The organism is Archangium lansingense (assembly GCF_026626635.1).
In the GTDB taxonomy this organism is placed as follows: Bacteria; Myxococcota; Myxococcia; order Myxococcales; family Myxococcaceae; genus Archangium; species Archangium lansingense.
Genome location: NZ_JAPNKA010000001.1, coordinates 10,049,362 through 10,106,457, shown reverse-complemented (window position 1 = coordinate 10,106,457; position 57,096 = coordinate 10,049,362). Strand labels below are relative to the sequence as shown.

The window sequence follows — 57,096 nt, the reverse complement described above, 5'->3', positions numbered from 1 at the left end:
CATGCATTGCTCCAGCTCTCACAGTAGGCCGCGGTGATATCGGACATGGACTCGTTGAGGCCGCCGGACTCGCCCGAGTAGGTGAGATTGGACTCAGATTCGGTCAGCGCGTGGGTGACCTCATGCGCGATGATGTCCAGGTCATCGCACAGGGGATTGGTCAGGACTCCATCCCCATCGCCACACACCATCTGGGTTCCATTCCAGTAGGCGTTGACGTAGTTGTTGCCGTAGTGGACGGTCGTGCTCAGTAGCGCGCCCGCGTTGTTGTAGGAGTCACGGTTGAAGAGCGACCTGTAGCAGGAGTAGACGACGCCGAGATTGTCATAGGCCTTGTTCACGACCGGGTCGGCCGTGGCCGCGCCTCCTTCGGACCGCCTCAAGGTGCCAGGAAGCGAGCCGCCAGTGTTCGCCGAGTAGACCTTGCGGTTGAGCGCGTTGTGGATGTCCGAGTCGCGCAGGAGGAAGGAACCGTCGATCGCGTCCAGGAAGACGTGGTCTCGCACGGGGGTCCCGAGGTAGTCGCCCGTCACCACTACCTCGTAGGCCAGCTTCAACCGCTGGTCCTGGGTGGAGCGGGCGTAGAGGAGCCGGGGCTCGCCCTCCACACGAATGCCACCCGGAGTGGACTCGAGCGCGACGCGCTGGAGGGCCTCGGGGGTCATCCTCGCCTGGCTGGGAGCGGGGACGGACTCTCCGTCACGTGCCGAGCCATTGGCGGCGTAGACGCGACCGGAGGCGTCCACGTGCAGGATGAGCTCGTGGCCAAATACGGGCAGGCCCTCGCGCGTCTGGGCATAGCGGATGTGTGTATGGCCCTGTTCGTCGCGAGAGGTCCGCTTCATCACGAGGTCCGAGGCGCGCAGGCGGAACACGGGGGCGACGGAGTCAAGTACCGGAGCGACTCGCGCCTGGGCCTCGTTCGCGGTGAGTCCCTGAACGGTGCCACCCGCCGAGCCCAGGTCTCCGCGAATCATGAACGGGACGCCATCATCGTACGCGCCGAGGATTTCCGCGGAAGGAAGCGCGGAGCGGACGTCCTCGGGTGTACCGGTATCGAAGGGGGGAGTGCGCTCGTCCTGGGAAGGACCGGGGGTCTCCGTTTCTCCACAAGCCGCGAGCGAAAAAGACAGACAGACGACGAGCAACCGGTGGCGCATCGGGGGCTACCTCCACGGGCGGCGTTATGCCGCGAGTGGAACGAAGCATACGCCAAGTGAAGTTCCCCTCCATTCGTCTCAGCAGAGCTCCGCGAGCTTGCTCAGCTCCACGTTGGCTCCGCAAAGGAGCACGCCGACCCGCTCGCCCGATTGCGGCCGGTAGGCCTTTGAGAGAAGCGCGGCGAGTGCCGTCGCGCCCCCGGGCTCGGAGGCAATGCGCCAGTCTCGCCAGAGTGTCCGCTGAGCCTCGCGGATCGACGCGTCGGTGACCAGCGTGACATGCTCGACAGCGGCTCGGGCGATGGAGAACACGAGCTCGCCCGTGTTGCGTGCTCCGAGCGAGTCCGCGGCGATCGACTCGACCGTTACGTCCACGGGGCGTCCCGCTTCGAGTGACGCGTGCAGCGCCCGAGAGCCTTCGGGCTCGACTCCGACGACCTTGATGCCGCGTCCCGCCCACCAGCTCGCGATGCCCGAGATCAACCCGCCCCCGCCGACGGCGACAAGCACGGTGTCGAGCCCCGAGCCATCCTCCTCCCACTCGAGCGCGACGGTGCCCTGTCCCTGGATGGTGGGCACGGAGTCGTAGGCGTGGACGGACAGCGCGCCCGTCTCTTCTATGTACGAGCCGCAGGCGACGAGTGCGTCGGCATAGCGCTGGCCGCCGATGACGACCTCCGCACCGAGGCGGCGGATGACCTCTACCTTCGCGGGGCTCGAGATCTCCGGCACGAAGATGCGAGCCGGAATGCCGAGCTGCCTCGCCGCATAGGCGACCGCCGCGCCATGGTTTCCTCCCGAGGCCGCCGCGACACCCGCCTTGGGCACGGGTTGTGTCAGCAAGGTGTTGAATGCACCGCGTGGCTTGAATGTCCCCGCGTGCTGGAGGAACTCGAGCTTCAGGCTTACCGGGCCGTCATGCCCCAAGGCGCCCGGCGGCAGCGTCCAGACGGGTGTTCGGCGGATGTGGGGGCGGATGCGCTCGGAGGCGGCGCGGATGTCGTCGCGGGAGATTGGCTGAGTCACGGTTCAAGAGATACCCCAACTCACCTCCCTCTGGGGGCTGAGCCCTTGGGGGACCTGGCGATTTGCCAGGCTGAACGCCGGCAGAAGGAGCGTATGAGCCAGAAGAACACCGGGGTACACCCATGGCTGTGCCTCGCCGGTGTAGGGATGGCCATCACGCTCGCGTGCGCGCCCGTCGATGAGGCGGGCTTGTGGCCGTGCCGCCACCCACGGCCTGCGCACCCCGCGAGGTTGTAGGCTCCCGTCGGAACGCTTGCACCGTCCTCCATCCGGCACTCATGCCTCACCCGGGGGAACGTTGTTCTCCCCGTCCGAGTGGCGGAGCTTGTCCGTCAGTCAGTACCGAGGGGGGACAGATGCAACGACATCTACGATTTCAACGGATAGGGGTGTGCCTGCTGGCGGGCCTGCTGGTGGCGGCGAGTCCGCTCGCGGCGAGTGGGGCGGGGGCCTCCGAGAGAAACTCCCACAGGGCCGTAGACGAGCTCGGCTCGCGCAAGAACCTCAGCAACACCCCCACCGATTCGAGTGAGCCCCGGGTGGCGGTATCGGGGAACCACGTCTACGTGGTCTGGCTGGAGCATCTCGGGGACACGGCCGCCAGGATCCTCTTCCGCGTCAGCCACGACGGAGGGAAGCGCTTCAGCGGGACACGGGTGCTGAATCCGGACGGTGGAACTCCACGCGGCGTGAATCTGCTGGCCCACGAGAGCCGGGTGTACGTGGCTTGGGGCGATGACGCGGGCGATGGCGGGGTGCGCTTGCGTGCGAGCCTCGACCATGGCTCCAGCTTCGGCCCCGTGCGGAAGCTGAGTGAGACAGGCAACCCGTCGTCCCCCTTGCTCGCGGCCAGCGGCAACCACGTCTACGTCGTCTGGTCCAGGGGCACGGGCGACGAGTCCGGGGACATCTTGTTCCGCGCCAGCCACGACCAGGGGAAGAGCTTCGGGCCGCTGCTGGACCTCAACGAGGACGACGAGATCGGCTCAGTGGACCTCGCGGCCCGGGGCCACAATGTCTACCTCGTCTGGGATGACGGGTTCGTGGATGACCTCCCCGCGGTCCGCTTCCGGCGCAGCACCGACAAGGGAGACACCTTCGAGCCCATCCAGAGACTCTCCTTGATACGCTCGCAATCGACCCATCCACGGCTCGCCGTCCGGAATGATGACGTCTACCTCACCTGGTCCGAGTGCGAGTTCCCCGACCCCGTCCAGTGCGAGATCCTCTTCCGGCGCAGCACGAATGAGGGCGCCACCTTCGAGCCCCCCGTCAACCTGAGCGAGAATCCCGGCCCCTCGGTCGAACCGGAGATCGCCGTGGAGCACGACCACCTGTACGTCACCTGGATGGACTCGACCCCGGGGAACTTCGACATCTTCTTCCGCAAGAGTGATGACCGGGGCCGCTCGTTCGAGCCAGGGCTCAACCTGAGCGACAACCCGGGGACCTCGTTCGCTCCGCGAATCTCCGCCGAGGACGATTTCGTCCGCGTCGTGTGGCAGGACGCGACCGGCTCGGCCCCGTTCCCGCTCGTCACGGAGGTCCTCTACCGGGCCAGCGACGACGAGGGCGATTCGTTCTCGCCCACCGTCAACCTGAGCGACAACCCGGGGAGTTCCGAGTCGCCCCAGCTCGCCACCTGCCAGGACGGCGAGCGGGTCCACTTCGTCTGGCTGGACGACACGCCGGGCCAGTTCGACATCTTCTACCGGCGCGGCGAGGCGGAGTGAGCACCGCCAGCACCACCAGCGTGATGACCCGTTGGCGCCAGAACCGGGCGGTGCGGGGGTTCAGAAGGGAGGACCCCTCACCTGCACGTCGACGCCGCCCGCGTTGACGAAGACGGCGAAGCGCCGCATGAGCTCCTCCCGCTGGGCACCGTTCAGCTCGCGCATGGCGCGACGCATCGCCTGTGCATCCTCCTCCCGCCACCGCTGGGAGCGGCTGGCCTCGTCGAGCAGTCGGTGACCCTCCTGGAGCCCCATCAGACTCTCCGTCGAGGGCTCCGGGACGGGCGTCTGAGCCCCCTTCGCCTCCGCGCGCTGTGAGCCCAGCTCCTCATGGAGGATGCGAGCCAGCTCCGCCTGGAGCCATGCCGCATCGAGCCCTCCGGCCGGTGCGGCCACGGCACAGCGCATCTGTTGTGAGGCCGGACCGAGGCGGGCTTCCAAGGCCTCGAGCTGCTCTCCCTGCCGTGCGAGCAGGCGCAGCAGTTCATCATGAGAGGACTCGGGGGCCGTGGCTCTCCCCGCGAGGAAGCTCAGGGCGCAGCCCAGCCCTCCTGTTACCAGGAGCAGCAGCTTGATATGCGATTGCATGGGCCATACCTCGCACGTCAGGGGAGGGGCGCGGCCTCTGGGACCGCGCCCCCTCGTGTATGAGATTACAGCTGCTTCGGCGCGTACTCCGAGCTGTGTCCGATGCCCAGGTACGTGCACGCGCCGCTCGAATCCCACTCGAAGTAGACGAACGAATCGCCGGAGATGCCTCGTGCCGAGTCCACCAGGCCCGCCACCGTCGACGTGCAGTACACGGAGGTGCCAGACGTGTTCTTCGCGGAACAGCTCATGTTCTTGGTGCCATCCTTGTAGGCGTGCACGTCACACGAGATGAACTGGGTCGCGTCGGTGCTGTTCCGAGCGGCCCCGAGCGTGCCGTAGGCCTTCTTCTGGGTCAGGTCGATGAAGACCGGATAGCCATACCTGCTACCCGCCCACGCCGCCGACCCCGCGAGTACGGCCGCCACGGCACACCCCAGCACTGCATTCATCTTCGTCATGTTTTGACTCCCTGTTGGATTATCGGATTCGGAGAAAGTTGCTTCCCAAGTCACTGGGGAGAACCCAGGAAATGGGGGCGGAGGAAATCCGCGCCCGTGCAGACGGGCTCCACGGGGAAACATTCAAAAGGAGATGCCGCGATTCCGCTCGTTCACGAGGCCCGGGTGGGTTTCCCCCGGGTGGCCCCAGCGCAGGGGCCACCCCAGCGCGCGTGGGCGTGAGCCCCACGCACCCACATTCGCACCAGCCCGCCCCCTCAAACAGGGCCCCCATTCCGCCTATAGTCAGTACATCTCGATACCGTTGAGCTCGAACGTCAGCGCCACGTGCATGCGTGCCCCCTCGATTGCAGTGCCAGGAATTGGACATACCGCCCAACCATCCCATTCCAAACACATATCTCATTTCCACGCTCTCGAGCCATGTCAGACCCATCCCCGACAATCGCCAGACATTCTCTCGGGGGGTGCTCCGTGGCGAAGGCACATACGTTCACCGACAACTTCAATGACAATTCGATCAACACCTCCAAATGGGAAGCCTATGGGCCCGTCCAAGAGGTGAATCACCGCCTCGAGATCAGACCGGACGGGGGCATCGCGAACTACGCGGGGTGCAAGTCCACCGCCGCGTATGACCTGACCGACTCCTTCTTCCACCTCGAGGTTCGCCAGGCGCTGCTGCAATCGGCGCCCACGTCCGAGACGGCGTTCTTCGCCAGGGGGCCGGGTACCGAGAGAATCCTGTTCTCCTTGGGGGCCGGCGAGCTGTCCTGCGGCCTGAACGGGACGACCCTCGCGCACGAGCCCTACGACCCGGAACGCCACCGCTGGTGGCGCATGCGCGAGTCCGCGGGAATGCTCCATTGGGAGGTCTCGGCCAATGGGCGGGAGTGGAACACCCTGGTCAGCGAGCCAGCGCCCTTCACCCCCACCTCCCTCATCGTCGAGCTCCAGGCGGGCTGCTATCAACCCACCTCCTCCCCGGGCGTGGCCATCTTCGACTGCTTCAACACCCCACCGGAGCGCCTGTCCCGGCGCGCGGAGGAGCGGCGCCTGTCCGCGCAGGCCACCCGCGAGCAAGTCGCCCGGCTCGCCGCCGAGCGACACCATCCCGAGCACTTCAACAACAACGACGAGGTCAACTACCCGGACCGCCCCTTCATCGGCAGCTATTCCAAGGGCCTCAAGCACGACTCCGTCGGAGATCCAGACCCCATCTCCTACGGCTCGCTGCTGCGCGCTCTGGAGAGCCGGGACCCAGGTGACTTCGAGGAGATCCTCCAGCCCTCGGGAGCGTTGAAGCTCGTCAATCCGCAGGCCGGCCTCACCTTCGAGCTGTCGGGTCCGGACCCGCAGGCCGTCACCCAGCCGCCCGCGCCGCGCTTCGACAGCAAGCGGGCCGCGGCGGAGATGGGCGAGCTGTACTGGATGGCGCTCGCCCGCGACGTCCCCTTCATCAACTACGCCTCCGAGGCGGGAATCGCCAACAGCATCATCGAGCGCGCCATCCGCTCGCTCACCACCGAATTCCCCTTGTTCGGCGGCACCCCCACCGTCACCGCGCAGAACCTCTTCCGCGGCATCTTCCCGGGCGAGCAGGTGGGGCCGTACATCTCCCAGTTCCTCTGGAAGGGAAACAGCGACCCGCGCAAGCCCGATGGCCAGGGACGTGACGCCGACGAGGGCTTCATCACCTACGGCTCCCAGGTCATCGACCAGCGCCAGTGGACCGTGAAGGGCTTCCCCGAGATTGGGGCCGCCGCCGACTACATGACCCAGTTCGCGACCTGGCTCGCCGTGCAGAACGGCCGGGATGACCGGGGCAAGGATCAGTTCGACACCACGCGCCGCCGCTTCATCCGCAACCTGCGCGACGGAGCCCAGTACGTCCACTTCGACCAGGTGGTGAACGCGTACCTGAGCGCCGCCTTCCTGCTGCTCTCCGAGCCGCTGGGCAACCAACTCACGGGCATGGGCGCCAGCCGGCCCCAGGTGGATAAGGAGTTCCCCTGCGACCAGGGCAACCCCTATGACCCGCCGGGCACCGCGAGCGACTCGCGCACCCAGGTGGGCTTCGCCACCTTCGGACCCATCCAGCTGATGCAGTTGCTCGGCGAGGTGTCCGGGCGGGCTGGGCGCGCCGTGTGGTGGCAGAAGTGGGGCGTGCACCGGCGGCTGCGTCCCGAGGAGTATGGCGGGCGCGTGGACAACCACCTGTCCAGTCGGCGCACCTACCCGCTGGACTCCTCCATCCTCAACTCCCTGTCCACCGGACTGCTCAGCCCGTACTTCTCCGAGCGCTGGGGCTCCTTCCTCCTCCCGCAGGCCTACCCCGAGGGCGCGCCCCTCCACCCCGCCTATGGCGCGGGCCACGCCACCCTCTCCGGTGCGTGCGCCACCATCCTCAAGGCGTACTTCGATGAAAGTGCCCCCATCGAGAACCCCCGCATCGCCAGCGCGGATGGCACCGCCTTGGTGGCCTACACGGGGGCCGACGCCGCTCAGATGACGGTGGGCGGCGAGCTCAACAAGCTGGCCGGCAACATCGCCCTCTTCCGCAACGCCGCGGGCGTGCACTGGCGCACCGACTACAGCGAGTCCCTCCTGCTCGGCGAGCGCGTGGCCCTCGGGCTCCTGCTCGAGCTGAGCCTCACCTTCAACGAGGACGGCGCCTTCTTCCAGTTCACCCGGTTCGACGGCTCCCGCGTCCGCGTCGTCGACGGACGCGTGGAGCCCGCCTGAGCCAGGCAACCCGTCAGTTGCAGCAGCCGCTCCCGCACCCGGGGGAGCCCCGGGAGGTGGCCGCCGCGGTGGCCTTCCTGGCGTCGGAGGAGGCGGTCTCCATCACGGGCGCCACGCTCCACGTCAACGGGGGCATGGCGCTCGGAGGGTAGGGCGCCAAAGCGTGCTCAAGAGCTTCGGCCCCGTCCAGACCTGACTACTGCAAGGTGAGTTGCAGGCGGTAGTCGGGGTCGAAGGTGGCGCCGCAGTATCCGCCTCCCGTGAGGTTGACGATCTGGCTGCCGCTGTTGGCGACCGAGCCCGCCGGCACCCACCCTTCGGTCACGAACTGGCCGGGCACGATGTCGAAGGGCGTGCCCGTCAGGTCGATGTTGCTCCGGCCCGTCTGGGAATAGGCGGTCACGCAGTCGCCCGCGCTCCCCAACGGGCTGGTGTAGAGGAAGTTGCTTCCGAAGTTCATCCAGCCCTGGCTCGTGGAGAAGGTGGTGTCGTCGAGCACGAGCGTGAGCGCCGCGGGGTCGAGGCGCACCTTGCTGTACCACGTCGTCTGCCCGCCGGCGGACGTGTTCGGCCCCTGGCCGTAGTAGGAGTAGTTGGTGGTGCTCCCCGTCTTCACCGTGAGGTACTCACGGGGCGTGCCGGCCATGTCGTGGCAGTACACCTCCACCTGCTTGCCACCGAGAGTGAGCGGGTAGGTGCCATCCGGGGCCGCGGAGTTCTGCGCGCGAACCTCGGCGCAGTTGTGCACCTCGTTTACGTAGGTCCGGAAGTACAGATCATACGCGGGGTGGGAGTTGTACCCGACCTGGAACAGCAGCCCGCCAGGATAGGAGTCGACGGAGGAGTTGGTCTCGTACTTCCAGTCATAACCCCCCGAGACATGCGGTTGGGCGTTCTGGAGCACGATGGCGTACTGCTCGCCCGGAAGGACGCTGATCGGCTGCGAGAATCCGGCGTCGATCCAGTTGTAGCTGCCGGTGGGAATCGAGGCCTGGCTCACCGTGCTGCTGGCGAGCACCTGGCCCGAGGTCGAGCGGAGCTGCACCAGCATGTCCGGGCAGCCCGGCAGGCACTGCTTCTGCACATACACCGAGACCTGCGAGAGCTTCCCGGTCTTGCCCACCGTGAAGGTCTGTCCGCCGGGCACCGCTCCCGTGTAGAGCTGGACGGAGTAGAGCGAATAGGGCTCGTTCGCTTGATCCAACACGGGCGACGTGGCGTGGCTGGCCGTCGTGGTCATCAAGGCCGTCAGCATCCCCAGCTTGGAGAGGGGAGACAGCCAGCGGCGGAATGCAATCGCGAAGGATGGGTTCATACCTGTGGGGTTGAGGCGGTTGGAGTTCATGTCGAGACCGCTCGACGGTCTCGGGTTCCGGGACTCAGCAAGTGACGTACCAGCGCGCCGGATCACACGGTTTCAGAGCGGGAGGCCGTCCACCATGGCTCGTTCTCGAGCGGCAACGGTGGCGTGGTGGGCCGTTTCCACGCGTGGAACCCGGGGCTCGACGCGTGGAAGTGCCATCGGAAGTCTGCTTTGCTCCGGTGCGTGACCTCAGTGCCCCGTTCTCCGGCGTGCAACCCACGAGAAGTCAGGTCCAGGCAGGAGGCCGCGGATATCTCCACGGCCGATGCCTCGAGAGGCCATCGCACTCCGCCGGGCTCCCGGCTCGTCCCCGCGCTGACCATCGCTTCGCACCCCCAGGCGCAGCGCGTCGGAGAGCGGCTGCTGCTGGAAGCGCTGGCCGAGGGCCGACAGGTGCTCCTGTCCCGCAATGAGCCGGACTTCACACGGCCTGGGGGCGCACTGGGCATGCATCTGGCTGACCCCTTCCTGAGCCGCAAGCCGCTCGTCTTCGCGCCGGGCGTGGAGGGGCGCATCCGGCTGGAGCCGGGCGAGGGGAGCCGGGTGGCCGTCGGAGGGGAAGCGCTGCGCGGGCCGTGGGAGCTCTCAGCCGAGGAGGTGGCCGCGGGCGTGCCGCTGGAGCTGGCCGGACGCGTGCTGCTGTTGTTGCACCTGGCGGACGCCTCGGCCAGGGAGGCCGTGGATGCACTGGGCATGGTGGGCACCAGCGTGGGGCTCCAGCGCGTGCGCCAACACATCACGCAGGTGGCGGATCTGGACGTGCCGGTGCTCATTCGCGGGGAGACGGGCTCGGGCAAGGAGTTGATCGCCCAGGCCATCCACCGGCACAGCACGCGCAGGGACAAGCCGTTCGTCAGCGTGAACCTGGGCGCCATTCCCCGGGAGCTGGCGGCCACGGAGCTGTTCGGTGCGCGCAAGGGGGCCTTCACCGGCGCGGTGAGGGATCAGTCCGGCTTCTTCCAGGCCGCCCATGGGGGAACGCTGTTCCTGGATGAGGTGGGCGAGGCACCGCCCGAGGTGCAGGTGATGCTGCTGCGGGTGCTGGAGACAGGGCAGCTCTACCCCGTGGGCGAGCGTTCTCCCATCGCCGTCGATGTACGGCTCGTCGCCGCGACGGACGCGCACCTGGAGCAGCAGATCCACGAGGGGCGCTTCAAGGCGCCGCTGCTGCACCGGCTGGCCGGCTACACCATTCGCGTGCCGCCGCTGAGGGAGCGGCGAGAGGACATCGGGCTGCTGTTCCACCATTTCGCCCGCGGAGAGCTGGAGGCGCTGGGGGAGGCCTGGCGTCTGAGGCCCGAGGAGCCTTTCGCCGAGCCCTGGCTCCCGCCGGCGCTGGCCGCGCGCCTGGTGGGCCACCGGTGGCCGGGGAACATCCGCGAGCTGCGCAACGTGGTGCGGCAGCTCGTCATTGGCAGTCGAAACCAGCCGCACCTGCGGCTCGATGCCCAGCTCGAGCAGGAGCTGGCCCTGGCGAAGGGGGCTCCCCCTGGGCGATCCGCCACCGCGCAGCCTGTGGCCGAGGCTCCCTCTCGCCGCAAACCCTCCGAGATCACCGAGCCGGAGCTACTGGCCGCCCTTCGGGAGAACGACTGGGACTTCCAGGCCGCCGCGGATCAGCTCCGCATCCACCGGTCCTCCATCTACGATCTGATCGACAAGAGCCCGAACCTGCGGACCGCCGGGGAGCTGAGCGCCGAGGAGATCACCCGCTGCCATCATGAGTGCCAGGGGGACCTGGATGCGATGACCCGGCGCCTCCAGGTGTCGAAGCGTGCGCTGGGACGCCGTGTCAAAGAGCTCGGCCTTGGTTCGGGGTCCACCTGAGGCACGGGGTTGCTCGCGCCGCGAACGCGGAGTGCCGGACTCCCGGCATATCCGTTGCTTTGTTACCGATGACGATGTGGGGTCCAACGCGATGAACAGGAGGAATGTGATGCGGAGTTGTCTGTCTGAAGTGTCGCAGCGCCGTGTGAGACAGCCCCTGGCCCGTCTCCTGGTGCCGGGACTGTTGCTGGGGTTGCCGTTCTCCGGACTCGTCTCCTGCAAGACGGGTGAGGGCGCGAAGACACCCGTGCCGGATGTCACGGCGCCCCGTCAGTGCAAGATTTATCACAAAACGTTGGAAGCCGACGTCACCTCGCACGGGATTGTCTTCAGGCATCCCACGGTGGATGCCGGCGCCACCTCGCAAGAGACTGTCTCCAGGCCTCCGCTGGGTTGTCTGGAGAAGGGTGGCAAGGTCAGGTTCATCAACCATTGCTCGAGTGCGAGCGCCATCCTCGCCATCGATGTCAAAGGACCCGAAGCGAAAGCCATTCAGCCGCTGCCTCATGACAATGGGATCGACGGTACCTTCTCGACGGAGGGCACCTATACGATTACCGCCGAGGGTTGCCCCGATATCGACCTGGATGCCAAGACCGGGACGCTGGAGGTCGGCACGGGCCCTGGGGAAGATGTCCCGCCCGGCAGGGGCTGAGCCGAGCGCTATGGAGAGGCCGTTGCGCGGCCAGGAGACCGCCGTTTCCACCAGCTGGTGAGGTGGGGGTTCAGCGCGAGGGCCCGCTCGAGGTCTTCGCGGAAACCTGTCTCCCCAGCCTCTTCGCGCAGGCTCGCGCGCAGCAGCAGCGCGTCCGCCCAGTGGGGGCGCGCGGCCAGCACCTCGTCCGCCAGGGCGAGGCCACGCTTCAGGGCGGAGAGCGGCTCGAGCCCCGTCTCCCGCCGCCACGCGGCCCACTCGCGACAGAAGTGGCCGAAGGCGATGCGGTAGTCCAGGCGCCGGGGCTCCAGCTCGAGCGTCTTCTCGAAGGCGCGGGCGGCCTCCTCGAAGTCCTCGGCGCGCGCCTGTTGCTGGCGAGCAAGCCAGCGGGCCCGCAGTCCACGCACCTCGCCCTGGACGAGCCAGGCCAGGGGCTCCTGGGGGCCGCGCTCGAAGGCCTGGCGCAGGGCCGCCTCGGCCTGCTCCAGGCTCCGCCGTGGAGTCCACCCGTGCTCCCACTCGAAGGCCGCCCGGCGGGCATGGACCCGGGCCAGGCTGGCCGGGTAGTACGCGCCGCCCGGGAGGAGCTCGCTGGCCTTCAGGTAGGCCGCTTCGGCCGCGTGGAGCTCGGGGCGCGGATCCTCCCCGGAGAGCGCGCGGTAGGTGGCGCGCTCGGCCTGGGCCTCGCCGACGTTGTGGTGGCCAAAGCCCTGCTGGGGGGCGGCCTCGATGGCTTGACGCGCGGCCTGCCCGGCCTGCTCGAGCCAGGGGAGGGGCGCGCCGCCGTGATCCCAGGTCTCCCGCGCCTGTTCGATGAGGACCGCGCTCCTGCCGTTGTGGAGCTGGGCGATCCGGGCGTTGATGCGGATGCCGCCCTCGAAGTACTCCAGGGCGGTGGCCAGCTCGGGCCGGGCGTCCTCTCCCTGGCTCCTGCGCCGCTGGGCGAGCTCCAGGTGCAGCGTGCCCCCCAGGAAGTAGGGCACGTAGTTCCCCGGGTTGAGCTTCCGGGAGGTGTCGAGCGCGGCCTGGGCCTGCTTCAGATCCTCCAGGGGTGCCGCGGCGCGCGGGTGGGTGGCTCGGGCGAGATAGGCGATGCCCAGGTTGATCCACGCGTCCGGCAGGCGCTCGTCGAGGCGGATGGCCTCGCGGTAGGAGGCGATGGCCTCACCTCGGTGGGGCAGGGAGTCCACCCCCTTCTCGTCCTCGTAGTCCGCCCAGATCTTGAAGACGAGACCCCGGGTGGTGTGGAACTCGTAGTCCTGCTCCTTCGGGGAGATGGTTCCCAGCAGCTCCACGGCCTGGCGGAGCGGCTCGTTGGGGTCCAGACCTCGGGACTGGAGGAAGCGGGCCCGGCGCCAGAGGCTCTGGACCTGCTCCACCCGGGCCCTGGGCGGCTCGGGCACCAGGCGCATGGCGGTGCGCGCGGCCGAGAGGGCCTTCTCGAGGGGCTCCTCCACGTTACCTCCCCGGCTCATGCGGTACTCCGCGAGCCGGTTGTAGAAGCGCGCCTCGAGGACCTGGGCCAGCCCGTAGCCGGGGTCCGCCTGGAGCGCACGGGCGATCGCCTCCAGCCCGCGGGTGAAGGGAGGCATGACGTCTCCCTGGCTGTAGAGCTCCATCACCATCACGGTGTACTCGAGCCTCGCCAGGGCTCTGTGAATCTCTGGCACGCTCTCGCCCGTGGCGGCGGCGGCGGTGTAGGCGCGGCGGCCGGCCTCGAAGTCGGCCAGCGCTCCCTCGCGATCGCCCTGGTTCCAGCGGCGGGTGGCCCGGGCCTGGAGGATGTCGCCCCGGAGCAGGGGGGCCTCGTGGAACCAGGGGAGGCGGTCCTTCATCGCCTCGAGCTGGGCGAGGGCTTCGTCCAGCCGATCCTCGTAGAAGGCCAGTAGCGCCGCCACGTACTCGGGAGAGGGCACGTCGGCGCCCTGGCTCTGGCGCAACCAGTCCAGTGCGGGAGCGCGGTACTGGCGTTGGATGTCCTGCTTGCGGGACTCGCGTTGCTCCGGGTTGCGCAGGCGCTCGGCTTCCAGGAGCTGCTCCTGGTACAGGTGCCCCATCACGAGGGCCAGCGACCAGGCGACTCGGGGCTCGCGGAAGCCGTGGCTCCAGGCTGCCTCCAGGTGCTCGCGGGCCAGGGCCACGTCGCCGAGCGCCAGGGCGCCACGTCCCAGTGCGTAATGGCCGGAGCCCACGGCCAGCGCGCCGGCCTCGTGGATCTCGGCCTCCAGCTCGCGCACGCGGTCGCGGAGGGTCTCGCGGTCGGCGCGGATGTCGTGCAGCTGGGCGAGGCCGGAGTAGCGGGCCAGGGCCTCGATGCGCTCGACGCGCTCGGTGAACTGGCGCGAGAGGCGCTCGCGCCGGGTGGCCTCCTGACGGGTGAGCGAGACCTGGACGACGGCGAGCGCCACGGCCAACAGGGCCGCGGCGGCCACTCCCACCACGATGCGGTGCTTGCGGAGCCTCTTGCGCAGCCGGTACCCCAGGCCGGTGGGGCGCGCCCGCACGGGCTCGCCACCGAGGAAGCGGTCCAGGTCCTCGGCCAGGGCACGCGCCGAGTCGTAGCGGGCCGAGCGCTCCTTCTCCAGACACTTGAGGACGATGGCTTCCAGGTCTACCGGCAGGTCCGGGTTGAGCGCGCGCGGCGGGCGGGGCTCGAGGGTGGCGATGTTGCTGAGCACCTCCAGTCCGTTGCCGCCGGGGATGGGGGGCTGGCCGGTGAGCAGGGTGTAGAGCGTGGCGCCCAGGCTGTAGACGTCGGCGCGCCGGTCCAGCCGGGACACCTCGCCACGGGCCTGCTCGGGGGCCATGTAGTGCGGGGTGCCGAGCACGGCGCCCGTGGCGGTGCTGCCCTGCTCCCTCCAGTCACGCGCCAGCCCGAAGTCCATGACGTAGGGCGTGAGACGGCCATCCTCGGTGCGCTCGACGAGGATGTTGCCAGGCTTGAGGTCGCGGTGGATGAGGCCGGCCCGGTGGGCGGCGTGGACGCCCTCGGCGACGTCTCGCAGCAACAGCACCGCCTGCTCCACGGTGAGCTGGCTCGCGAGCTGGTTCAGCGGGTGGCCGTCCACGTACTGCATGGCGATGAAGGCGCGCCCCTGGACTTCCCCCACCTCGTACACCTGGCAGACGCGCTCGTGCTCGACACGCGCCTGGGCCCGGGCCTCGGAGAGGAGGCGCAGGGTGAGCCCGGTGTCGCCGCTCCGGACGAACTTGAGGGCGGCATGGCGGCGCAGCCGTGGATCATAGGCGAGGAAGACCTGGCCCATGCCGCCCTGGCCGAGGAAGCGCACGCCCTGGTAGCGCTCCCATCCGGGCACGGGGAAGACGGGGGTCTCTGGAGGAGGAGCCCCAGGCGTGGGGGGTCCCTCCAGGGTGGATGCGCCCGCTGCTCCATCCTCCACGGTCATGTCCGGGACTCCTCGGAGGTGTGGACGAGGCAGAGCGCCTCATGCTCCCGTGACCATCCGGGCCTCAATGTACTCTCTTCATCGTCGACACGGCCCATGACGATGACCTCTGGGAGATGTTCTTCCCTGAATAAACCCAATTCGCGGCTGGTGCGTTCCGAGTGTCCGTTCCCAAGGAAACAACCGGAGCGCACATGTCCTCGACCAAGTCGAACCGCTTGACCCGCTGGGGGAGCGCCGCCCTCGCCCTGAGCCTCGTTCCCGCCTGTAGCTACGCGCCCAGCACGAGGGGCAATGCCGAGATCGCATGGCAGTCCCAGACGCGCGAGGCCCCGAAGGAGGAGGTCGCCCCCGCCCCGGAAGAAGCCGGGCCCGAGCAGGCCGCGGTCGGGGCTGCTTCGGCGGACGATTCGGTGCGCGAGAAATCCAAGGCTTCCGAGGCGAGGGCCGACGTCGCCCGGGCGAGCCCAAAGAAGCCGGCGACCGCTCCGCAGCCCTCCCATGCCCTGCCGATAACGGCGGAAATGCCCTCCGAGCCGGAGATGGACCATGCCGCGGGTGCCCCCGCCACACCGCCTCCCCCTCCTCCTGCCCCAGTGAAGAGGATGATCGCGGGGGGCATGGCCGTGCAGACGCAGCCGGAGCCCCCGTCGCAGGGCAACAGCTTCACCCACCACGCCGCCAACGCCTTCACCGAGACGGCCAAGGATCGGTTCTCCACCTTCGCGGTGGACGTGGACACGGCGTCGTACGCGGTGTCGCGCCGCTACCTCAACCAGGGTGCCCTGCCGCCGCACGCGGCCGTCCGGGTCGAGGAGTTCGTCAACTACTTCAAGTACCGCTACACGCCGCCCGAGCAGGGCGCCTTCACGGTGCACCTCGAGGGCGCGCCCTCGCCCTTCAACGCGAACCGCCACTTCGTGCGCGTGGGCGTGCAGGGCAAGATCGTCTCGCGCTCGCAGCGCAAGCCCGCGCACCTGGTCTTCCTGGTGGATACCAGCGGCTCCATGAGCCAGCCGGACAAACTGCCGCTGGCCAAGGAGGCGATGAAGCTGGCGGTGAAGAACCTCAACGAGAACGACACGGTGGCGCTCGTCACCTACGCAGGCAGCACGCGGGACGTGCTCTCTCCCACGCCGGCCACCAACCTGGAGGCCATCTACAAGGCCATCGACACGCTGGAGTCCGGCGGTGGCACGGCCATGGGCTCGGGCATGCAGATGGCCTACAAGCACGCGGTGAAGAAGGCCTCGGGCAACGCGGTGGCGCGCGTGGTGGTGCTCACGGATGGTGACGCCAACATCGGCCCCAACGTCTCCGCGGATGCCATGCTCAACAGCATCCAGGGGTACGTGAAGGAAGGCGTCACGCTGTCCGCCATCGGCTTCGGCATGGGCAACTACCGGGACGATCTGATGGAGAAGCTGGCCAACAAGGGCAACGGCAACTGCTTCTACATCGACAGCTACAAGGAGGCGAAGAAGGTCTTCGAGACGCAGCTCACCGGGACGCTGGAGGTCATCGCGAAGGACGTGAAGATCCAGGTGGAGTTCGATCCGAAGGTGGTGAACCGCTACCGGCTGGTGGGCTACGAGAACCGGGACATCGCGGACAAGGACTTCCGTGACGACAAGGTGGACGCAGGAGAGATTGGCGCGGGCCACAGCGTCACGGCGGTGTACGAGGTGGAGCTGACGGGCGAGAAGGCGCCGCTGGGCACGGTGCGCATCCGCGCCAAGGCGCCCAACGGCACCGAGGCGGCCGAGCAGGCCTTCCCCTTCGAGCAGAAGATGATGCGGGCGACGCTGGATGGAGCCTCGCCGGACTTCCGTTTCGCGGTGGCGGTGGCGGCCACGGCGGACGTGCTGCGCGGCAGCCCGAGCGCCCAGGGATGGAACCTGGCCACGGCGCAGAAGCTCGCCGAGGGCGCCATCGACGGCCAGACGGACCGCGAGGAGTTCGCGAAGCTGGTGGTCCGGGCGCGCGGCCTGCTGGGGAACTCCATGGCTCGCGAGGCCCGCTGAGCCAATAGAACGGGAAGGATGGCCGTCCGGTGTTCGTGCTGCGGAAGATGGCCTGGCTCCCTCCAGGCCTCGTCAGGGCAGCCGCACCCGGGTGCTGAGACTCTCCTGGCGGATGAGCAGCAGCCAAAATCGAGCTACCGCGCTTCACCCCGAAGATGTTCGAGAACCTGCTTCGCACGCGCTCGCGGAGAACCCTCGACTTCGAGCACCTCCACCCCGAAATCGTAGGGGTCATCGAGGAGGAGCTCCTTCAGCTTCTCGTCAACCGCCAGGCGCAGCGCCTCGTTCTCCGAGGCCGAGAGCGAGATTCGGTCCCGCCGCTCGATTCCGACCAGCACGAGCAAATCGAGCTTCCGGAGGGCGCCGCGAATGCGTGGGAGCCACGCCTCCAGGTCGAACGCATCGTGGTCCTCGTGAGCCAGCAGATACCCGAGGAAATCCACCGGGCATCGGTCGAACAACATGTCGCGCGAGTCATCGTCCAGGTCGGCGATGGACCGTGCGAGCTGTTCTTCAAAGTCCTCGACGGACGGGGGCGACGCGAACTCGTACCCCTCTTCCTCCAGCTGGTGGTACGGCTCATCCACCGTCACGTAGGAGGGCAGGAGCTCGGACAACTCTTCGATGAGGGTGGACTTCCCCGCGCGATGCGTGCCGGAGATCGCGATTCTCATGCACGAGCGTTCTAGCCCTCAAGGAGATGGTGCGTAAGGGCGAGTTCCGCGAGGACCTCTTCTACCGGCTCAACGTGGTGCCGGTGTGGCTGGTGTAAACGGCTCAGCCGCAGCCATCCACGCCGTCGATCTGATACTGACCGGGCGGAGGGTCTCAACCTTTCGCCGACACGAGCTGCTGGCTCGCGGTCATGGCCATAGGGCTCCTGTCCTTCCTATAGCTCCCGCGCCGCTCACTGGGGACGCGGGCGTGCAAGCGAGCCTGCCCTGGACAGCACCTGCGAACGTCAGCAGGAGGAATGCCGGTTCGAGCGGCTCGCCGCGCCGAGTGCCAGGACGGCGGCGGCCCATCGGGAGGTGGGGGACTTCACGGGGCAACGCTGGAGGAGGGGCATTCGGGCGGGCAGGGCGCGGAGGGCTCCGCGCACGATCGAGGCTCCGTGTCTTGTTGAAGCCATGCCCGGCGCGTGGATCGCGCGCGGACTGGAGCCAATACCCACCACCCAAACCTTCAGCATGCGAGAGCGAGCGTTGACCACCGAATCCACCCGACGGGCCTGGGCCCGTTACGTCTCCACGGGGCTTATTGCCGACTCGCTGCTTCGTGAGCCCGTGCTCCGGGCTTGGGAGCGGGCGCATGAGCTGGGGGCGAACCCCAAGGCGCCGAAGACGGAGCAGCTCTCGGCGCTGGACACCGAGCGGCTCGTCGACCAGCAGCAGGCGTTCATCACCGCTGCCAGGCCCTACATGGAAGTCCTCTCCTGGGCCGTGGGGCTCGAGTACCATGCCATTCAGCTCAGCGACGCCCACGCGGTCCTGCTCTCCATCCTGGGAGACGAGGAGAGCTTGCACGGACCCCAGCAGCAGCCAGGTCCGGGGGCCCTCTGTTCGGAGGAGTTGATTGGCTCCAATGGCTTGGGGACCTCGCTGGCGACGGGGGGCTACTTCGCGGTGGAGGGGCCCGAGCACTTCCTCGGTTGCTTCCATCTCTTCACCTGTCAGAGCATCCCCATCCGGGACGCGAAGGGCGGGGTGGCCGGGGTACTCGGCACCGTGCTCCGGCGGCCGATGGCCTCGAGCCGGCTGCGCGACATGCTGATCTGCGCGGCCCAAGGCATCGAGGCGGAGTTGCTGCTGCGCCAGCTCGAGAGCGACATCCGCGAGGTGATGGCGGCTCCCGGGGACGAGCAGGCGCTGAGGGTGTTGCGCGAGGAGGTGGACCGGTTGAGGGAGTCCTCGCGCGAAGGGCTTCGGATTGGAGCTCGGCAGGCCAGGATGAGCCGTTTCGAGTATGCCCTCCGCCTGCTGAGGCTCGCCGAGGAGACCGCCCAGGACATCCGCCACCGGGCGCTCGTCTGGCGTAGCCTGGCCTCGTTGGAGGAGGGGCAGCGCCGCCCGGTGGTGCTCACCGAGTTGGTGCGGGAACTGCTCGGGTTGCTCCGGGAAGAGGCGCTCCGCCAGCAGGTGGAGCTGGTGCTGGGCGAGCAGGAGCCGGTGCACGTCGAGGCAGACGCCCTCATGCTCTCGCGCCAGTTGCTCCATGCGGCTCTGCAGGCCCTGCCGCTGGCGGGACCGGGAGGCACGGTCCGGATCGACGTGCGCTTGGAGAGCCTCCTGTCGGAAGGGAAGGCCACGTTCCTCCCCCTCCCAGCCCCCGAGCACGCCCGAGTGGCTCCGCAACCGCGGAGTGTGACGAGCCCGGCCATCAAGCCCGGGGAAGCGCGGGAGCCTCTCCTCTGGCGCCTGCCCACCTTGGAGGTGGCACCCGGCGAGGCGCGCCTGGCCTCGGGGGTCGTGTGAGCACGTCTCTGAAGGGCCAGGGCCGGCTCATTCGATGACCGCTGTGTGCCCCGGAGGGATTTCACGGGGGCAACGCTGGAGGAGGGGCGTTCGGGCGGGCAAGGAGCGGAGGGATGCGCCGGGCACGAGCGAGGCTCCCTGTCTTGTTGGACCCATATCTGGCGCGTGATTCGCGCGCGGACTGGAGCCAATGCCTACCCATCCCGTCAGCATGCGAGAGCGAGCGTTGACCACCGAATCCACCCGACGGGCCTGGGCCCGTTACGTCTCCACGGGGCTTATTGCCGACTCGCTGCTTCGCGAGCCTGTGCTCCGAGCCTGGGAGCGGGCGCATGAGCTGGGGGCGAACCCCAAGGCGCCGAAGACGGAGCAGCTCTCGGCGCTGGACACCGAGCGGCTCGTCGACCAGCAGCAGGCGCTCATTACCGCTGCCAGGCCCTACATGGAAGTCCTCTCCTGGGCCGCGGGGCTCGAGCGCCATGCTATCGACCTCTGCGATGCCCAGGCGGTCATGCTTTCCATCCTGGGGGACGAGGAGAGCGTGCACGGACCCGAGCGGATACCAGGTCCAGGGTCCCTCATGTCGGAGGAGGTGTGCGGCACCAATGGCCTGGGGACCCCGCTGACGACGGGTGGCTACTTCGAGGTGGTGGGGCCCGAGCACTTCATCGGTGGCTTCCATCTCTTCACCTGTCAGGGCATCCCCCTCCGGGACGCGGAGGGCAAGGTGGTCGGGGGCCTCGGCGCTGTGGTCCGGCGGCCGATGGCCTCGAGCCGGCTGCGCGACATGCTGATCTGCGCGGCCCAAGGCATCGAGGCGGAGTTGCTGCTGCGCCAGCTCGAGAGCGACATCCGCGAGGTGATGGCGGCTCCCGGGGACGAGCAGGCGCTGAGGGTGTTGCGCGAGGAGGTGGACCGGTTGAGGGAGTCCTCGCGCGAGGGGCTTCGGATTGGAGCTCGGCAGGCCAGGATGAGCCGTTTCGAGTATGCCCTCCGCCTGCTGAGGCTCGCCGAGGAGACCGCCCAGGACATCCGCCACCGGGCGCTCGTCTGGCGTAGCCTGGCCTCGTTGGAGGAGGGGCAGCGCCGCCCGGTGGTGCTCACCGAGTTGGTGCGGGAACTGCTCGGGTTGCTCCGGGACGAGGCGCTCCGCCAGCAGGTGGAGCTGGTGCTGGGCGAGCAGGAGCCGGTGCACGTCGAGGCAGACGCCCTCATGCTCTCGCGCCAGTTGCTCCATGCGGCTCTGCAGGCTCTGCCGCTGGCGGGACCAGGAGGCTCGGTTCGGATCGACGTGCGCTTGGAGCGCCAGCAGCAGGCAGGGAAGGCCACCTTCCTCTCCCTCCCAGCCCCCGAGTACGCCCAGGTGGCCCCGCTACCGCGGAGTGTGATGAGCCCGGCCATCAGGCCCGGGGAGGAGCGGGAGCCACTCCTCTTGAGTCTGCCCACCCTGGAGACGGCCCCCGGCGAGGCGCGCCAGGTATCAGGTCTCGGGTGAGCGCACCTGAGGGCCGAAGAGGGGCTCGCGCGGCAGCTCCACCGTAAAGGTGGAGCCCTCACCGGGGTGGCTCTCCACGCGGATGCGACCGCCGTGCTCCTCGATGATCTGCCGGGTGACGTAGAGCCCGAGCCCGAGCCCGGCGAATTGGCGTCCGGAGACGGCCCGCTCGAAGCGGCCGAAGATGTGCTCGAGCTTGTCGGGCGGGATGCCAATCCCGTGGTCGCGCACGCTCAGCATCGCCAGTCGCTCGTCCTCCCACACCCGCACCTCGACGGGCTTGCCCACTCCGTACTTCAGCGCATTCGAGAGGAGGTTCGTCACCACCTGCTCGAGCCTCATCCGGTCCCAGTGGCCGGGGGCTCCTTCCGTCAGCTCCAGGTGGAGCTCGCAGCCGGCGGCGGAGAGCGTCTCCCGCATGCGCGTCACGACCTCGTTCACCAGGGAGACGAGATTCAGCTCCTCCGGCTCGAGCTGGAGCTGGCCGACCCGGATGCGGGAGATGTCCAGCAGGGTTCCTATCATCCGGGAGAGCCGGTCGGCCTGCTGGGCGATGACCTGGATGCCCTCCCCGAAACGGCCGTTCTGTTCGGTGGCGGGCTGCTTGCGCAGTGAGCGTTGGAGGACCTGGGCCTTGAGGTGCAGGGCGTTGAGCGGAGTCCTCAGTTCGTGGGCCGCGATGGAGAAGAGCTCGTCCCGGGCGCGGATGGCGTCCCGGGCCTGCTGGTAGAGCCGGGCATTGTCGATGGCCAGCGCAGCGCGGCGGGCCAGCTCCTCCACGGTCGCCAGCTCCAGCTGGCCGAAGGGGCTCTCCCTTCGGGTGGACACGTAGCCGATGATGCCGATGATGCGGCCTCGGGCCACCAGGGGGACGACCACATAGGAGACGAGAGGGGCTTCACGGAACTGGCTCAGGTGCTCCTCGTCCAGCGCGAGGGCTCGCAGATGCTGCTCCCTTACCTCGGGCACCAGCACCGGCCTGCCCGTCTCGCGCACCTCACCCACCGTGTGCCGAAGGACCGCGTGGAGCAACGTAGCCCGGGCAGGGGAGACGTCCGCCGAGAGTCGCTCGGGGCTCCCATCCTCTGCCAGGAGCAGGAACCCGCACCCGTCGGTGCTCTGGTGGAAGTCCAGATGCTCCAGCCGCGTCAGCGTCTCCTCGAGCTCCAGCGACTCGCCGAGGATGCGGCTGGCCTCCGCCAGGAAGCGCTGGGACTCCTCGGCCTTCTTTCGCTCGGTGACGTCGAAGAGGGTGATTACGGCCCAGATCGGCTGTCCCTCCGCGTCCCGTACGGGCGCGGCGCTCACGAGCAGGATTCCTCGGGTCCCGTCCCCCCGCTCGATGACCACCTCCTCGTCCTTCACCACCTCGCCCGTCAGGACCGTCCGTGCCAGGGGCAGCTCGTGCGGCTGGTAGACCCGGCCGTCCAGGCGATGGTACCGGTAGCGTTTGATCTCCTCGAGCGAGGCGGTGGGCGGCCGGCGCATGATCTCCTCCGTCTGCCGGTTCCAGAGCACGGTTCGCCCGCTGGGGATCTCCGCGATCATCACACCCGCGGGGAGCTGGGTCAGGACGGCGGCCAGGCGCTCCTCCTCCGCGAGCTGCTCCACCAGCCGCCCCCGCTCTTCTTCCGCCTGCCGGAGCGAGGTGAGGTCCTTCATCACCAGGGAGAAGCCCCGGAGGGTTCCCCCCGGGGCGTGCAAAGCGGTGAGCACCATGTTCGCCCAGAAGCGCGAGCCGTCCTTGCGGACACGGTAGCCCGTCTCCTCGAAGCGCCCGTCGGCCTCCGCCATCCGTAGTGCGCGGCCGGTCCTCCCCCGGGCCGCGAGCTCGGCGGGGTAGAAGCGGGAGAAGTCCTGGCCGAGAATCTCCTCGGCCTTCCAGCCAGTGAGCCGCTCGGCTCCGGCATTCCAGTCCGTCACGTGCCCGGTGGGACTCAGCAGGCAGAGCACGTAGTCCCGGAGCTCCCCGGCGAGCAACTGGAGCCACTCCTCGAGCTGTCGCTGCGTCTCGAACTGCCGCTGGAGCCGGATGGCGCGCGTGAGCACCCCGGCCACACCTCGGACGAACTGGAGCTCCGCCTGGGTGAAGCTCCGCCGCTTCCGGGTGTACGCCCCGAGGACGCCGAAGGGGGAGTCCACTCCCTCGATGATGACGCAGAGCCCACTGACGGCCTCGTGGTCGCGGAGCCGTGGAGGCACCTGGAAGCGCTCATCCTCCGGGAGTGCCTCGATGAGGACCGGCTCGCGCGTGAGCAGGGCGAAACCGGCGGGTGAGCGCTTCCCTGTCTCATGGAGCGGCTGGCGCACCCTCTCCTCCTTCCAGCCTGCTCCCGCCCGGAGGTGGAGGGATTGACGATCTCTGCCCAGTTCCAGGAGCTCGACGAGCTCCACCTCGAGGGTATTGGCCAGCAGGAAGACCGCCTCGCGGAAGAGCGAAGGCACCTCCGGACGGGCGAACAGGCTCTGGCCGAGCTGCTCGATGGCGGAGAGGAAGAGGGCCTGCTCCCGCTGCTCCTCTCTCCGGGCCCGACGGAGTGACTCCCGCTCCGTGTCCAGCCGCGAGGCGAGCCGGTACTGCGCAGGGCTTCGCACGTGCGTGCTGAAGACCGAGAGCCCAATGGCCAACGGGACGAAGAGCTCCAATTGCGCCATCCCGGGGTGGAAGGCGAACACCAGGCATTCGAGCGCGAGGGTGAGAAGCGCTGGGCCGAGCCCTCCATACGAGGCGCTGGCCGCCACCATCGCGAACGCCAGCAGGAGGAGGGCCGGCTCGAGTGGCTTGAACGACAGCCTGGCCCCAAGTATCGGCCCGGCGGCCAGGACGGCGGCAGCCCAGCGGGAGCTGGGGATTTTCAATATCCGGAGCCAGGGCACGTCCATGGGAGACCCGCGCGTCCTCGCCACACGGGGGGGAACGCTGGAGGAGGGGCGTTCGGGCGGGCAGGGAACGGAGGGCGCCTCGCACGATCGAATTTCCATGTCCTGTTAACCCCATGCCGGGCGCGTGATTCGCGTGCGGACTGGAGCCGATGCCTTCCTACACCCTCTGCAAGCGAGGATGAGCGTTGACCATCGAATCTACCCGGCAGGCCTGGGCCCGCTACGTCTCCACGGGACTCATCGACGGCTCACTGCTTCGCGAGCCCGTGCTCCGGGCCTGGGAGCGGGCGCATGAGCTGGGGGCGAACCCCAAGGCGGCGAAGCCGGAGCGGCTCTCGGAGCGGGACACCGAGCGGCTCCTCGAGCAGCAGCAGGCGCTCATCACCGCTGCCCGGCCCTACATGGAAGTCCTCTTCAGGGCCGTGGGGCTCGAGCGCCATGCAGTCACGCTCGGCGACCCCAACGCGGTCGTGCTCTCCACCCTGGGGGACGAGGCGAGCTTGTACGGACCCAAGCGGTGGCTGCCAGGTCCAGGGTCCCTCATGTCGGAGGAGGTATGTGGCACCAATGGCCTGGGGACACCGCTGGCGACGAGTGGCTACTTCGAGGTGGAGGGGCCCGAGCACTTCATCGGTGTCTTCCATCCGTTCACCTGTCAGGGCATCCCCATCCGGGACGCGGGGGGCAAGGTGACCGGCGCCCTCTGCACGTCGCTCCGGTTGCAGGTGGCGTCGAGCCGACTTCAAGACATGCTGGTCTGTGCGGCCCATGGCATCGAGGCGGAACTGCTCTTGCGCCAGCTCGAGAGCGACATCCGCGAGGTGCTGGCGGCTCCCGGGGACGAGCAGTCGCTGCGGGTGTTGCGCGAGGAGGTGGACCGGCAGAGGGAGTCCTCGCGCGAGGGGCTTCGGATGGCTGCCCGCCAGGCCACGGTGAGCCGTTTCGAGCATGCTCTCCGCCTGCTGAAGCTCGCCGAGGAGACCGTCCAGCACATCCGTCACCGGGCGCTCGTCTGGCGGACCCTGGCCTCGTTGGAGGAGGGGCAGCGCCGCCCGGTAGTTCTCACCGAGCTGGTGCGGGAACTGCTCGGGTTGCTCCGGGAAGAGGCGCTCCGCCAGCAGGTGGAGCTGGTGCTGGGAGAGCAGGAGCCGGTGCACGTCGAGGCAGACGCCCTCGTGCTCTCGCGCCAGTTGCTCCATGCGGCCCTGCAGGCCCTGACGCTGGCGGGACCCGGAGGCGCGGTCCGGATCGACGTGCGCTTGGAGAGCCTCCTGTTGGTAGGGAGGGCCACGTTCCTCCCCCTTCCAGCCCCCGAGCACGCCCAGGTGGCCCCGCTACCGCAGAGTGTGACGAGCCCGGCCATCAGACCCGGGGAGGGGCGGGTGCCACTCTTCTGGTGCGCGTGGTAGTGAGCCAAAGCAGTGGTTGTTGCAGCCAGCAGCCCTGCAGGCTGCATGGGGAACCTGACGGGGCTGGCGCGGCTGCTGCGCGGCTACGCGGTGAGCGCACTGGAGGACGTGGCACTCTGGCACGAGCGCGACATCTCGCACTCGTCGGTGGAGCGGGTGCAGTCCCCGCGCGAACACCCGGTTCTCCGAGGTGGTCCTCGGAGAGCGGGCGCCGCATTTCCCGGCCGCGCAGGTCCCACGCGTCCCACGAGGGGTTATCCAAGAAAGACGGTCCTCAACAGGGCCCCCATGCGTCCTATACGCCAACGCCAGGACCTCGCTACCGACGCACATCCTGCTGCAGGAACTCGAGGATCCGACGATTGACGTCGTTGGGACGTGCCAGAGCGGCGAGATGGTGGGCGCCTGGGACGATCTCACCGCGAAGGATCGGCATCCGCGCGAGGGCCCGCTTGAGGGTCGTGTGGGGATTGTAGAGCGTCTCGTCTTCCCCGATCAGGAGCAGCGTCGGAACCAGGACGGCCTGGAGCTCGGCCGGGCTGAACACGATCGGGTAGACGAGGTTCGGCCGCGCCGACTCGGACATCGTGATCTGCATCAGGGCACCCCAGGCCTCGTCATCGGGATGGAGCTTGGCGCCTTCGCCCAGCAGATCGGTGATAGCCGTCGCCTTCTTTCCCCGGAGCATCCGCGACAAACTGGCACGTAGGATGGCCCAGTGAAGGCCGCCGACGAACGTCCCGGCCGGGTTGATCAGGACCACCCGGTCCACGCGCTCCGGGGTCAGGGTTGCCTGATTCAGGGCGAGGAACCCGCCGTAGGAGTTCCCGACGATCGACGCGCGGCGAACGCCGAGGGCGTCCAGGAGGTCGACGAGCCAATCGGCGAAATCCTGGCGGCTCCTGATGCGACGAGTCAGAACACTCTTGCCTGCTTGCCCGACAACGTCGACGGCATAGGTCCGGTACGCTTCACTCAACGCGGCCACATTCGGGCGCCAGAGCGTCGCGCTCCCGGCCATGGAGGGCAGCAATACCAGCGCGGGGGCCTCTGCTGGGCCACTCGCGATCACGTGCGTCGTCCCCAGTCGGGTTGGTAGATCCAGTTCCTGGTGCGCGACGGGCCATTCGCGGAGAACGGCGTCGTAGGCTTCCATGTACCGGTGCTCGCCTTCACGGGTCTTGAAGACGGGCAGAGCGGCAGATGCGGTTCCTGTCATCCTCGTTCCCTCCGGTATGGGGCGTGCAGATATTGAGGTGACTCCATGCGGATGTGATGCATGGAGGCGGGGCGGGTGTATGGGCGCCAACAGCACAAAGCTGCGCGTCAGCGCTTCCTGCTCCAAGTGCCCGAGAACGCACGCACCCTGGAGCTGGCCCGCCAACGCTGGGGCACGGTCGAGGTGCCGTAGCTCGCGGCGAGCCCCCCGGCGTGCGCTGTGCGGCTCGGCGCGGGGCGAGGCGCTCCAGGGGCACCTGGCGAACGTGGCGCGGCTCCAGTTCTTCACTCCGTACAATCCCGCGGAGCTGCACGAGACGGTGGTCACGGCGCTGGAGCAGGCGGGCGGCTACCCGCTGTCCTCGGTTCGAGGCCCCGAGGGCATGGAACCTCTTCCTGGTGTAAGGGCCCGGAATCACGAGGTTTTTGCGGTTCCGAATATCTGTGTCACGCCCGCGCGCGCTGGGTCGTCTCCCCGGCGAAAAACAAGGAGAGAACACCATGCGCGTCGTCATCCTGGGGGGCGGTTATTCGGGACTCATCTGTGCACTTCGGCTCGCGCGGCGGACGCGCGGGCAGGTGGCGGTCACGCTGGTGAGCGCCAGCCCGTGGTTCGTGGATCGCATCCGGCTGCACGAGCGGGCGGCCGGCTCGGAGCCGGTGAAGCGTGAGCTCGCGGAGATGGTGGCGGGCACGGGCATCACCCTGAAGATCGGCCGCGTCACGCGCATCGAGCCGCGAGGCGAGATCATCTTGGGCGATGAGCGGCTGCCGTTCGAGCAACTGGTGGTGGCGCTCGGCTCCCAGGTGGACGTGAACGCAGTGCCGGGGGTTCGCGAGCACGCCTTCACGCTGGAGGCAGCCTCTGCCGGAGCGCTCGCCGAGCGCCTGCCCGCCATCGCCGCTCGGAATGGACGGCTGGTCGTCATCGGCGGAGGCCTCACGGGCATCGAGGGCGCCAGCGAGCTCGCCGAGGCGCACCCCGGGCTCCAGGTGACGCTCCTCTCCTCTGGAGACCTGGGAGGCGATCTCTCCGAGACGGGGCGTGCGCACCTGCGCCGGGGCCTCGGCCGTCTCGGCGTCACCCTCGAGCAAGCGCAGGTGCAGCGGCTCCAGGCCGGCTCCGTGGAACTCGGTGATCGCAGCCTGTCGTTCGATGCCTGCGTGTGGGCTGGCGGTTTCGTCGTCCCGGAGATCGTTCGCCAGTCCGGGCTGCCCGTGAACGCGCGTGGCCAGGTCCTCGTGGATCCGTACCTGCGCGCGCTCGGACACGAGAACATCCACGTCGTCGGTGATGCGGCCTTCGTCGTCGAGCCGCCTTCGCTCATTCCCATGGGCTGCAAGACCGCCGTGCCCATGGGGACCTACGTCGGCGAGAGCCTCGCGCAGCTCTCGCGAGGACAGGGCTCGGAGCCCTTCGACTACCTGAACCTGGGCTTCTGCCTGAGCCTGGGGCGCCGCGACGGCATCATCCAATTCTACGGCAAGGATGGCTCTCCGTTACGCTGGGTGTTCAGTGGCCGCCTGGGGGCCTGGATCAAGGAGGCGGTCTGCCGCGGGGTGGTCGGAACCCTCGCGGCCGAGCGTCTGGGACTGTGCATCTCCGCCTGGCGCAAGACCGGCCGGAAGCTCTCGCCTGAGGTTGCGCAACAGAGGAGACTGGCGGCATGACGGACGGAGCCCTGGAATCGTTCGAGGCCCATCGGCCCGCCATGAGCGCCATCGCCTACCGGATGCTCGGCTCGCTCGCCGAGGCCGAGGACATCCTCCAGGAGGCGTGGCTGCGCTGGCAGGCCGCCACACGCGAGGGTGTGCGCTCGGATCGGGCGTTCCTCTCCACGGTGGTGACCCGGCTGTGCCTCGACCGCCTCAAGAGCGCGCAGGTGACGCGCGAGGAGTACGTCGGGCCATGGCTCCCCGAGCCCGTCCGCACGGACACGCAGGTGGACCCCGAGTCCATTTCGCTGGCGTTCCTGGTGCTGCTCGAGAGCCTGTCGCCCGTCGAGCGCGCCGTGTACCTGCTGCACGAGGTGTTCGGGTACAGCCACGCCGAGGTCGCCGAGATGGTCGGCAAGGAGGAGGCCGCGTGCCGGCAGATCCTCCACCGCGCCCGAGAGCACATCCAGTCGCGGCGGCCGCGCTTCGCTCCCTCCAAGGAGTCGCACGAACGGCTGGTGACGGGCTTCATGTCCGCCTGCGTCAGCGGCGATCTCGAAGGCCTCAAGAAGCTGCTCGCGCACGACGTGACGAGCTGGGCCGACGGCGGTGGCAGGGTCCGGGGCGCGGCGCTCAATCCGGTGCGGGGCGCGGACGCCGTGGCTCGTTTGTTCCTGGGGATCATGAAGAAGGTTCCGGCCGGAGTCACGGCGGAGCTCTCCGAGGTGAACGGCTGGCCCGCGGTGTTGCTGCGGCTGAACGGCGCCGTCTTCGACGTCATGTCCTTCGAGACGGATGGCGAGCACATCCACGCCATCCGCTCGGTCCTCAACCCGGAGAAGCTCGCTCGGATGTGAGCCGGACTCAGCCCTGTGCGCGGTGGGCCGCCGCGAGCTTCTCGAGCAGCTCGTCCACCTGCGCCGAGGTGATGATGAGCGCCGGCGCGATGCGCAGCGTGTTGTTGCCCGCCACTCCGACGACGAGCCCCTGTGCGAGGGCGGCCTTCACCAGCTCGGTGGGGGGCCGCTGGAGCTGGACTCCCACGAGGAGCCCCTTGCCACGCACCTCATGCGTGGGGCCGAAGATGCGGCGCAGGCCCTCCATGAGCTGAAGGCCTCGCTCCACGACGTTGCCCAGGAAGCCCGGCGAGGTGACCTCCTTCATCACCGTCAGCCCCGCCGCACACGCGAAGGGATTGCCGCCGAACGTGGTGCCGTGCAGGCCCGGCTTCAGCAACGCGGCCACGGGCTCGGTCGCGAGCACGGCGCCAATGGGGATGCCTCCGCCCAGTCCCTTGGCCAGGGACATCACGTCCGGGGTGATGCCTTCATGCTGGTGGCAGAACATCCGCCCGGTGCGGCCAATGCCCGTCTGGATCTCATCCGCCACCATGAGAGCCTGGTGGCGCGTGCACAGCTCCCGGACCCGGGCCAGGAACCCCGGAGGAGGCACGTGCACGCCGCTCTCGCCCTGGACGGGCTCGAGGAACACACCGGCCACGTCATCCTTCTTCATGGCGGCGGCGAGTGCGTCCGCGTCGCCGAAGGGAACGAAGTCCGTGGGAGGCAGGGGCTCGAAGGGCGCGCGGTAGGAGGGCGTGTGCGTGATGCTGAGGGAGCCGAGCGTGCGCCCGTGGAAGCCCCCCTCGAAGGCGATGATGCGGCGCTTGCGGCCCTCATGCGCCACGTTGCCCCACAGGCGCACCAGCTTGTAGGCCGCCTCGTTGGCCTCCGTCCCCGAGTTGCAGAACAGCATCCGCCCCGGAAACGCCTGGGGGACGATGCTCGCCGCCAGTTCCTCCTGCCCGAGCTGCCCGTAGTGGTTCGAGGTGTGGATCAACGTCGCGGCCTGCCGCGACAGCGTCTCTACGAGCTTCGGGTGCGAGTGCCCCAGGGTGCACACCGCCACGCCGGCGAAGGCATCGAGGTACTCACGGCCCGCGCCGTCGTACAGGTAGCAGCCAGCTCCACGGACGAAGCTCACGTCCTGGCGGCGGTAGTTCTGGATGAGGAAGGAGGTGGGAGTGGTGGGAACGTTCAAGTCGGTGTTTCCCTCGCGACAGGCCATGGGGAAGGGTCGGCCCGTGGTCCGCGCCCCTACCATGGGTGAACCCGCGTGACGAGACCCGCCGGGCTCTCACGTACACTTTCCGGTGCAAGGCAGGCCTCTTGCGAGCCCCTCACAGCCCGAGCGCGTCGAGCATCCGGGAGGTCAGCACCCGGTGGGGATCCACGCGCTGCTTCAAGGCGTTCAGGGTCTCGACTTCTCCTTCGATGAGTACTGCAACGCGGCTGTCCTGGCCTGGAGCCCCGATGCCAGGAAGGGGCTCATCAAGGCCAGTCGGAAGGACCCGGAGCCCGGCTTCCGGCTGTGGCTCGTGGATCTGGTGAAGCGGAAGGGCACGCTGCTGCCCCTCGCCGGACTGCCCGAGCTGAAGTCGACCTCGTTCGGAGCGCTCGAGACGGCTCGGACGCTCCAACCCGTGACCTCCCCGTCCGGGCTGGAGCTCAACCAGGCCCGGAAGCTGCTGAGCGCGGCCTTTCCAGACATGAAGGAGGGCTTCAATGAGATGGCGGGGGAGTGGCAGCGTCTCTCCACCCCGGGAGGACCGCTCTACTACCGGCTGGAACCCGAGGGGGACGGCTACGCACCCGAAGTACCCGTGCGGTGGGAGCGGGGCGGCAAGCTGGTTCCGGTGGAGGGAGTGCCCGAGACGCAGGGCACGTTCGTCTCCTTCCAGCTCCAGCGAGACCTGCTGCTGATCTATGTGGATGAGAGCAACTCAGGTTCCAGGACGCTGATCCTCGACGCGCGGACGAAGAAGCTCCTCCTGTCCATGGAAGGGCTCTCCACCCCCGTCTTATGGCCCTCTTCTCCGTCCTCCCGCTGACGGGCGAGCGGCGGGTTCGATTCCCGCCGCCTCCAACAGAGGTTGCCCGCCGCCTTGAGTCAAACCCACTCTTAACGAGGAGACGCGCATCGCCTTAGGGGCCCAAATCGGCTCTTGTCGGACCAAATTTGGACCAGGTCCGGAGGCGTTCCTCTGATACCTGCCCTGGCGCGCGAGGTCATCGAGCATCTCGTCGACGGACGCTTCCTGCAGCCGGTGTGAGGAGTGCCTCCGAGCCCACTTCCAAACAATGTCAAGGTTTGCACGTGACGCTATACGGGGCGGCCCACCGCTTCACGGAGGAGCGTAGAGTCCACTCATCGCGCCGTACGTTTCCGGAGGGTCCCGCCCGCATGCTCCGCACCGGAACACTGGTGTTACGGAGAGGTTCTCGGGGCTTGTCCGCCGCTGCGGAGATGTCGCCCGAGGTGATGGTCGGGATAATGTGCCGAGCGCTTGGCCGACCCTTTTGATCCAAGGTGGTACCGTGGGCATTTCAAGGCGACTCGCGCGGATGTCCGCGCTCCTGCGGTTGCTGGGGGTGTTTTTGCCAGTTCTCTCGGGATGCAGCATCAATCAGTACCAACCCAGCCACTTCCAATTCACCACCATTGTCGAAAAAACCGAAGCAGGAGCAGATGGCTGGCGTGCCGCGTGTATCCATGCAACCGTAGTAAATAAATCGACTTTGGAGCCTTATTTCTGCAAGTTCGGCGTGGGCATGCCCATCGCGACCGAAAAGTTTGGATTGATGTCCGAGCCGCTTGCTCAGCGAGTCGCCACCGATTGTGCCAACGAGGCGTTGAGGGAGGTGATCGCTTCCCCCATATCTCCACTTCCTGGCCTCGTCTGTAGGCAATTCACGAGCACCTTCAACGTCGTTTTGAATCGCGCCGTGCTTGGCTCGAGAGTGACAATCTGGTGTGAAGAGGAAACAAAGCCCATCCGAGTTGACTTCTAAGCCCATGCCAATTTCAGCGGAAGAATTGCTTCCTGTCGTTCGGAAATACTGGCGTTCGGACCGTGAGTTTGATGGCAAGCTGGAAAGGAGCCCCGAGCTAAAAAGGTTTCAGGCTTTGTGGAAACAAGAGCTCGAGAAGCTGGATCAATGGCGCGTGCTCATGCGCGAGCTCAGGGCGGTGCTTCCGCAATTCGAGATCGGACATGCCACGGCCACCTCTACTTCCTGTTTTCGCTGTACCGTGTTTACGGATCGGCAGCCCGTGGAGGCGAGTCATGAGGATGGGCCGCGGGAGCGCCGCTGGGGGGTTGTCGGCTGCCTCAGCATCCTGGCGCCTATCTATACGGTATATGGCCTGCGGTACGACTACAAAGGTCAAGACGTGATCGCCGCCAAGGTCTTTTTCGATCCGCTTCCGCCCGAAATGCAGGCGCTCGCGGAGGTCGTTGGCAGGAAGATCGAGGCGATGTTCGGGGCTGAGGCCCTTCCTCGCGAGATCGCCGAGACTCGAATCCCGCTCATCGTGGATCTCTTGGAGCCGCCTGCTACCACGCTCTTTCATGCGCTCTTCGCGACTGATCCTGAAAACGTGGCTGTGTAGGCAACATCGAGGAGCCCACGCGGACCATGGGGCCGATGATGCCCATCGCCCGCCAGCTCGCCGCCTCGTACACGGTCGTCGCCTACGATCGCCGGGGGCGAGGCGAGAGCGGTGACACGCCGCCGTACGCGTCGGCGCGCGAGGTGGAGGACGTCCTCGCCCTCGTCGAGGCCGTGGGCGGCACGGCGTCGCTGTTCGGCATCTCCTTGGGCGCGGCGCTGGCGCTCGAGGCGCGGCAAAGCGGCACGCCGGGGTGCTCCGCCTCGCCGTATTCGAGGGCCCAGGCCGCCCTCCCATGAGGTGCGCGGCAGGGGCCCTGGGTTTCTTGGGTGTCTCGAGCTTCAACACCACGCAGCCTGAGGTGGCCCTCGCGCAGGGGCTAGGAGCCTGTCGGAATACCTCGGCTACCCACTACATGAGGGGTAGTGCGACTCAAACACACCGCTATGGTTGGTATGTAGGAGTCGTTTTTCGGCGATTCTCCGACAAGCTCCTAGGCGCGCACTCGTCGTGGGCAACTCATCGCCCACCCGGAGGAGCGCGAGCAGTACGCCGCGGCGAAGTTCGCGTCGGCGGAGCAGAGCAACGCGGAGTGCGGCAGGGTGATGGACTACAACCAGCGCAAGCAACCGGTCATCCGCGACATCCTGGAGCGGATGTTCCGAGCCCATGGGCTCATCGACTGACCGGCATCGCCGCCTGTGTCCCCTACGGGATTCGAACCCTGGAGCTCAGGGGTCGAGGGCCGCGCGGGCGGGCTCGCGGGGCATCAAGCCGTTGAACTCGTAGATGAACGCACCGTTCTCCGTGACGTCCACGGTGCAGGCGCCCGCGCGGGAGAGCTCCTCGAGCACTTCCTTGGCTTCGGTGAACGAGAGCTGACTGCCCGCCGCCACCTCGGCGATGGTGACGCGGCCCCCGTGCTGCTTCGCGCAGGCGAGCACGGCCCGCTCGATGTCGCGCGCACCCAGGGCGGGACGCACCACGACGGGCGCCTCCCTCAGCTCGGGCGGCAGCTTCGCGCGCCGCGCGGAGCGGATGAGGGCCAGGCCTCCGAGGACGAAGAGGGCGGCGATGATGAACCCCGTGACCGTGCGGTCCGCCGTGCCCTTGCGCAGGTTGTCGATCTCCACGCCGAAGCCAATGACGCCGAAGGCGGCCAGCGCCCAGCCGATGATGCTCTTCATGCAACCCCCATCGCGACGGGAGGGACGCCCATCCGTCCCCGTACGGGTTCATAGCAAAAAACGGTTGGGTTGGACTTGAGCCACGCCCGCTCTCACCCGGTACTTCGCCCACCGGGGGCGGTCGTTGAGGAGCCCGCCAGGCGTCGTGCCCTGCGGGTGCACTGGGGATAACCGAGCCCCAGAGACACAGTCTCCAGCCCGTCACCCCTCAACAAGCCTTCCATCCTTCCTATACTCCCGCAATGTCCCAGCTGCTCTCCCTGCGCCACTACCACCACGAACAGATCGCCCACAGCCACGAGCATGCCCAACTGGTGTTCGGACTGACCGGCCGGCTGGACTTCGAGGTGGCCGGGCACTGTTGCCAGGTGTCCAGCCTGAGCCTGGCGGTGGTGCCGCCGGAGACCCACCATGCCTGCGCCAGCGCCCTGGGGAGCCGCTGCCTGGTGCTGGACGTGCCGCAGGACGACTGGCTGCAACAGCGTCTGGGCCACCACCTCGACGCCAGCCGCCGACTGCTGGAGACCCCGGGGCGCCACCACAAAGGCCGCGAGTAGCGCGACAGACCGGGACGCCGGCTTTCGCCTAGATTGCCGGGCGCTGAACGACGCGCCATCGACTTCCATGGTTTGGAAAAAACCCATGCAGCACCGCACCGCCCTCCTCTCCCTGCACCTGGGCGCCCTGTTCTTCGGCCTGTCCGGCATCTTCGGCAAGCTGGCGCTGGCCGCGCCGCTGGTGATCGTGTTCGGCCGCGCCCTGTTCGCCGTCGGCGCCCTGGCTCCGCTGACCCGCTTCGGCGAACCGGCGGTGCCGCTGAGCTGGCAGCGTCGCCTGGCCCTCGCCGGCGCCGGACTGCTGCTGGGCGGCCACTGGTGGGCCTTCTTCATCGCGGTGAAGGTGTCCAGCGTGGCCGTGGCCACTCTGGGCTTCGCCAGCTTCCCGGCCTTCACCGTGCTGCTCGAGGGACTGCTGTTCCGTGAACGGGTGCGCGCGGCCGAATGGGGCGTGGTGGCCTTGGTCAGCGTCGGCCTGGTGCTGGTCACCCCGCAGTTCGACCTGGGCAGCGACGCGACCCTGGGGCTGGCCTGGGCGGTGTTCTCTGGCCTGCTGTTTGCCATGGTCTCGGTGTCCAACCGGGCCACCACCGCCGGGGTCAAACCGGCCCAGGCGGCGCTCTGGCAGAACCTGGCCATCGTGCTCGCCAGCCTGCCGCTGGCCTGGGTGGCGCTGCCCGAGGTGCGCCCGCTGGACTGGCTGTGGATCGCCCTGCTCGGTCTGCTCTGCACGGCTTTGGCGCACAGTCTGTTCGTCGCCAGCCTGCGCGTGCTCAACGCGCGCAGCGCCTCGGTGGTGTTCGCCCTGGAGCCGGTCTACGGGATCGCCTTCGCCTGGTGGCTGTTCAACGAGCAGCCCAACCTGCGCATGCTCTTCGGCGGCGCGCTGATTCTGCTGGCCACGCTGAGCTCGGCACGCTTGAGCAAGCGCGCCGCCAGCCCTGAGGATCTCAGTTGAGGCTGCCTACCGCAACCAGGAGCCACCGGTCGCCTGCTCCACGCTGACGACGGCTGGCAAGCCGTATTCCCGGGCGCTCACCGAGCCATGGGTTATCAGTCCTCCCACCTGGGTCACCAGTCCCTTGATGGACACGAACAAGGGCGTCCAGCTCGGGTCCATGAAGGAGGTGACCAAGATATCCCCTCCGTCCAGTGCGAACGTCCTGCGTAGCAGACCGGCCTGGTCCAACCGTGGTGTGCGCTCCTTCTTCGGCTCCTCCACCGTCGCGGCAAAGGACGGGCTCTCCTCTTCGGACCCTGGCCGCGAACCAGCTTACGGGCGAGCTTGCGAACAATCCCCTCCGCCGGGAGTTGCTGGAGCGGCTTCGCGAGCTGCTCGAGCTCTAGCCTGCACGCTGGCCTCAGCAGAGGACCCTATAGCGCACGAAGAGCACACCGTTGTCGAACGCGCGGTGGTCGAGACGCTCGAGCTTCAGCGTTTGCCACACATCCTGGAACATCGGGGTGCCCCCGCCGACGACCACGGGCACGTAGTAGATGCTGACCTCGTCGATGAGGCCCTGCTTCAGGAAGGACGCGGCGAGCGTCGGCCCGGAAATGCTGATGTCCTTCTCTGTCTCGGCCTTGAGGCGCCGGAGGTCGTCCGCGCTCAGCTCGCGGACCAGCCGCGTCCGCTTGCTCGTCACCTTTTCGAGGCTCTTTGAGACGACGATCTTGTCGATCGCCTGCCAGGCGCGGGAGAAGTCGCGGAAGTAGGGAGCGAGACTCTCGTCCTGGTCGGCGGTGTCCCAGTAGACCATCGTCTCGTACATGCGGCGCCCGTATATCGCCAGCCCTTCGCGCTTCTGCTCCGCTTCGGCGAACCTGTGCACATCTTCGCTCACGTGGCCCCAGTCGAACCCGCCTTGGCGGTCGTTGATGTAGCCGTCGAGCGACGTCATCATGCCGAAGATCACCTTGCCCATTTTCGCCTCCTCCCTATCAGAGGACAGAGCTGCCTTCAGGCCCGCGAGAAACCGCCCGCTGCCTTCCATGTCCCCTGGCCGACGCTCACTGGGCCTTTTTCCGGGGCAGCACACGGGGAACTGCCCCGACTCGCGGTGAGCAGCCTCCCCGGTGGCGACGCCTGCGGCTCAGTTCACGCTCACCGCGGACCAGGCAGCGGCCACGGCGCTGACCTCGGGGCTGCCCGCGCCATAGAGGTCCGACGCGGCACTGAGGGTGGCCGTGCGCGCCCCCGCGTAGTTGGTGGACGAGGTCATGTACACCGTGAGGGCGCGGTACCAGATCTTCCCGGCCTTGAGCCGGCCGATGCCCCCGTGCGACGAGCCATCACAGGTGGGGCTGGCAGGGCCACCGGCGGGGTTGGAGCCCTCGGCCAGCAGGTAGAAGAAGTGGTTGGCCACGCCGCTGGAGTAGTGCACGTCGAGCGATGCGAGGCTGGAGGACCAGCAGTCCGGCGACTTGCCGTCCAGGGAGGGCTGGTGCATGTAGCGCAGCGCGTCTCCCGGCGTGCTCGGGGTGTAGATGGTCTCTCCGATGAGGTAGTCGCCCGGGTCCTGCGCGGTGTTGGCGTAGTACTCCACCAGGGAGCCGAAGATGTCGCTGGTGGCCTCGTTGAGCCCGCCGGACTCGCCCTCGTACGCGAGGCCCGCGGTCTGGCTGGTGATGCCGTGGGTCATCTCATGGCCCGCGACGTCCAGCGAGGTGAGCGGGGCGAGAATGCTGCCGTTCCCATCGCCATACGTCATGCAGAAGCAGAGGTCGTACCAGAAGGCGTTGTTGTACTTGTCGCCGTAGTGCACGCGGCTGTAGCCCATGCGGCCCGCGCCATCGATGCCGTCGCGGCCATGGACCGCACGGTAATAGTCATACGTCGTCTGCTGGCCGAAGTGCGCATCCACCGCGGCGGACTGGCGGTTGCCAGGCGTGCCATCTCCCCAGACATTGTCGGAGTCAGTGAAGAGGGTACCGGGCAGTAGGAGCGGGGGCAGCGGAAGCGTGTCGCCCACGATCGGAATCGAGCCGAGGTTGTTCATGTCCGTCGTGTAGAAGCCTCCACCGCGCGTCGTGTCGCGCAGCGCGTAGCCTCCGAGCAGCGCGGAGTCCGTGTTGATGGACACCTGCCCCGAGTAGAGCGACTTGCCAGAGCCCACCGCCGCGGTCGTGTGGACGGCATCCCACTTGCCACGGATTGCGCCCGTGGTGGCATCCACCAGCACGTGCAGCTCGGAGGGCGTCTGGTCCGGCTGGTAGCCGTCGAGCACCACCTCGTAGGCGAGCGCGGGCTCGTGGCCCTGGCGCGCGTCCACCACCAGCTTCGCGGTGCGCGGCCCACTCAGATTCCCGACGAAGGCCGACCGGGCGCGCAGGGCGGCCACGGACGCATCCAGCGTGGGACGGCTCGCCACGGACGCGAGCGAGGGCTGGCCCGTCAGGCTGAAGCCGCGTGCGTCCGCGCCCCCGCGCTGGTGGACGACCATGTCACCGCCGATGACGCGCAGGCCCTGCCAGGTCCGCTCCAGCCGGACATGCTCCGTGCCGTCGTCATCCACCAGCACGGTGCGCGCGGACAGCGCCTCGGGAGCCGTCACCCCCAGCTTCGCGCCTTCGAGCAGCACGCGCGAGACCGCGCGCTCGACGGCCGCCGTGCGCTCCGGGCCCGCGGCGAGCTCGCGCGTGGAGGTGACACGGGTGCTGCCCGAATCGCCACAGCCCCACAGGGTCAACGTGACGAATGCCGCGGGAAGGATACGCTTCATGGGATTCACTCCTGGAATGAGGGGGCAAGAGCCCTCGGGCACACCCAACAGAACTCCCTGAAGATTGGTCCCAAGCCGCAATCCTGGATCGACCGCGGGTATTTTTTTCCGGAGACGGTGTCCTCGCCTCCAATCCATTCCAATTGGAGTGTCACTATTGGCGGAATGCCAATAAGATGGCCCCATGGGTCTTCCAGTGCGTGCCGCGGTGCTGCAGGTGGTGAATGGTCCCTTCGCCATCGACGAGGTCGAGCTCGAGTCGCCGCGGGCGGGCGAGCTGCGGGTGCGGGTGACGGCGAGCGGCATCTGTCACACCGACCTCACCTACCGGGCGGGCGCGGGCCGCTTCCCCTTTCCCGCCGTGCTCGGCCACGAAGGCGCGGGCATCGTGGAGGCCGTGGGGGAGGGCGTGACGGACTTCGTGCCCGGCGACGCGGTGGTGCTCAGCTACTTCGCGTGCCGCGCGTGTGGCACATGCACAAGCCGCCATCCCGCGTATTGCGAGCGCGGGTACGCGGGGAACTTCTCCGGTGCGAGGCCGGATGGCTCCTTCCCCATGCGGTGGCACGGTGAGCCGATTCGCTCCAGCTTCTTCCACCAGTCCTCATTCGCCACGCACATGCTGGCGCACCAGCACAACGCGGTGAAGGTCGACGCGTCCGCTCCGCTCGAGCTGCTCGCGCCGCTGGGCTGCGGGTTCCAGACTGGCGCGGGCGCGGTGCTCGAGGCGTTCCGGCTCGAAGCCGGGCAGCAGCTCGCGGTGTACGGAGCGGGCGCCGTTGGCCTCGCGGCCATCATGGCGGCGCGAGTCGCTGGTGCGGCCCGCATCATCGCCGTGGACCTCAGCGCGGAGCGGCTCGAGCTGGCACGCGAACTGGGCGCCACCGATACCTTCCTGGCGGACGAGCCCGAGCTCACGAAGACGATTCTGAAGCGAACCCGGGGCGGCGTGGACTTCGCCCTGGAGTGCGTGGGCTTGCCCCAGGTGCTGCGTCAGGCGTTCGACGTGACGCGGCCCCTGGGGACCTGCGCGTTGCTCGGCCTGCCTGGTCGTGGCGCGGAAGTCTCGCTCCCGATGAGCGCGCTCCTCACCGGGAAGAAGTTGGTGGGCATCCTGGAGGGGAATGCCGACCCGAAGACCTTCATTCCGCGCCTGGTCTCCCTGCACGCGGAAGGACGGTTTCCCATCGAGAAGCTGAGCCGCCCCTATGCCTTCGAGGCCATCAACGACGCGGTTCACGACATGGAGACGCGCACGGCAATCAAGCCTGTGCTGCACATGCACGGAGGAAGGACGCCATGACCTTCGACGAAGCAGTGAAAGCAGGACGCATCAACTCCGAGGCGGCGCTCGCGTTGTTCGACAGCCTGCCCACGGTGGAGCTCGCCTTCCTGCACGGCAGGTGGAAGGGCAGCGAGCTCCAGACGGGGCACACGATGGACGGAATGCTCAGCGCGACCGGCTGGTACGGCAAGCAGTTCATCGACGCCGAGAGCGTGCACCCGCTGCTGTTCTTCACGGAGGACCGCGCATCGGTGTTCCCGGTGGACCCTCGCAAGTGGCCGTCGCCGGAGATTCAAGGCTTCGTGGGCCCTCACCGGACCAAGGTGGAGACCGGGAAGTTCAAGGCGCGGCTGCGCATGACGGAGTACCGCGGGAAGCTCAGCGCGACGATGATCTACGATGACTGGCCCACCCTCGACGTGTTCCGCAAGGTCGACGCCGACACTCTGCTTGGCGCGATGGACGCGCGAGGAATGGCGGCGCCGTACTTCTTCGTCCTGCGCCGCGATTCCGGCGTCCCTCCCCTTTTGGGGAAGGACGGCGCTTTTACAAGAAGCGCTTGAGGAGGCCGAGCTTTCCGCCGTAGGGCGGATAGCGCAGCTTCATGTCGAGCAAGAAGGGCCGCTTCACCACGCTCTTCTTGTGACTGAAGGCATCGAAGCTGGCCTGGCCGTGATAGCCGCCGAGCCCCGACTCGCCCACTCCTCCGAAAGGAAGCCCCTCGGCGGCGAAGTGAACGCACACGTCGTTTGTGACCGCTCCGCCGCTCGAGGTCTCCGTGAGAACGCGCTCGTTCACCGCCGCGTCACGCGCGAAGGTGTAGAGGGCGAGCGGCTTCGGACGGGAGCGCACGAAGCGGATGGCGTCGTCGATGCCCGGACAGTCGACGAGCGGGAGCAGGGGACCGAAGATCTCCTCCTGCATCAGCGGACTCGACAAGGGTGCATCGGTGATGACGGTGGGCGCGAAGTAGCGGCTGGGCGCGTCGCGCTCGCCGCCGAAGGCGATCTGACCGTCGGCCGCGAGCGCGGAGATTCGCTCGAAGTGGCGAGGGCTGACGATGCGGCCGTAGTCGCCGCTCGTGCTCACATCGGCACCGTAGAAGCTCCTGACGGCTTTCTGGAGCAGGTCGACGAAGCGGCCCTTGAGCTCGGGTGGAATGAGCACGTAGTCCGGCGCGACGCAGGTCTGTCCAGCGTTGACGTACTTGCCCCAGGCGATGCGTCGAGCGGTGATCTCGAGGTCCGCACTTCTGTCGACAATGCAGGGGCTCTTCCCACCCAGCTCGAGAACGGTGGGGGTGAGGTGCCGGGCGGCGGCTTCGGCCACCACCCGGCCCACCTGGGTTCCACCGGTGAAGAAGATGAGGTCCCAGCGCTCCGCGAGGAGCGCCTGGCTCGCCTCCACGCCCCCCTCGACGACCGAGACGACTTCTGCCGGGAAGGCCTCGCCCAGCATCCGCTTGAGCACCTCCGAAGTGGCGGGTGACAGCTCGCTGGGTTTCAACACGGCCGTGCAGCCCGCGGCGAGTGCCCCGATGAGCGGCGCCATCGACAACTGGTAGGGGTAGTTCCAGGGCGAGATGATGAGCGTCACGCCGAGCGGATCCGCGTATTGGTAGGCCCGCGCCGGTTGGATGATGAGGGGCGCGGACCCCCGCCGTGGCTCCATCCACGCCTTCACGTTCTTGAGCGCGGTCTTGATCTCGCCGTAGATGTTCCCGACCTCGGTGAGGTAGGCCTCCTCCGGACTCTTCGAGAGATCCGCCTTGAGGGCGTCGAGAATCTCCGCCTCGTACTTGCGCGCCGCCCGTTCGAGCGCCAACAGCTGCTCCCGCCGCCAGTGGAGCGGGAGCGTGACGCGGGTCTCGAAGTAGGCACGCTGTTTTTCGACGAGTGCCTTCATGTCGAGCGAACGCGGAACGGCGGCGAGGTTGCTGAGACTCCGAGCCATGGGACTTCTCCTTCCGGGGGAGGGGGCTACTTCAGGAACTCGCCTTTTTCGGCCTTCGCGACGAGCGAGGCGGGTGGCAGGAAGTGCTTCCCGTAGCGCTCCGCGAGCTCGCGCGCGCGGGTGACGAAGCCGCGCGGCCCCGTTCCGGTACGCCCTTCGTAGCCGTTGATGTATTGCACCACGCCCCCCGTCCATGCCGGGAAGCCAATCCCGAGGATGGAGCCCACGTTCGCATCCGCGGCGGAGCGGAGGACGCCTTCGTCGAAGCACCGCACCGTGTCGATGGCCTCGGCGAACAGCATCCGCTCCTTCATGTCCTCGAAGGGAATGGTGTGACCAGGCTTGGTGAAGTGCTGGGCGAGCCCCGGCCAGAGGTTCGTGCGCTTGCCATCCACGTAGTCATAGAAGCCGCTTCCGGTGGAGCGGCCCTTGCGCTGGTACTGATCGATCATCGCGTCCACGACCGCGTAGCTGCCGTGCTCCAGCCACGGCTGGCCGGCGGCCAGGGTGGCCGCCTTGGTCTCGAGGCGGATCTTCCGCGGCAGGGTCAACGTCAATTCGTCCATCAACTGGAGCGGGGCGGCGGGGTATCCCGCCTGGAGGCCCGCCTGCTCGATGGAGGCGGGCGAGATTCCTTCGCCCACCATGGCGATGGCCTCATTGAGGAAGGTGCTGATCACGCGGCTGGTGAAGAAGCCCCGGCTGTCGTTGACGACGATGGGCGTCTTTCCAATCTGGACCGCGATGTCCATGGCCTTCGCGAGCGTGGCGTCGCTCGTCGTCTTGCCCGCGATGAGCTCGAGCAGCGGCATCTTGTCCACCGGGGAGAAGAAGTGCATCCCGACGAAGTCGGCCGGCCGCTTCACGCCCTCGGCGAGCAGGGTGATGGGCAGGGTCGAGGTGTTGGAGGCCAGCACCGCATCCGGGGTGGCCACGTCCTGGATCTCCTGGAAGACCTGGTGCTTGACCTTCACGTCCTCGAAGACCGCTTCGATGACCAGGTCACAGCCCGCGAGCGCGGCAGCGTCCGTGGTGGGGAGGATACGCGCGAGGAGCGCATCACCCTTCTCCTTCGTGGACTTGCCCTTCTGGACATCCTTCTCCACCAGCTTGACCGAGTACTGCTTGCCCTTCTCGGCGGAGGCGAGACTCACGTCCTTGAGCACGACGTCGATGCCGGCCTTGGCGCACACATAGGCGATGCCGGCGCCCATCATTCCGGCGCCGAGGATGCCGACCTTCTTCGCCGTGTGTTGCGGGAAGCCCTTCGGACGGCTGCCGCCAGAGCTGATGTGCTGCATGTCGAAGAAGAACGCCTGAATCATGTTCTTCGCGACCTGGCCGGTGACGAGCTCGGCGAAGTAGCGCGACTCGATGATGAACGCGGTGTCGATGTCCACCTGCGTGCTCTCGACGGCCACCGCCATGATAGCACGTGGCGCCGGCATGTTCGCGCCCTTGAGCTGCTTGCGCAGGTTGGCGGGGAACGCGGGCAGGTTCGCCGCGAGCGAAGGCGAGGACGGGGTGCCGCCCGGAATCTTGTAGCCCTTCTGCTCCCACGGCTGCTGCGCGCCCGGATTCGCCTTCACCCAGGCCTTGGCCGCGGGCAGGAGCGCGTCCACCGAGTCCACCACCTCGTGCACGAGGCCGATCTCCTTCGCCTCCTGCGGACGGTAGCGCTGGCCCTGGAGCAGGACCTTCATCAGCGCGTCCACGATGCCGAGCAGGCGCACCGTGCGCACCACGCCGCCGCCGCCGGGAAGCAGCCCGAGCGTCACCTCCGGCAGCCCGACCTGCGCCCCCTTGACGTCGGCGATGATGCGCCAGTGACACGCGAGGGCAATCTCCAGCCCGCCCCCGAGTGCCGCGCCGTTGATCGCCGCGACCACGGGCTTGCCCAGGGTCTCCAGCGCCCGGAGCTGCGCCTTGATCTCCAGTCCGAGCTCGAAGACCTGCTTCGCCTCGTCCTTCTTCACGTCACGCAAATCGTTCAGGTCGCCGCCCGCGAAGAACGTCTTCTTCGCCGAGGTGAGGATGACGCCCGTGATGCTGGCCTTCTCCTTGACCAGCCGGTCCACCGCCGCGCGCATGGACTTCACGTAGGCGGCGTTCATGGTGTTGGCGGACTGTCCCGGATCATCCAACGTCAAGACCACGATGCCGTCGGCGTCCTGCTCCCAGCGGATGGTGTTCTGCTCACTCATGGGTTTGCTCGAATCTTGTCGGAAAGGGGAGGGGAGGGGTTCAGACACGCTCGACGAGGGTGGCCACGCCCATCCCTCCGCCGACGCACAGGGTGACGACCGCGCGGCGCGCCTTCCGCCGCTCGAGCTCGTCCACCACGGTCCCGAGGATCATCGCTCCGGTCGCCCCGAGGGGGTGGCCCATGGCGATCGCACCGCCGTTGACGTTGAGCTTCTCGTCGGGGATGGCGAGGTCCTTCTGGTACTTGAGGACCACGGAGGCGAAGGCCTCGTTGAGCTCGAAGAGATCGATGTCCTTGAGGGAGAGGCCGGCGATCTCGAGCAGCTTCCGGGTGGCCGGAATGGGGCCGGTGAGCATGATGGTCGGGTCCGCCCCGGACGTGGCGACGGCGGCGATGCGCGCCCGCGGCGTCAGGCCGAGCTGCTTGCCAATCTTCTCCGAGCCCACCAGCACGAGCGCCGCGCCGTCGACGATGCCGGACGAGTTTCCCGGCGTGTGCACGTGGTTGATCTTCTCCACGAAGTGATACTTCTGCAGCGCCACCGCGTCGAAGCCGCCGGCCTCGCCCATTGCCGCGAAGGAGGGGTTGAGCTGACCGAGCGAGGCCACGGTGCTGTCCGGGCGCAGGTGCTCGTCCCGGTCGAGCACGGTGAGGCCATTCTGGTCCTTCACCGGGACGACGGAGTTCTTGAAGTAGCCACCAGCCCAGGCTTTGGCCGCGAGCTCCTGCGAACGGAGCGCGTAGCGATCCACGTCTTCGCGGGTGAAGCCCTCCATCGTCGCGATCAGGTCCGCGGAGATGCCCTGGGGCACGAAGTACGTGTCATAGTTGGTGGCCGGATCCATGGTCCAGGCGCCGCCGTCCGAGCCCATCGGGACGCGCGACATGCTCTCCACGCCGCCCGCGATGATCAGGTGCTCCCAGCCCGAGCGCACCTGCTGGGCGGCCATGTTCACGGCGGTCAAGCCAGAGGCGCAGAAGCGGTTGAGCTGCACTCCTCCGGTGGTTTCCGGGAGGCCGGCCGCGAGCACCAGGGTCCTGGCGATGTCCGCGCCCTGTTCTCCCACCGGAGAGACCACGCCCAGCACCACGTCGTCGATTCGCTGGGGATCCAGCTTCGGGTTGCGCTTCTTGAGTGCATCCACCAGGCCGACGAGCAGCGACAGGGGCTTGGTTCCGTGCAGCGAGCCCTTCTTTCCTTTGCCGCGGGGGGTACGAACGGCGTCGAAGATGAAGACTTCCTGGCTCACTGAGAGCCTCCTTGCGAAACGATTGAGGTGGTTCAGAGGGAACGGGCGACGAGCTCTTTCATGACCTCGTTCGCGCCGGCGAAAATCCGCAACACGCGGGTATCGGCGAAGAGGTGGGCAATAGGGTATTCCTTCATGTACCCGTACCCGCCAAACAGTTGCAGGCAGCGGTCCACGACGATGCAGGCCTGGTCCGACACCCAGTATTTGGCCATGGCCGCCGTGGTCACGTCGAGCCGGCCCTCGAGGTGGGATTGAATGCAGTCATCGACGAAGGTGCGGCAGACTCGCTTCAGGGTCGCGCACTCCGCGAGCTCGAAGCGCGTGTTCTGCAAGGCGAAGAGGGGCTTCCCGAAGACGTGACGCTGCTTGGTGTACTCGACCGTCAGGTCCACGGCCCGCTCGAGGCTCGCCATGCCGATGAGCGCCGTGACCAGCCGCTCCTGGGGCAGTTGCTGCATCATCTGGACGAAACCATGGCCCTCCTCGCCGCCGAGCAGATTGACCGCGGGGACCTTCAGGTCATCGAAGAAGAGCTCGGTCGTGTCCTGGCCCTTGCCGCCGAGCTTGTCGAGGATGCGGCCCCGCTCGAAACCGGGCGTCGTGTCGGAGACCTCGGCGCACAACAGCGAGATACCGGCGTGGCCCTTCACGTCCGACGTCCGCACGGCGATGATGAGAAAGTCACAGACGTAGCCGTTGGAGATGAACGTCTTCGCGCCGCTCACCCGGTAGAAATCGCCGTCCCGCACCGCGCGGGTGGAGATTGCCTGGAGGTCCGAACCCGTCCCCGGCTCGGTCATGGCGATGGCCCCCACCCACTCGCCGCTCGCGAGTTTGGGCAGCCACTTCTGTTTCTGGGCCTCGGACGCATAGGCGAGGACGTAGTGCGCGACGATGGAGCTATGCACCGCGAAGCCCATCGAGGGGTCCCCGGCGCGGATCTGCTCCTCGACGAGGATCGCCTCGTGAGCGAATGTCCCTCCGCCTCCGCCGTAGGCCTCCGGAATGGACATGCACAAGAGCCCGAGCTCGCCCGCCCGTCGATAGAGCGCCTTGTCCGGATAGCCCTGGGCCACGTGCTTGGGCACGTTGGGAAGGACCTCTTTCGTGAAGTAGGCGGCCGCGAGCCCGCGTACCTGCTCGAGCTCGTCCGAGCTCCATGGGGAACGTCTCGTCATGTCTGCCTCTCAGGTTCCGCTCTAGAGTCCGAACGTCTTGCCGATGATGTCTCGCTGGATTTCGCTCGTGCCGCCATAGACGGTGGAGATCACCGTGGCGCGCAGATGCGATTCCATGTCGTACTCGGTGGCGTAGCCGTAGCCGCCCATCATCTGCACGCCTTCGAGCGCTACGCGCTTGGCCGTCTCGGTTGCCTTCAGCTTCGCCATCGAGGCCTCGCGGGGGAGCATCCGCTCGGGTGCCTCGTCCGCCATCGCGGCCACGCGGTAGAGGAGCAGCTCGCAGCAGTCGAGCTCGGTGGCGAGATCCGCGATCCGGTGCTTGAGCGCCTGAAAGGAGCCGATGGGCCGGCCAAACTGCTTGCGCTCCTTCACGTACGCCACGGTGTCATCGAACGCCCGCCGGCCGCGGCCGAGCATGGTCGCCGCGAGGATGAGCCGCTCGCTGTTGAGTCCCGCCATGAGCTGGGGCCAGGCCTGGTCCACGGCTCCGACGACCGCGCTCTCGGGCAGGAAGCAGTCGGTGAAGTAGACGTCATTCACGTCCTTGCCGTTCAGGGTGGGGATGCCACGAATCTCCACTCCCGCCGTGCCCGTGGGGACGCAGAACATCGTGAGGCCCTCGTGCCGCGAGCTCGAGGTGTTGGTGCGTGCCACGAGCAGGAGGTGGTCCGCGATGTGCGCGTTCGAGCACCAGGTTTTCTGCCCGTTGATGATGAAGCCTCCCGGCGTCCGGGTCGCGCGGCAGGTAATCGCAGCGGCGTCCGAGCCAGCCCCGGGCTCGGAGATCGAGATGGCCTCCACGCGGCCCCGGGTGATGCCGCCGAGGATCTTCTCGCGCTGGGCCTCGGTCCCGAACTTCGCGTACGGACCGGCGGCGACCACCGTGGTGACATAGCCCCCCACTGGAGCGAGCCCGTAGGCGATTCGCTCGGCGAAGAGACAGATGTCGGACATCCCTCCGTCCGAGCCGCCATACTTCGACGAGATACCCACGCCCAGCCAGCCGAGCTCCGCCATCTGCACGTAGAGGGCGGGGTTGTGGGCCTCGGTGCCGTTCTGGGTCAAGGCGTCGCGCTGTGCGCGCGTGCCGGACCTGGCGCGGCAGAACGCGTCGATGGAGTCCGCGAACGCGGTCTGTTCCGGTGTTCTCGCATGCATGGATGTCCCCTGGGTGTTGGTTCCGGGAGGTAGTGGGTCAGTCGTTCGCGTAGAGCGCGGCGATGCGCTCGGCGTACTGCTCGAGGATCACGCGGCGCTTGAGCTTGAGGGTGGGCGTGAGCTGGCCCGTCGCGGGAGACCACGCCTCGGGGACCACCTCGAAGCGCTTGATCTGCTCCGCTCGGGAGAGCCGGGCGTTGGTCGAGGCAACGAGCGACTCGAGTTCGGCGCGAATCGCCGGATCGCGCGTGAGCTCGGCGAACGACTGCGGCGCGAGGCCATGCGCCTTGGCCCAGAGCGGCGCGGCGTCCGGGTCGAGGGAGACGAGTGCCGTCACGTAGGGCCGTCTGTCGCCAATCGCGATCGTCTGGCCGACGAGTGGGTGCGCGCGCAGCAGGCCTTCGATCTTGGATGGCGCGATGTTCTTCCCGCTCGAGGTGATGATGAGTTCCTTCTTGCGGTCGGTGATGGTGAGGAAACCATCGGAGTCGACCGTGCCGATGTCACCGGTGGCGAGCCAGCCGTCGGCATCGACCGCGCTGATGATCTGCCCGTTCGCGTCGAGATAGCCGAGGAACACCACGGGGCCGCGGACGAAGATTTCACCGTCCTCGGCCAGCCGGAGCTGCACTCCGGGAATGGGTCGGCCCACGGCACCGAGGCGGAAGTCCGTGGCCGTGCTGATGGTGGCGCAGCCGGTGGTTTCGCTCATGCCCCAGACCTCGAGCACCTTGATCCCGAAGCCTCCGAGGTACTCGAGAATGTCAACGGGGATGGGCGCCGAGCCGCTGCTCGCCCACTCGAGCGCGTCCAGTCCGAGCATCTTGCGCAGGGGTTTGAGGACCCTGGCCTCCACCTCCGCGACCTTCTGCGTAAGCTCCGGGGGCACGGCTTTTCCGGCGCCTTCGAGCCGGAAGGCCTCCAGGGCAACCGCATGAGCGGAGAGGATGGCGTCGCGCTGAGGCGGCTCGAGCGTGCCCAGCTTCGCCCGCAGGCCCCCGGCTAGCTTCTCCCAGACGCGTGGCACTCCGAAGAACGCGGGGGGAGACACCTTGGCCATCAGCGGCACCACGCCCGCCGGATCCGCGCAGATGTGCATGTGCAGCGCCTTGTAGAGCGCGCGGTAGAAGCCGAGCTCGCGCTCCGCGATATGCGCCAGCGGGAGATAGGCGATCGACGGAGACTGCATGGGAATGGGGACGGCGAGGTCCACCGCGATCGCCTCGTAGAAGGCGTTCCGGTGGCTCAGCACCACGCCCTTGGGTTCGCCAGTGGTGCCAGAGGTGTACATCATCGCGATCGGATCCTCGGGCCGGATGGCCTTCCACCCGTCCTCGAAGACCCTGGGCTCCGCCTGGTGCAACCTGCGCCCCTCGGCCTCGACCTCCGCGAAGGAGACGAAGCGCGCATCCCCGGCCGGGATGGCCGATGCATCGAGGACGATGAGCCGTTTGAGCGCTGGGAGCGTTTCGAGCACCGGCCGCCACCGTGCGACCTCCTCTGCGCCCTCCAGCACCGCCACCGTGGCCGCGCTGTGCCGTGCGACGTAGCTCACCTGCTCGGTGCTCAGGGTCTGGTACGCGGTACAGGGGATGGCGGCGAGGTGGACCGCGGCGAAGTCGATGCTCCAGTGCTCAGGGCGGCTGGACATCATGATCACCATCCGCTCGCCTCGCGTCAGCCCGAGCGCGCCGAGTCCGCGAGCAAGCGCGGCGGTCTGTTCGCGTAGCTGCGCCCAGGTGAGCGTCTTGTCTCCGGCACTGAGGGCGGGAGCGCCCGCGTATTCTTCGGCATTGCGTTTGAGGAGCAGCGGCAGCGTGAGCTTGCTTGCCTGTGATTGGCACTGCGCTTCCAAGGCTGCGAGCGACGGACCCATGGGTACCTCCTCGACTCAATGGCCAAACGTGGGGTGATGTTCCTCTTCAGGGATCGACGTAGAGGTCGAGCAAGACGTCGGGGCCGCCCCCATAGCTGCTGAAGTCGGTGATGCCCTCGGCGCGAAGGACGTCTTCGTCGATGAAGGTCTGCCCCGTGCAATCGCGTGGCGGGCGCTGGAGGATGGCCACGGCCGCATCCGCCATGATCTCCGGCGAGCGGGCCCGCTGCATCGATGCGTCGCCCCCGAGCATGTTCTTCACGGCGGCGGTGGCGATGAGCGTTCGGGGCCAGAGGGCGTTCGCGGCGATGCCGGCATCGGCCAGCTCCGCGGCCCAACCGAGCGTGAGCAGGGTCATCCCGTACTTGGCGAGCGTGTACGCCGGGTGCAGGCCCATCCAGCGCGGCGCGAGATTGACCGGAGGCGAGAGCGAGAGGATGTGCGGGTGGGGAGATCTCCGCAGGTGCGGAATCGCCGCGCGCGTCAGCAGGAACGTCCCCCGCAGCTGGATTTGCTGCATCAGGTCGAACCGCTTGACCGGAAGCTCTTCTGTCTTGAGCGGAGCGAGAGCGCTCGCGTTGTTGACGCAGAAGTCGATGCCACCAAAACGCGCCACGGTCTCGTCAACGGCCCGCTGCACGTCCGCTTCGTCGCGCACGTCTCCGACCACCGCGAGCGCCTGGCCGCCCGCGGCCTCGATCTCCGCAGCCGCCGTGTGCACCGTCCCGGGCAGCCGTGGATCCGGGGTGTCGGTCTTCGCCAGGAGCGTGACGTTGGCTCCCAGGCGCCCCGCGGCGACGCCGAGTGCCAGCCCGATTCCGCGGCTTCCTCCGGACATCAACAGCGTGCGTCCCGCAAGTGGCCTCGAGGTCATTGCTCGTCCTTTCCTCGCTTGCGCCCTGACCCAGGACCCCGGGAGTCGCCGCGCTCGGAGTGAGCGTCTTGATGGAGCCGGGGGAACACGTCGCTCACGATCGTGATGAGCGCTTCGCTCAGGAGCAGGTGCGCATCCTCGCGCGAGAGGGTCCCGCCGCGGATCCACTCGCGGATGGTGGCTTTCACCAGACCGGCATAGGAGCGCATCATCGCCCGTTGCCGCGCGTCACTTCCGACCTCGACCTTGAGGCCCAGGAACTCGAGCGTTTTCAAAGAGGCCACGTCGTCCGCCGCCAAGATGATGCGCTCGACCTCCGGATCCGCGCCGATGCCTCCCGCGCTGGTGACCGCCACATAGGTCTTTCCGTGGGTCGCCACCGTATCGAGGTACCACTCCACGCTGCGCTCCACCCGCTGCCGTAAGGTTCCCGTCATGGGTACGCTCTCGTCCAGGCCGGGCATGAGCAGCATCCTCTTCACGACCTTCAAATAGAGATCCCGCTTCTGCCCGAAGTAGTGATTGATCAATCCCCGGGCGACGCCTGCCTCCCGGGCGATATCCGTGGTGGAGACGTCCGCGTACGGGCGCTCGCCGAACAGCCGCGTGGCGCACTCCAGAATCTGTTCCCTGCGCGTGTCCGGCTCGAGCCGTTTCCAGCGAGGTGCGAGGACCGGGCTCATGACTTCTGCTCCCGCCAGGGCAGGAACGTCGGCAGGTCCTGCTCCAACGTCCGGGGGAACTTCGCGGGCCGCTTCTGCAGGAACGACATCACGCCCTCCTCGGCATCCGCGTTCTGGGCACAGCTCGCGATGAGCTGGCTGTCGAGTGCGAAGGCGGGTTCGGGAGATGGAAGCGCGCTCATCCGGTAGAGGGCCTGCCGGATGACGGCCACAGACACCGGCGCGGTGTTCTCGACCAGATCGCGGGCGAGCGCATAGGCGGCATCGAGTAGAGCATCGGGCTCGTGGAGCGACTGGACCAGTCCCGCGCCGAGTGCTTCGTCGGCCTGGATCAGACGGCCACTCACCATCCAATCGAGCGCGCGCCCCATTCCGACGAGGCGCGGCAGAAACCAGCACGACCCTGCTTCCGGATAGATGCCCCGCCGGCTGAAGACGAAGCCAAAGCGGCTGTTTTTCGCGGCGAGGCGGAAGTCCGCGGGGAGGATCATCGTCGAGCCCACGCCCACCGCGGCGCCGCGGACGGCTGCGATGATCGGCTTCCGCAGCGCGAACATCTTGCGAGTCACCCGGGTCGCCGGCTCGACCCAGCCGCGCTCCAGGTGCTCGAGATTCGACACCTCGAACGAGCGGCCGCTCAGGTCCGCGCCCACGCAGAAGTCCTTGCCAGCGCCAGTGAGGACGACCACGCGCACGTCTTCATTTGCGTCGGCGGCGCCGAGCGCGTCGGCTAGCTCGTCCGCCATGGTCACGGTGAACCCGTTCCTCGCTTCGGGACGGTTCAACTCCAGGGTAGCGACCCGATTCGCAACCGAAGACCGGATGTGTTGATAGCTCATGAGTGGGGCCTCATTCCGCGTGATGATGGGGGCTTGTTGGCAGCATGTCAACAGCAACAGTCTTTGAAGTACGGCCTGTGAAGGCGGGCCTGGTGTCCGACGTATTGCGTCATGCTGCCGGTACGCCAGGGGCTGGACGCACGCGGCCAGGGACTCCCGCCCGAGCTACTGCGTGATATGCAAATCTGCCAGGCTGCTCGGCAGCGGAATAACGGCGGTGATATGGGCGAAATCTATCTGGTGCGGCACGGTCAGGCGTCGTTCGGCACCGATGACTATGACCGGCTCTCAGCCGTCGGCGTCGAGCAGGCGCGGCGGTTGGGGGACTGGTTCCGCATGCGCGGTCTGACCTTCGACCGCGTCATCATCGGAGCGCTGCTGCGCCACCGTCAGACGCTAGAGGCGACCGGCTACGCCGGCCTCGAGCCCGAAATCCTGCCGGGCCTCAACGAGTATCACTTTCACGCTCTGCTCGACTGCCACCTGGAGCAATGCCCGGTCGAGCCACCGCTGGACCTCAAGGACGCGCGCGTCTTCTACCGCCAGTTGCGCCTGACCCTCGGCGCCTGGGCTGACGGTACGCTGCAGCATCCGCGGTTGCCGGAGAGCTGGAGCGACTTCGAAAGCCGCATCCGCGCCAGCCTGCGCGCGATGATCGACCGGCCCGACGCGCAGCGCGTGCTCGCCATCAGTTCCGGCGGCGCCATCAGCGCGCTGGTGCGCGAAGTGCTCGGCCTCACCGTCGATCAGATGATCACCATGAACCTGCAAATGGTGAATACCGGCATCACCCGCCTGATGTTCAAGGGTGACAAGGTGCGGCTGCAGTCATGGAATGCGCAACCGCATCTGGAGTCCCCGGATGCTGAACACCTGCTCTCCTACACCTGATTGTCTTCAAAGGGGAACCCATGGACTTCCAACATTCGCCTCGTGTCACGGAGCTGCAAAATCGGCTCAATGCCTTCATGAAGGAGCACGTCTATCCGAACGAACACACGTTCGCGGAGCAGGTGCAGAAGAACCGCTGGGTGTCGCCGCCGATCGTCGAGGAACTGAAGGCCAAGGCGAAAGCGCAGGGGCTGTGGAACCTGTTCATGCCGGGTCGCGAGCACGGCGGCGCTGGCCTGACCAACCTCGAGTACGCGCCGCTGGCCGAAATCATGGGCCGCGTGTTCTGGGCCGCAGAGGTCTTCAACTGCTCCGCGCCCGACACCGGCAATATGGAAGTGTTCGCGCGGTACGCGACGCCCGAGCAACAGAAGAAATGGCTGGAACCGCTACTGGAAGGAAGGATCCGCTCGGCCTATGTCATGACCGAGCCGAATGTGGCTTCCAGCGACGCGACCAACGTCGAGCTCTCGATCCGTGCTGAAGGCGATGAGTACGTCATCAACGGCACCAAGTGGTTCGCCACCGGCGCGATGCACGAGAACTGCAAGATCTTCATCGTCATGGGCAAGACGGATCCGGACAATCCGAACCGCCACCTGCAGCAATCCCAGGTCCTGGTCGAACGCGGCACGCCGGGCATGCTCATCAAGCGGCCTCTGTCGACGCTGGGTTACTGGGAGGAGCCGCACGGCCACGCCGAAATCGTGTTCGACAACGTGCGCGTGCCGAAATCGAATCTCCTGCTCGGCGAGGGCCGCGGTTTCGAGATCGCCCAGGGCCGCCTTGGCCCGGGCCGCATCCATCACTGCATGCGCGTGATCGGCGCCGCCCAGCGCGCACTGGAATACGCCTGCAAACGCGTGGAGAATCGCGTGGCCTTCGGCAAGAAGCTGAGCACGCAGGGCTCCGTGCGCGAGGCCATCGCGGTGATGGCGTCCAAGGTCGAAATGTGTCGCCTGATGACGCTGCGTGCGGCGGACAAGATGGACCGCGTCGGCAATAAAGAGGCGAAGGACCTGATTGCGATGGCGAAAATCATGGTGCCGCAGCTCGGCTTCGAGGTCATCGACATGGCGATCCAGATGCACGGAGCCGGCGGTCTGACCGGGGACTATTTCCTCGCCGAGGCGTTCAACTACGCACGCTGGTGCCGCATTGCCGATGGTCCCGATCAGGTCCACATGATGGCGCTCGGCAAGCAAGTCATCCAGGAGTTGTCCGCGCTTTGAGAAAGGAAGCGGCTGCGTCCGGCACCTGTGCGGCTGGTGGGTGCATGAACCTTCGAGGAGGCGTATTCATGTCCGAGGCAATCGACACGCTGAATGTCGAAAATCTGCAGAAGTATCTGGCTGCGCGCATTGCCGATTTCGGCACGATTCAGGAATGCACCAAATTCGCCGGCGGTCAGTCCAACCCGACCTTCATGGTGCGCACCGAGAAGAGCAGATACGTGCTGCGCCGGAAGCCGCCCGGACTGCTGCTGAAATCGGCGCATGCGGTCGACCGCGAATACCGTGTGATGAAGGCGCTGGCGGCGACCCAGGTGCCGGTACCAAGAATGTTGACGCTGTGCGACGACGACAGCGTCATCGGCTCGATGTTCTATGTGATGGAATTCGTCGAGGGCCGCATTTTCTGGAACTGCGCTCTGCCGGAACGGACACCGGCTGAGCGCCGCGCAATCTACGGTGAGATGGTGCGCGTACTCGCCGCGATGCATACGGTCAACCTGGAGCAGGCCGGTCTCACCGACTACGGCCGCCCCGGCAATTACTTCGAGCGTCAGATCAAACGCTGGACCGAGCAATACCGGGCCAGTCAGACCGGCACCATGCCGGCAATGGAAAAGCTCATGGAGTGGCTACCCGCCAACGTGCCGGCCGATGACGGTCGGGTCGCGCTGAACCACGGTGACTACCGCATCGACAATGTCATGTTCCACCCGACCGAATCGCGCATCGTCGCGGTGCTCGACTGGGAGCTGTCGACGCTTGGTCACCCGTGGGCGGATCTCGCGTATCAATGCATGCATCTGCGCCTGCCGCCGGACGCGGCGATCCCTGGCCTCGGAGGTCTCGACCGCGAGGCACTCGGCATTCCCTCGGAAGAAGAGTATGTGGCGCGCTATTGCGAGCTGACCGGCATCAAGGCCATCCCGAACTGGGATTTCTACATCATCTTCAGTTTCTTCCGCATCGCCGCGATTCTGCAGGGCGTCTACAAGCGCGCGCTCGACGGCAATGCGTCGAGCAAGAAGGCCATGGACTACGGCGCGCTGGCCGGTCCGATCGCTGAAATGGCCGTGGCGATGCTCCCATGACGCCGTCAGGAACGCAGGAGGGCACCATGAACAAGAATCGTTTTGATCTGACCGGTCGTGTGGCGCTGGTGACTGGTGCGTCGAGCGGTCTCGGCGAACACTTCGCGCAGGTATTGGCCGAAGCCGGCGCCAAGGTGGTGGTCGCCGCGCGCCGTGTCGATCGCCTGCGGCAACTGGCCGATCGCATCAAGAGTGCCGGCGGTGACGCCGCGACCGTGGAGATGGATGTCACCGAGCACGACAGCGTGAAGGCCGCATTCGAGGAGGCGGGCAGGTTCTTTGGCACCATCGATGTGCTGATCAACAACGCTGGCGTCGCCCGATCGATGCTCTTCGCGAAAACGCAGGAAGAGGACTGGGACTACGTCGTTGATACCAACCTGAAAGCGGCGTGGCGCGTCGCCCGTGCGTTTGTCGAGCAACTGAGCGTGGCCGGCAGGCCCGGCAGCATCGTCAACATCTCCTCGATCCTCGGCATCGGTGTCGGCTATGGAGAATCGCTGTATGCCACGTCCAAGGCGGGTCTGATCCAGCTCACCAGGCACATGGCGCTGGAGTTGATGCGCAACAACATCCGCGTCAACGCGCTCTGCCCCGGCTACATCGAAACCGAACTCAATTCCGGCTACTTCCAGTCAGAGCGCGGTCAGGCCTACCTCAAGAACAGTATCCCATCGAAGAAGCTGGGTTCGGTGGAAGACCTTTCAGGCGCGCTGCTGCTGTTGGCCAGCGATGCCGGCGCCTTCATCACCGGTGTCGCTCTGCCCGTCGATGGTGGGCATCTGCTGCACTCATTGTGATCATCCGGCCCCTGGCCGGATTGAACTTGTAACCACCGCGGCCTCTGGCCGGATTGAAGCCAGAGGCCGCGGCTCTTGTCCCGGAGTTCTAGAGCGTCTTCATGTACTCGATGAGGGCCCAACGCTCGTTGTCGGTGAGCGATTGCGTGAAGTCATGCCCACCATTGCCAAGCCCATAGAGATGCGAATTGAAGATCATCCGCGAGCGAATCTGCTTCTGGGTAACGGGCGGCGGTGACTGGTAGGCGAGCGAGTTGTAGTTCGCGACGAGGTTGGCGATGTTCGCGAAGATGATGTCGGACGTCGCCATTTCCTGGCTGCAGGGGATGAACGGGTCGTTGCTCGGGACATCCCCGCAGGCAAGTGGCGTCACCTTCCAGCCGAGCTTCGCGAAGTCGTACGAGGCATAGCTCGCGTCGTAACCCGCGTTGGTTCCCAGCGAGTTGGCGGAGGTCTGCTGGCGCTTCCACACCGCCCGGCGGTCCGACGGCTTCAGCACCTCCCAGAGGGTGGGCACGCTTCCGTTGTGGAAATAAGGCGCGGAGGCCCACGCGCCGTAGAGAGGCGTCGCGATGTACCCGAACGGCTCGATCCACGTGTTTGGCCCTTCGGGTGAGTAGATGGGCCCGAGGCCATTGTCGTACGCGCTGCGCGGCACGCGGCGCAGTGCGCTCATGATGGGGTCGTCGTAGTAGGGGCCGTGGTCGGGCGACTGGTCGTTGTAGGCGAGGAAGGACGTGTTCCAGGCTCTGCGCTTGCGCTCGTCGGCCATCAGCTGCTCGCGCGCCGGATCCGTCCGGATGGTTTCGATGGGCGTGATGACGCCGGAAATGCCCTTGAGACGGGGATCAGGCAGGTACGCGGGATTGGCGGCGTAGCGTGGCGAGTAGACGCCATGGCAGCTCGCACAGGAGCCATTGCCTGGAGTCTTCGGGATGTTGGCATTGGCGCCGTTCGCCCAGAGGTCACGCTCGTGAAAGAGCACGGCCCCTTGCTCGGCGAGCGCGGTGTTGATCTCCTTGGGGTAGAGGGGAGGCGAGAGCGAGACGAAGAAGTTGTCGTTGTCCTCGAACTCGGCGGTCAGCGCGCGGCGCTCCGCGGGCGTGCTACCCAGGTTCGCGATTCCAAACGCCATCTCCGAACGGACGTTGTCCGAGGTGAGCGCTCCATCCCAGAACTGGCGCGTCTTGAACGCGCGGTACCACCAGTTCGGCGCACGGGACATGCCCCCTGCATGGGTCGGGAAGTACTCGAGCAGGCTCGGTACCATTGCGAGCGAGTCCATGTCGAAGAGAGCGGGTAGGAGGTCGACGATGCCAATGGCGTCACTCGTGCCTCGGCCCACGCTCCAGGGCACGGGCGCGAGCTGGAGCACCGTCCCCACTCCCGTGGAGCGGAAGAAGTCGGACTGGATCAGGCCAGCATCGATTGCGTCGTTCGAGCGGCCCCACGCGAAGTAGGCCTCTTGCTCGCTCCCGAGCCGCGAATCGTGGCAGCCCGAGCAGCCGGAGCTGATTTTTCCCGTGTAGCGCCCGTTCTTGTCCCTTTCCTGCACGAGCCCCAGCGGGAGTTGTCCGCTGCCGCCATTGGTGAGGTTGGGGTTCTCCCAGGGCAGCGGGTAGGGGTTGCGGAATGGCGCCTTCGCGAGCCCATAGCGCTTGATGATTTGCTCGTCGAAGTCGGCGGGGCGGAAGAGGTAGCCCCAGAGCATGTAGAGATTGTAGTAGGCGAG

The 57,096-nt window shown here is 67.4% G+C and carries 49 protein-coding genes (2 of these 49 cut by a window edge); 25 read left to right on the top strand and 24 right to left on the bottom strand.

What is annotated here, in order from left to right:
- Both OV287_RS40210 and OV287_RS40205 read right to left on the bottom strand, forming a co-directional pair.
- Window positions 1-1,160, bottom strand: partial view of a M4 family metallopeptidase gene (locus OV287_RS40210; RefSeq protein ID WP_267539329.1) — the 5' portion only. Its footprint begins 1,054 nt before the window's first position; the window shows 1,160 of its 2,214 coding nt (coding positions 1-1,160); the start codon lies at window positions 1,158-1,160; its stop codon lies off the left edge, out of view.
- A 78-nt stretch (window positions 1,161-1,238) separates the two neighbouring features.
- Complete coding sequence (locus OV287_RS40205) at window positions 1,239-2,186, bottom strand: threonine/serine dehydratase (protein ID WP_267539328.1); 948 nt, start codon at window positions 2,184-2,186, stop codon at window positions 1,239-1,241.
- A 356-nt stretch (window positions 2,187-2,542) separates the two neighbouring features.
- On the opposite strand from OV287_RS40205, the gene OV287_RS40200 reads away from it, so the two are divergent.
- Window positions 2,543-3,919, top strand: a complete 1,377-nt coding sequence (locus OV287_RS40200; protein WP_267539327.1) for a sialidase family protein — start codon at window positions 2,543-2,545, stop codon at window positions 3,917-3,919.
- A gap of 60 nt (window positions 3,920-3,979) precedes the next feature.
- Here the strand turns inward: OV287_RS40200 and OV287_RS40195 are convergent, their stop codons facing one another.
- A complete protein-coding gene (locus OV287_RS40195) occupies window positions 3,980-4,507 on the bottom strand; it encodes a hypothetical protein (RefSeq protein ID WP_267539326.1) in 528 nt (175 codons plus the stop codon).
- A 65-nt stretch (window positions 4,508-4,572) separates the two neighbouring features.
- A complete protein-coding gene (locus tag OV287_RS40190) occupies window positions 4,573-4,968 on the bottom strand; it encodes a hypothetical protein (RefSeq protein ID WP_267539325.1) in 396 nt (131 codons plus the stop codon).
- Window positions 4,969-5,442: 474 nt separating this feature from the next.
- On the opposite strand from OV287_RS40190, the gene OV287_RS40185 reads away from it, so the two are divergent.
- The gene (locus OV287_RS40185; protein WP_267539324.1) at window positions 5,443-7,713 is read left to right on the top strand and encodes a vanadium-dependent haloperoxidase; all 2,271 of its coding nucleotides are present in this window, start codon (window positions 5,443-5,445) and stop codon (window positions 7,711-7,713) included.
- Window positions 7,710-7,865 (top strand): SDR family oxidoreductase, encoded by a 156-nt coding sequence (locus OV287_RS40180; RefSeq protein WP_267542508.1) that lies wholly within the window; start codon window positions 7,710-7,712, stop codon window positions 7,863-7,865. Before OV287_RS40185 ends, OV287_RS40180 begins: the two co-directional genes overlap by 4 nt.
- A 44-nt stretch (window positions 7,866-7,909) precedes the next feature.
- Here the strand turns inward: OV287_RS40180 and OV287_RS40175 are convergent, their stop codons facing one another.
- The gene (locus tag OV287_RS40175; protein ID WP_267539323.1) at window positions 7,910-9,058 is read right to left on the bottom strand and encodes a GON domain-containing protein; all 1,149 of its coding nucleotides are present in this window, start codon (window positions 9,056-9,058) and stop codon (window positions 7,910-7,912) included.
- Window positions 9,059-9,268: 210 nt separating this feature from the next.
- On the opposite strand from OV287_RS40175, the gene OV287_RS40170 reads away from it, so the two are divergent.
- Together OV287_RS40170 and OV287_RS40165 are read left to right on the top strand one after the other, a co-directional pair.
- Complete coding sequence (locus tag OV287_RS40170) at window positions 9,269-10,903, top strand: sigma 54-interacting transcriptional regulator (protein ID WP_373371866.1); 1,635 nt, start codon at window positions 9,269-9,271, stop codon at window positions 10,901-10,903.
- 109 nt (window positions 10,904-11,012) lie between these two features.
- Entirely contained in the window at window positions 11,013-11,558 is a 546-nt protein-coding gene (locus OV287_RS40165; RefSeq protein WP_267539322.1) for a hypothetical protein, read from the top strand.
- Between the two features lie 8 nt (window positions 11,559-11,566).
- On the opposite strand, the gene OV287_RS40160 is transcribed toward OV287_RS40165, so the two are convergent.
- Entirely contained in the window at window positions 11,567-14,965 is a 3,399-nt protein-coding gene (locus tag OV287_RS40160; protein ID WP_267539321.1) for a serine/threonine-protein kinase, read from the bottom strand.
- Between the two features lie 194 nt (window positions 14,966-15,159).
- Between OV287_RS40160 and OV287_RS40155 the strand changes: the two genes are divergently transcribed.
- Window positions 15,160-16,989 (top strand): YfbK domain-containing protein, encoded by a 1,830-nt coding sequence (locus OV287_RS40155; RefSeq protein ID WP_267539320.1) that lies wholly within the window; start codon window positions 15,160-15,162, stop codon window positions 16,987-16,989.
- Window positions 16,990-17,123: 134 nt separating this feature from the next.
- Here OV287_RS40155 and OV287_RS40150 read toward each other — a convergent pair whose 3' ends face one another.
- Window positions 17,124-17,663 (bottom strand): AAA family ATPase, encoded by a 540-nt coding sequence (locus tag OV287_RS40150; protein WP_267539319.1) that lies wholly within the window; start codon window positions 17,661-17,663, stop codon window positions 17,124-17,126.
- Between the two features lie 26 nt (window positions 17,664-17,689).
- On the opposite strand from OV287_RS40150, the gene OV287_RS56555 reads away from it, so the two are divergent.
- The 3 genes from OV287_RS56555 to OV287_RS40140 all read left to right on the top strand — a co-directional run bounded on the left by OV287_RS56555 (window position 17,690) and on the right by OV287_RS40140 (window position 20,958).
- Complete coding sequence (locus OV287_RS56555) at window positions 17,690-17,761, top strand: sigma 54-interacting transcriptional regulator (RefSeq protein ID WP_373371930.1); 72 nt, start codon at window positions 17,690-17,692, stop codon at window positions 17,759-17,761.
- Between the two features lie 433 nt (window positions 17,762-18,194).
- Window positions 18,195-19,463 carry a sigma-54-dependent transcriptional regulator family protein gene (locus OV287_RS40145; RefSeq protein ID WP_267539318.1) on the top strand — a complete coding sequence of 423 codons (1,269 nt, stop codon included), beginning with the start codon at window positions 18,195-18,197 and terminating at the stop codon, window positions 19,461-19,463.
- 226 nt (window positions 19,464-19,689) lie between these two features.
- On the top strand, window positions 19,690-20,958 hold the full coding sequence (locus OV287_RS40140; RefSeq protein WP_267539317.1) for a sigma-54-dependent transcriptional regulator family protein: 1,269 nt from the start codon (window positions 19,690-19,692) through the stop codon (window positions 20,956-20,958).
- Here OV287_RS40140 and OV287_RS40135 read toward each other — a convergent pair.
- Window positions 20,944-23,841: a sensor histidine kinase gene (locus OV287_RS40135; protein WP_267539316.1), complete on the bottom strand. Its 2,898-nt coding sequence runs from the start codon at window positions 23,839-23,841 to the stop codon at window positions 20,944-20,946. The two genes, OV287_RS40140 and OV287_RS40135, sit on opposite strands and share 15 nt — an antisense overlap.
- Before the next feature lie 185 nt (window positions 23,842-24,026).
- Between OV287_RS40135 and OV287_RS40130 the strand changes: the two genes are divergently transcribed.
- A complete protein-coding gene (locus OV287_RS40130) occupies window positions 24,027-25,250 on the top strand; it encodes a hypothetical protein (RefSeq protein WP_267539315.1) in 1,224 nt (407 codons plus the stop codon).
- Between the two features lie 319 nt (window positions 25,251-25,569).
- Here the strand turns inward: OV287_RS40130 and OV287_RS40125 are convergent, their stop codons facing one another.
- Window positions 25,570-26,469 carry an alpha/beta fold hydrolase gene (locus tag OV287_RS40125; protein WP_267539314.1) on the bottom strand — a complete coding sequence of 300 codons (900 nt, stop codon included), beginning with the start codon at window positions 26,467-26,469 and terminating at the stop codon, window positions 25,570-25,572.
- Between the two features lie 500 nt (window positions 26,470-26,969).
- Between OV287_RS40125 and OV287_RS40120 the strand changes: the two genes are divergently transcribed.
- Window positions 26,970-28,139: an NAD(P)/FAD-dependent oxidoreductase gene (locus tag OV287_RS40120; protein WP_267539313.1), complete on the top strand. Its 1,170-nt coding sequence runs from the start codon at window positions 26,970-26,972 to the stop codon at window positions 28,137-28,139.
- On the top strand, window positions 28,136-28,981 hold the full coding sequence (locus OV287_RS40115; RefSeq protein ID WP_267539312.1) for an RNA polymerase sigma-70 factor: 846 nt from the start codon (window positions 28,136-28,138) through the stop codon (window positions 28,979-28,981). Before OV287_RS40120 ends, OV287_RS40115 begins: the two co-directional genes overlap by 4 nt.
- 7 nt (window positions 28,982-28,988) lie before the next feature.
- On the opposite strand, the gene OV287_RS40110 is transcribed toward OV287_RS40115, so the two are convergent.
- Window positions 28,989-30,164 (bottom strand): aspartate aminotransferase family protein, encoded by a 1,176-nt coding sequence (locus tag OV287_RS40110; protein ID WP_267539311.1) that lies wholly within the window; start codon window positions 30,162-30,164, stop codon window positions 28,989-28,991.
- A gap of 181 nt (window positions 30,165-30,345) precedes the next feature.
- Between OV287_RS40110 and OV287_RS40105 the strand changes: the two genes are divergently transcribed.
- The 5 genes from OV287_RS40105 (at window position 30,346) to OV287_RS56550 (ending at window position 33,262) form a co-directional block, all read left to right on the top strand.
- A complete protein-coding gene (locus tag OV287_RS40105; RefSeq protein ID WP_267539310.1) occupies window positions 30,346-31,014 on the top strand; it encodes a hypothetical protein in 669 nt (222 codons plus the stop codon).
- A 514-nt stretch (window positions 31,015-31,528) separates the two neighbouring features.
- Window positions 31,529-31,975 (top strand): hypothetical protein, encoded by a 447-nt coding sequence (locus OV287_RS40100; RefSeq protein WP_267539309.1) that lies wholly within the window; start codon window positions 31,529-31,531, stop codon window positions 31,973-31,975.
- Window positions 31,976-31,979: 4 nt separating this feature from the next.
- Window positions 31,980-32,576 carry a hypothetical protein gene (locus OV287_RS40095; RefSeq protein WP_267539308.1) on the top strand — a complete coding sequence of 199 codons (597 nt, stop codon included), beginning with the start codon at window positions 31,980-31,982 and terminating at the stop codon, window positions 32,574-32,576.
- A 26-nt stretch (window positions 32,577-32,602) separates the two neighbouring features.
- Window positions 32,603-32,875: an alpha/beta fold hydrolase gene (locus OV287_RS40090; protein ID WP_267539307.1), complete on the top strand. Its 273-nt coding sequence runs from the start codon at window positions 32,603-32,605 to the stop codon at window positions 32,873-32,875.
- A 222-nt stretch (window positions 32,876-33,097) separates the two neighbouring features.
- Window positions 33,098-33,262: a GrpB family protein gene (locus OV287_RS56550; RefSeq protein ID WP_267542506.1), complete on the top strand. Its 165-nt coding sequence runs from the start codon at window positions 33,098-33,100 to the stop codon at window positions 33,260-33,262.
- Between the two features lie 45 nt (window positions 33,263-33,307).
- On the opposite strand, the gene OV287_RS40080 is transcribed toward OV287_RS56550, so the two are convergent.
- Window positions 33,308-33,763, bottom strand: coding sequence for a hypothetical protein (locus OV287_RS40080; protein ID WP_267539306.1), 456 nt, complete (start codon window positions 33,761-33,763; stop codon window positions 33,308-33,310).
- Window positions 33,764-34,005: 242 nt separating this feature from the next.
- Between OV287_RS40080 and OV287_RS40075 the strand changes: the two genes are divergently transcribed.
- Window positions 34,006-34,320: a cupin domain-containing protein gene (locus OV287_RS40075; RefSeq protein WP_267539305.1), complete on the top strand. Its 315-nt coding sequence runs from the start codon at window positions 34,006-34,008 to the stop codon at window positions 34,318-34,320.
- A gap of 85 nt (window positions 34,321-34,405) precedes the next feature.
- Window positions 34,406-35,278: a DMT family transporter gene (locus OV287_RS40070; protein ID WP_267539304.1), complete on the top strand. Its 873-nt coding sequence runs from the start codon at window positions 34,406-34,408 to the stop codon at window positions 35,276-35,278.
- Window positions 35,279-35,284: 6 nt separating this feature from the next.
- Here the strand turns inward: OV287_RS40070 and OV287_RS40065 are convergent, their stop codons facing one another.
- From OV287_RS40065 to OV287_RS40055, 3 genes are all read right to left on the bottom strand, one after another.
- Window positions 35,285-35,542 (bottom strand): PEP-utilizing enzyme, encoded by a 258-nt coding sequence (locus OV287_RS40065; protein ID WP_267539303.1) that lies wholly within the window; start codon window positions 35,540-35,542, stop codon window positions 35,285-35,287.
- A 139-nt stretch (window positions 35,543-35,681) separates the two neighbouring features.
- Window positions 35,682-36,245, bottom strand: coding sequence for a dihydrofolate reductase family protein (locus tag OV287_RS40060; RefSeq protein ID WP_267539302.1), 564 nt, complete (start codon window positions 36,243-36,245; stop codon window positions 35,682-35,684).
- 168 nt (window positions 36,246-36,413) lie between these two features.
- The gene (locus tag OV287_RS40055) at window positions 36,414-38,042 is read right to left on the bottom strand and encodes a M4 family metallopeptidase (RefSeq protein WP_267539301.1); all 1,629 of its coding nucleotides are present in this window, start codon (window positions 38,040-38,042) and stop codon (window positions 36,414-36,416) included.
- A 184-nt stretch (window positions 38,043-38,226) separates the two neighbouring features.
- Between OV287_RS40055 and OV287_RS40050 the strand changes: the two genes are divergently transcribed.
- Both OV287_RS40050 and OV287_RS40045 read left to right on the top strand, forming a co-directional pair.
- Window positions 38,227-39,345: an NAD(P)-dependent alcohol dehydrogenase gene (locus OV287_RS40050; protein WP_267539300.1), complete on the top strand. Its 1,119-nt coding sequence runs from the start codon at window positions 38,227-38,229 to the stop codon at window positions 39,343-39,345.
- Window positions 39,342-39,890, top strand: a complete 549-nt coding sequence (locus OV287_RS40045) for a DUF4334 domain-containing protein (protein WP_267539299.1) — start codon at window positions 39,342-39,344, stop codon at window positions 39,888-39,890. The genes OV287_RS40050 and OV287_RS40045 overlap by 4 nt, the downstream gene beginning before the upstream one ends.
- On the opposite strand, the gene OV287_RS40040 is transcribed toward OV287_RS40045, so the two are convergent.
- The 9 genes from OV287_RS40040 to OV287_RS40000 are packed head-to-tail and all read right to left on the bottom strand — an operon-like array spanning window position 39,874 to window position 51,350.
- Window positions 39,874-41,280 (bottom strand): aldehyde dehydrogenase family protein, encoded by a 1,407-nt coding sequence (locus OV287_RS40040; RefSeq protein ID WP_267539298.1) that lies wholly within the window; start codon window positions 41,278-41,280, stop codon window positions 39,874-39,876. The two genes, OV287_RS40045 and OV287_RS40040, sit on opposite strands and share 17 nt — an antisense overlap.
- A gap of 26 nt (window positions 41,281-41,306) precedes the next feature.
- Window positions 41,307-43,484, bottom strand: a complete 2,178-nt coding sequence (locus tag OV287_RS40035; RefSeq protein WP_267539297.1) for a 3-hydroxyacyl-CoA dehydrogenase NAD-binding domain-containing protein — start codon at window positions 43,482-43,484, stop codon at window positions 41,307-41,309.
- 40 nt (window positions 43,485-43,524) lie between these two features.
- Complete coding sequence (locus OV287_RS40030; protein WP_267539296.1) at window positions 43,525-44,736, bottom strand: acetyl-CoA C-acetyltransferase; 1,212 nt, start codon at window positions 44,734-44,736, stop codon at window positions 43,525-43,527.
- Between the two features lie 32 nt (window positions 44,737-44,768).
- Complete coding sequence (locus OV287_RS40025; RefSeq protein WP_267539295.1) at window positions 44,769-45,917, bottom strand: acyl-CoA dehydrogenase family protein; 1,149 nt, start codon at window positions 45,915-45,917, stop codon at window positions 44,769-44,771.
- 21 nt (window positions 45,918-45,938) lie between these two features.
- Window positions 45,939-47,078 (bottom strand): acyl-CoA dehydrogenase family protein, encoded by a 1,140-nt coding sequence (locus OV287_RS40020; protein WP_267539294.1) that lies wholly within the window; start codon window positions 47,076-47,078, stop codon window positions 45,939-45,941.
- 37 nt (window positions 47,079-47,115) lie between these two features.
- A complete protein-coding gene (locus OV287_RS40015; protein WP_267539293.1) occupies window positions 47,116-48,954 on the bottom strand; it encodes an AMP-dependent synthetase/ligase in 1,839 nt (612 codons plus the stop codon).
- Between the two features lie 46 nt (window positions 48,955-49,000).
- On the bottom strand, window positions 49,001-49,828 hold the full coding sequence (locus OV287_RS40010; protein WP_267539292.1) for an SDR family oxidoreductase: 828 nt from the start codon (window positions 49,826-49,828) through the stop codon (window positions 49,001-49,003).
- Complete coding sequence (locus OV287_RS40005) at window positions 49,825-50,511, bottom strand: TetR/AcrR family transcriptional regulator (RefSeq protein WP_267539291.1); 687 nt, start codon at window positions 50,509-50,511, stop codon at window positions 49,825-49,827. The genes OV287_RS40010 and OV287_RS40005 overlap by 4 nt, the downstream gene beginning before the upstream one ends.
- Entirely contained in the window at window positions 50,508-51,350 is an 843-nt protein-coding gene (locus OV287_RS40000; RefSeq protein WP_267539290.1) for an enoyl-CoA hydratase-related protein, read from the bottom strand. Before OV287_RS40000 ends, OV287_RS40005 begins: the two co-directional genes overlap by 4 nt.
- Window positions 51,351-51,461: 111 nt before the next feature.
- On the opposite strand from OV287_RS40000, the gene OV287_RS39995 reads away from it, so the two are divergent.
- From OV287_RS39995 to OV287_RS39980, 4 genes are all read left to right on the top strand, one after another.
- Window positions 51,462-52,241, top strand: coding sequence for a histidine phosphatase family protein (locus tag OV287_RS39995; RefSeq protein ID WP_267539289.1), 780 nt, complete (start codon window positions 51,462-51,464; stop codon window positions 52,239-52,241).
- Between the two features lie 20 nt (window positions 52,242-52,261).
- Complete coding sequence (locus OV287_RS39990; RefSeq protein WP_267539288.1) at window positions 52,262-53,473, top strand: acyl-CoA dehydrogenase family protein; 1,212 nt, start codon at window positions 52,262-52,264, stop codon at window positions 53,471-53,473.
- Between the two features lie 68 nt (window positions 53,474-53,541).
- Window positions 53,542-54,564, top strand: a complete 1,023-nt coding sequence (locus tag OV287_RS39985; RefSeq protein ID WP_267539287.1) for a phosphotransferase — start codon at window positions 53,542-53,544, stop codon at window positions 54,562-54,564.
- A gap of 26 nt (window positions 54,565-54,590) precedes the next feature.
- Entirely contained in the window at window positions 54,591-55,364 is a 774-nt protein-coding gene (locus OV287_RS39980) for an SDR family NAD(P)-dependent oxidoreductase (protein ID WP_267539286.1), read from the top strand.
- Window positions 55,365-55,452: 88 nt separating this feature from the next.
- On the opposite strand, the gene roxA is transcribed toward OV287_RS39980, so the two are convergent.
- A protein-coding gene (roxA, locus tag OV287_RS39975) for a rubber dioxygenase RoxA (RefSeq protein ID WP_267539285.1) crosses the window boundary here: on the bottom strand, window positions 55,453-57,096 show its 3' portion. The gene runs 378 nt beyond the window's last position; 1,644 of the gene's 2,022 nt are visible here — the last part of the coding sequence; its start codon lies beyond the right edge, outside the window — the gene reads right to left on this strand; the stop codon is at window positions 55,453-55,455.

What these genes read in the sequence shown, in the direction of transcription:
- OV287_RS39985 (WP_267539287.1), top strand. Translation starts at nt 53,542, where the DNA reads ATGTCCGAGGCAATCGACACGCTGAATGTCGAAAATCTGCAGAAGTAT.
- OV287_RS39990 (WP_267539288.1), top strand. Translation starts at nt 52,262, where the DNA reads ATGGACTTCCAACATTCGCCTCGTGTCACGGAGCTGCAAAATCGGCTC.
- OV287_RS40115 (WP_267539312.1), top strand. Translation starts at nt 28,136, where the DNA reads ATGACGGACGGAGCCCTGGAATCGTTCGAGGCCCATCGGCCCGCCATG.
- OV287_RS40120 (WP_267539313.1), top strand. Translation starts at nt 26,970, where the DNA reads ATGCGCGTCGTCATCCTGGGGGGCGGTTATTCGGGACTCATCTGTGCA.
- OV287_RS40190 (WP_267539325.1), bottom strand. Translation starts at nt 4,968, where the DNA reads ATGACGAAGATGAATGCAGTGCTGGGGTGTGCCGTGGCGGCCGTACTC.
- OV287_RS40060 (WP_267539302.1), bottom strand. Translation starts at nt 36,245, where the DNA reads ATGGGCAAGGTGATCTTCGGCATGATGACGTCGCTCGACGGCTACATC.
- OV287_RS40050 (WP_267539300.1), top strand. Translation starts at nt 38,227, where the DNA reads ATGGGTCTTCCAGTGCGTGCCGCGGTGCTGCAGGTGGTGAATGGTCCC.
- OV287_RS40165 (WP_267539322.1), top strand. Translation starts at nt 11,013, where the DNA reads ATGCGGAGTTGTCTGTCTGAAGTGTCGCAGCGCCGTGTGAGACAGCCC.
- OV287_RS40135 (WP_267539316.1), bottom strand. Translation starts at nt 23,841, where the DNA reads ATGGACGTGCCCTGGCTCCGGATATTGAAAATCCCCAGCTCCCGCTGG.
- OV287_RS40090 (WP_267539307.1), top strand. Translation starts at nt 32,603, where the DNA reads ATGGGGCCGATGATGCCCATCGCCCGCCAGCTCGCCGCCTCGTACACG.
- OV287_RS40195 (WP_267539326.1), bottom strand. Translation starts at nt 4,507, where the DNA reads ATGCAATCGCATATCAAGCTGCTGCTCCTGGTAACAGGAGGGCTGGGC.
- OV287_RS40080 (WP_267539306.1), bottom strand. Translation starts at nt 33,763, where the DNA reads ATGAAGAGCATCATCGGCTGGGCGCTGGCCGCCTTCGGCGTCATTGGC.
- OV287_RS40010 (WP_267539292.1), bottom strand. Translation starts at nt 49,828, where the DNA reads ATGACCTCGAGGCCACTTGCGGGACGCACGCTGTTGATGTCCGGAGGA.
- OV287_RS40125 (WP_267539314.1), bottom strand. Translation starts at nt 26,469, where the DNA reads ATGACAGGAACCGCATCTGCCGCTCTGCCCGTCTTCAAGACCCGTGAA.
- OV287_RS40005 (WP_267539291.1), bottom strand. Translation starts at nt 50,511, where the DNA reads ATGAGCCCGGTCCTCGCACCTCGCTGGAAACGGCTCGAGCCGGACACG.
- OV287_RS40175 (WP_267539323.1), bottom strand. Translation starts at nt 9,058, where the DNA reads ATGAACTCCAACCGCCTCAACCCCACAGGTATGAACCCATCCTTCGCG.
- OV287_RS40040 (WP_267539298.1), bottom strand. Translation starts at nt 41,280, where the DNA reads ATGGCTCGGAGTCTCAGCAACCTCGCCGCCGTTCCGCGTTCGCTCGAC.
- OV287_RS40000 (WP_267539290.1), bottom strand. Translation starts at nt 51,350, where the DNA reads ATGAGCTATCAACACATCCGGTCTTCGGTTGCGAATCGGGTCGCTACC.
- OV287_RS40025 (WP_267539295.1), bottom strand. Translation starts at nt 45,917, where the DNA reads ATGACGAGACGTTCCCCATGGAGCTCGGACGAGCTCGAGCAGGTACGC.
- OV287_RS40150 (WP_267539319.1), bottom strand. Translation starts at nt 17,663, where the DNA reads ATGAGAATCGCGATCTCCGGCACGCATCGCGCGGGGAAGTCCACCCTC.
- OV287_RS39980 (WP_267539286.1), top strand. Translation starts at nt 54,591, where the DNA reads ATGAACAAGAATCGTTTTGATCTGACCGGTCGTGTGGCGCTGGTGACT.
- OV287_RS40160 (WP_267539321.1), bottom strand. Translation starts at nt 14,965, where the DNA reads ATGACCGTGGAGGATGGAGCAGCGGGCGCATCCACCCTGGAGGGACCC.
- OV287_RS40155 (WP_267539320.1), top strand. Translation starts at nt 15,160, where the DNA reads ATGTCCTCGACCAAGTCGAACCGCTTGACCCGCTGGGGGAGCGCCGCC.
- OV287_RS40055 (WP_267539301.1), bottom strand. Translation starts at nt 38,042, where the DNA reads ATGAAGCGTATCCTTCCCGCGGCATTCGTCACGTTGACCCTGTGGGGC.
- OV287_RS40045 (WP_267539299.1), top strand. Translation starts at nt 39,342, where the DNA reads ATGACCTTCGACGAAGCAGTGAAAGCAGGACGCATCAACTCCGAGGCG.
- OV287_RS40070 (WP_267539304.1), top strand. Translation starts at nt 34,406, where the DNA reads ATGCAGCACCGCACCGCCCTCCTCTCCCTGCACCTGGGCGCCCTGTTC.
- OV287_RS40020 (WP_267539294.1), bottom strand. Translation starts at nt 47,078, where the DNA reads ATGCATGCGAGAACACCGGAACAGACCGCGTTCGCGGACTCCATCGAC.
- OV287_RS40200 (WP_267539327.1), top strand. Translation starts at nt 2,543, where the DNA reads ATGCAACGACATCTACGATTTCAACGGATAGGGGTGTGCCTGCTGGCG.
- OV287_RS40015 (WP_267539293.1), bottom strand. Translation starts at nt 48,954, where the DNA reads ATGGGTCCGTCGCTCGCAGCCTTGGAAGCGCAGTGCCAATCACAGGCA.
- OV287_RS39995 (WP_267539289.1), top strand. Translation starts at nt 51,462, where the DNA reads ATGCTGCCGGTACGCCAGGGGCTGGACGCACGCGGCCAGGGACTCCCG.
- OV287_RS40095 (WP_267539308.1), top strand. Translation starts at nt 31,980, where the DNA reads ATGCCAATTTCAGCGGAAGAATTGCTTCCTGTCGTTCGGAAATACTGG.
- OV287_RS40075 (WP_267539305.1), top strand. Translation starts at nt 34,006, where the DNA reads ATGTCCCAGCTGCTCTCCCTGCGCCACTACCACCACGAACAGATCGCC.
- OV287_RS40035 (WP_267539297.1), bottom strand. Translation starts at nt 43,484, where the DNA reads ATGAGTGAGCAGAACACCATCCGCTGGGAGCAGGACGCCGACGGCATC.
- OV287_RS40100 (WP_267539309.1), top strand. Translation starts at nt 31,529, where the DNA reads ATGTCCGCGCTCCTGCGGTTGCTGGGGGTGTTTTTGCCAGTTCTCTCG.